Origin of the sequence: Mucilaginibacter conchicola (genome assembly GCF_003432115.1) — a bacterium.
GTDB classification, from domain to species: Bacteria; Bacteroidota; Bacteroidia; order Sphingobacteriales; family Sphingobacteriaceae; genus Mucilaginibacter; species Mucilaginibacter conchicola.
Window position 1 is genome coordinate 2,017,914 of sequence record NZ_QWDC01000001.1, and the last position, 57,671, is coordinate 2,075,584.

The window sequence follows — 57,671 nt, forward strand, 5'->3', positions numbered from 1 at the left end:
TGACAGTTCATACAGATGTTCAATGACGGGATCGAAGCATTTTTACCTTTAAACGCAGCCACGTGACAGTACTGACACTCGATTTTCATTACACCGGCGTGTAACTCATGCGAGTATTTGATAGGTTGTACCGGTTGGTATCCCTGGTGAACGTTGGTGTTCCACAAGGTTACCCATTGCCAGCTACCCATTGCTATGGTACCGCAAACTACTATAAAGAATACCAGTTTTTTATTCTTGATTATCTTTTTGAAGATAGCAGTACGGTCGGCTTTTGCTTTCTCTTCTTCCTCATCCTCTTCTACCAAAGCAACACCACCTTTGTTAAGCAATAAACGCTCAAGAGTGCCAATAACTTTGTTTAAAACAAGGATAACGATGAATGCGATAACAATTACGCCGATCAAACCCCAAACTACAACTGAGCTTGGGCCTTTGTCTTCTGTAGCGGTATCACCACCTGCAGGCTTAGGAGCTTCTTGGATCTTTTTCCATTCGGTGCGTACGTAAGTAATAACGTTGCTTACGTCTGCATCGCTAAGGTCTTCAAACGAGGTCATCGGTGTACCGTTAAATTCGTTGAAGATCTTAACTGCTTTCGGATTTTTAGCCGCAACAAGAGCCTGGCTATTTTGAACCCACTTGATCAGGTAAGCGTCGTCAGTTTCTTCTGTAAGCTGCGGACCTAAGGCCGGGCCGGTCATACGGGTCTCAATTTTGTGACACGCCGTACATTTGGCTTTAAAAATAGCTTCACCTTTTGCAGCGTCTGCCTGCGCGTGGGCATTAAACCCTGCAGCAACCAAACCGGCTACCAGTAAAACCGACCTTGAAAACTGTTTAAGAATCAATGAGATATTTCTCATAAAGTGTATTTATGCTAAATAATTTTTATTTTAAGTGTTAAACCGTAGTTGTGATGTATGTTTTAGCCACTTTTTCAGGCACAAAAGTATAACTTTATATACTATCGCTGACAATTTAATGACAGCAATATTTAATTTATAATCGTTCTAAATTGAACTGAAAACCCCTTAAAATTTGCGTAAATGGCTTTTTTAATATCTCCCTGATTTTTAATCAGAAAAATGGGTGTTGCCACTCATTTTAACAACTCAGATATTATTTTATCATCTGTAAAGCGAGTACTCATACTGCTAATAATCTCATCCCGGTATACTCATCGCCCAATAACCAACTACCTGAGGTTATTGTTTTGCACAATTAATCGCCTATTCTACGGCTTCAACAGTTGGATTTAGTAATTAGAAAAAATTTAATGGTCACGTAAAATTACGTGGTTTATTAACTCCCGCTTTTAATCTTATTACATCCTATGAGCCTAAACCAACTTAAGCACCGCTACCGGTCTTTTGCAAGTATGATTCTTTTATCTGCTGCCTGCGCCTTTATTTATAGTTGCCGGAAAGACACGCAGCAACAAACCCAACAAACAATTTCAGAGAACATTGCAGCAAAAGTTAATGTTGAAGAACTACAGAAAGCTTACACCGCAGCAACCAAAAGCAATTTAACCACCAACGGGACATCGGGCAATAAATGGTATAACCTTATCCATAATTATGAGGTGGACTGGAATAACTATACTGTGCAAAAAAGGCGCGATAGCAGTATCATCGCCGAGTTCCCGGTTAAAGATGATGCCGAAGTGTATAGCTTAAAAGCAGATAGTGGTAAAACACCGCCGCTTGCTAATAAAACCAATGTGGTATTTATAAAATATAAGGATGGCCGCATGCTCAGCTTTTTTGCCAAGGTGATAGAAGATCTGTCATTTAAGGATAGCCAGTCGGTAATTGATCAGCTACATTACAACAATATACCTGGCAGCTTTAGCGGTGCCATTTTTTATTACACCCTAAGCGGGCAATTTATTAATGGCGAAAGCTTTCTACTGGGCGTACGTACCGGAGATATTAGCTTTACCGAGAGCGGCACCCGCCCGCCGGCGGTGAACAGCATGGGTACACATAACGTGAGTGTATGTACTACTACTACTTTAATTAAGTGGACCTGCTGGAAACAGCCTCAGGACGACGGGACATTTTTATACAAAGACTGCACACAAACCATTGTCGGCTCTATTACAACCTGTTCAAGTGATACCGGTACCGGCGTGGGCGGAGACCAGGGTGGCAGCGGCGGTGGCGGTACGCCAAAGCCTTGCGGTCCCACTACTCCGCCATCACCTATTACCAATGTTGAATCGATCTCAAATGGGCGTAGAACTGTGCAAAATGTTCCACCGCCGCCGGTGGGTGGTGGTGATGGCGGTGGTACAGGTGGTGGCACTCCTTGCCCAACTAATCCGTCAACCGGCACGCCTGATCCGAGCCCTACATTTGGACTTAATAATTCGAACGCAGTTATTCCTGATTCGAACTTCGATAATTTCTTAGACTTCCTTGATTCTAAAAACATAGAGTACACCAATCCATATAATGACATAGCCGTTATTGATGGTGTAGGCTATGCCGGCCAAATTACCGACGTAAAGCTTCCTGATGGCAAGGTTCTCCATTATTTCAGTCCGGATGAAAGTAGAGGCCCTTTCCAAACAGGTTTTGAGTATTCATTAGGTTTAGAGAAAATTAACTCAAATATTGTTGATACTCAAAATAGTGTAAGTATTGTCGGCATTGTTGTACCGAGCGCATCATCCTATCTTGGTAATGTCACCGTTATCTCCAAGCCTTTAACTACCGGTGGCGGAGGTGTTTCTTTAACTACTCAACAACGAAAGGCTTTAGAAACTGACGATAACAATCGTGTGCTGCAAATATTACAGCAGGAAGATGCAAACGATGATGTTGCGGCAAGCCCATGTCATGGTACGGCCAGAAATGGCAATGTAAAATGGCCGGGCACTATTGAACACTGGCTGATTCAATATGATTACATCGCCGAAAACCCGTTGGCGCTGAGAGAATATATAGTACCTGGCTCCAGCGGCAAACTTAATGGGAACCCAGGCTATGCTGATATTGTAAATCCGGCCTCGGGTGAAATGTTTGAGATCAAACCGGATAATCCTTCAGGAGATGCAGCAGGAGTAGCTGAAATCGCTCTTTATGTAAACATGGCTAATGTCTCATGTCCAAGAACCGTAGGTGGTGGATGGTCCACAGGTCAGAATTATTCTGCACGCGATTTACCAGATCCTCGGAATCCTACAAAAATCATTCATGTCAGATTGGCGAAGCCTGGAGTAATTCTTTATAGTTCAGAAACTCGCAATGGATTACCGGAGCTTACGCCTGTGATAATTCCTGAAAATTTAATAGAGAAAATAAAGAAATTATTTACGCAAATACGTTCAAATCCTAACAGCATGCAGCCACAGATAATTACGTTTGTAAGGGAAAACCCTAAAATAATTCCTTACTTAAAAGGCACAGCGGCAGCCGTTATAATAGGTACTATTTTGGAAGATGTAGTTACAGAAGGAGCTGGCATTGCTGATGACTGGCAAAGTTTTATAATAGCTCGAGCTTTATGGCGTGTAAGCAACACTATTATTATTCTCTAACAGCTTTGATAAGATTTAACTATATTAAATTGGTTACTTAATTTTCTTGATATATAATTTAACCTGAATAACAAATCCAGTAATGAAAACACTTTTTGTCGATACTCGCTCAACCGTTGATTCATTAATGTTTGCATACAGCTTAAAGGCATCTGAAGAATTTATTAATTGCGCTGACAAACAACTAACAGACATATTTATAGAAAGAACCGGAGTTACTCCAGGAAAAAATGTATGTATATCCTTAGCAAAGCATTATACTGGTGCCCCAATTTATACAGATTACCTAATAAAGGGCAGCAATTTCCTTGGCCGAAAATTAATGATCAACCTCTATGTAAATCATTCATGGCTCCCGATAACAATTCTTTGGAAATCAAAAACTAAGAAGGATTACAAATTGCACGATACTAATATCGATTGCGATGATATTGAATTTTGGTTTGAAGAACTGGACGTTGCGTTGATACATAAACAGCTGTATCCAAATGTAAAGCTCCCGTTTAAATTAAAAGATCTGAGCTATGAGTTGGTAGTGACCCGTATTAACATGGATGCTACGATAGAAATAAAATTAAAGCCTGAACATCAATCAGTAGCCGACAAAATTATCAACGAAGTTGATAGCTTTATAGCGAAGTTTAATGAAGATTCAGAAAAGAAAGATCGCAAATATGGTGTAATATATAACTGGACACCTAAAATTGAGCTGGGCAATATCGTTTTTGATATCAACCTCGGTTCAACAGGGCCATACTTCTTTAAGAAACTATTCCCGTTTCTATCAGAATTAAATTACTTTGAAAGAATTGAATTGTGTTAAAAACAACAAAGCCCTTAAAAATTTAAGGGCTTTGTTGCGTTTGTATTATTGCCCCAATATCCAGGCGAAGATCAACGGGGCTACTATGGTAGCATCACTTTCTACGATAAACTTAGGTGTATCTATATCCAGCTTACCCCAGGTTATCTTCTCGTTTGGCACCGCGCCCGAGTATGAACCGTAAGAGGTGGTTGAGTCTGAGATTTGGCAGAAATAGCTCCAGAACGGGATGTTCTCCATCTCCATATCCTGGTAAAGCATTGGCACCACGCAGATAGGGAAATCGCCGGCAATACCGCCACCTATCTGGAAGAAACCTATACCCTTACCTTCTGAGTTTTTAACATACCAGTCGGCCAGCCATGCCATGTATTCGATACCGCTTTTCATGGTGGTGGCTTTTATCTCATTCTTGATCACATAAGATGCAAAAATGTTACCCATGGTTGAGTCTTCCCATCCTGGTACCACAATTGGCAGGTCGCGTTCGGCAGCCGCCAGCATCCACGAGTTTTTAGGATCTATCTCGTAGTACTGCTCCAATTCGCCGCTCATTAGTATTTTGTACATGTACTCGTGCGGGAAATAACGCTCGCCTGCGGTATCAGCATCTTTCCATATTTTGTGGATGTGCTTCTGTAGACGGCGGAAAGCTTCCTCCTCGGGGATACAGGTATCGGTTACGCGGTTGTAGTGGTTTTCTAAAAGGTCCCACTCATCCTGCGGACTAAGATCGCGGTAGTTTGGCACGCGCTTGTAGTGCGAGTGCGCTACCAGGTTCATGATATCTTCTTCGAGGTTGGCACCTGTACAAGAGATAATGTCAATTTTTCCCTGGCGTATCATTTCGGCAAGCGAAATACCTAACTCGGCGGTGCTCATAGCGCCGGCAAGTGTAACCATCATTTTGCCGCCTTCGGTAAGGTGGGTTTCGTAACCTTTGGCTGCATCTACCAAAGCTGCTGCGTTAAAATGCAGGTAGTTTTTCTCAATAAACTGAGAAATTGGGCCTTTTGCTGTACTCATTTTATTCCTCTAAAATTATTTTGCAAAAGTAGCTATTTTGCGCACACCTGAATTTTAAATTACAAATTCGGTCAAAACAATGCCTTAACATTTACCTTTATGGCATATACCGCATGAAAAAACACCTTACAACCATAGTTCTTGTACTACTTTTTGCCCCGGCCTTTGCCCAAACCAACCTGTTGCCCAAGTTTATACGCCGTATGTATTTTGAAAAAGATACCACCAAACGCCCAAGCTTTGTACTGCTGCCTGTGCTAAGTTCGGCACCCGAGACGGGTTTGGAAATTGGCGGCTCGGGTCTATATTCTTTTTATACCGATACAACAAGCAACTTCACCCGCGTATCAAACATATTTGCCTATGCTACCATTACCACTAAAGGCCAAAGCCGCCTAAACCTGAGCAGCAGTTATTGGACACCCGGCAACCGATACCATTGTACAGGCGCTATTAACTACATTAATTTTCCGTTTGATTTTTATGGCATAGGCAACAACACTGCTAAAACCGATGCCGACCGCCTTGGCCAGAAACGCCTGCGGGTAACTTTTAGTGCCGAAAAGAGATTTGGCAAACACATCTACGCCGGCCTTGTTGGCGGCGGCTATTATTATCGTTTTAACGACCAGGAAACCGGCGGCATTTACACCACCAACCAGACAATTGAAGGCAAAGGCGGCGGCAACATCCTGTACGTTGGCCCCACCCTTATATTTGATAATCGAAACAACAATACTTATACCACAAAAGGCACGCTGTTCACCAGTTACTTCAACTACATGAATGGCATTGGCAACACCAGTGGTTACCACGGCGGCCTGCTTAATATGGAAGTGGCGCAGTTCTTTAGCTTGGGCAAAAAGTTGGTGCTCGGCTTCAACGTACAAAGCCAGCACCTTACCGGCAACGAATCGCCGTTTTACCTGCTACCCGCTATGGGCAGTGACGAGTTGATGCGCGGTTATTACAACGGCCGTTTCCGCGACCGCAATTACCTGGCCGGCCAAACCGAACTGCGTTACCGCTTTACCGAGCGCATAGGCATTGTAGGTTTTGCCGCTACCGGCGAAGTGTTTAATAAAGATTTTGATATCAATCATCTTAAACCCAATTACGGCGGCGGCCTGCGCTATTTCTTTGATGTGCAAAAAGGCCTCAGCGTACGCGTAGATTACGGCGTTGGCGAAAAACGTCCCGGCGAAAGCAGACAAAGCGGCCTATATGTGGGATTGGGAGAAGCGTTTTAAAATCTCATCCGTCATTGCGAGCGTAGCGTGGCAATGACGGGTTGGGTAAAGAAAATAAAAATGTCATTTCGAACGAGGTACGAGGAGAAATCTTCTACTGTTTAAGTATCGCTTGCAGAAAATTTCTCCTCGCTGTCGCTTGTTCGAAATGACAACGTGTTTATTTAAAGAAGAAGCTGTCTTGTTTCTTGACTCTCACTTCTTGACTCTCTTAAATTACCTCCAGCTCTTATACTGATTGATCAAACCGTTAGTTGATGAATCATGGCTGGTAACATCGGCATCATCTTTCAACTCAGGCAGGATCTTGCCGGCCAGTTGTTTGCCCAGTTCAACACCCCATTGGTCAAAACTGTAGATATCCCAGATGATGCCCTGGGTAAATATTTTATGCTCATACATGGCTATCAATGAACCGAATACGCGCGGAGTTATCTTTTTAACCAGTATAGAGTTGGTTGGGCGGTTACCTTCAAACACTTTGAACGGTGCTATCTGGGCTATCTCCTCTTCGTTTTTGCCAGCCTTTTTCAACTCATCAATCACTACCTCTTCGGTTTTCCCGTTCATTAACGCTTCAGTTTGTGCAAAGAAGTTTGACAATAACATCTGGTGATGCTCGCCAAGCGGGTTATGTGATTGCGCCGGTGCGATGAAGTCACACGGGATCAATTTGGTACCCTGGTGTATTAATTGGTAAAATGCGTGCTGGCCGTTGGTACCAGGCTCGCCCCAGATAACCGGGCCGGTTTGGTAATCAACATGCTTGCCGTTACGATCAACATGTTTACCGTTGCTTTCCATATCGCCTTGTTGGAAGTATGCGGCAAAGCGGTGCATATATTGATCATACGGAAGGATGGCTTGAGTCTCTGCCTCAAAGAAGTTATTGTGCCAGATACCTACCAACGCCAATATGGCCGGCAGGTTTTGCTCAATAGGTGCAGTTTTAAAGTGCTCATCCATAGCATGGGCACCGTCAAGCAGCTCAATAAAGTTATCGTAACCTACGCTCAGTACGATTGATAAACCGATAGCGCTCCATAACGAGTAGCGGCCACCAACCCAGTCCCAAAACTCGAACATATTGGCAGTATCTATACCAAATTCAGATACGCCTTTGCTGTTGGTTGATAGCGCAGCAAAGTGTTTAGCCACATCTTCCTGTTTACCACCCGCTTTAATGAACCAGTCGCGCGCGCTGTGGGCGTTGGCCATGGTCTCTTGAGTAGTAAAGGTTTTAGAAGCGATGAGGAACAGTGTCGTTTCCGGATCTACTTCCTTTAAGGTCTCCACTATATGGGTTGCATCAACATTTGATACAAAGTGAAGGTTCAAGTGGTTCTTGTAAGGTTTCAAAGCCTCGGTCACCATAACCGGGCCGAGGTCAGAACCACCTATGCCGATATTCACTACATCAGTGATAGCTTTGCCGGTATAACCTTTCCATGTGCCGGAGATGATCTTTTCGCTAAAGTCTTTCATCTGTTGCAGCACGCGGTTCACATCAGGCATTACATCTTTGCCATCCACCAAAATTGGCGTATTGCTGCGGTTACGCAGGGCAATGTGCAGTACCGGGCGGCCTTCGGTAACGTTTATTTTCTTGCCGCTAAACATTGCTTCAATTGCCTCATTTAAACCACACTCGCGAGCCAACTGTATCAAAAGGGCTATAGTTTCATCGTCAATACGGTTCTTGGAGTAATCAAGCAAAATGTCTTCAAACTGAAGCGAAAATTTCTCAAAACGTTCACTATCAGCTTCAAAAAGTTCTTTCAGGCTTTTGGCTACAATATCAATGTAGTGGTCAGTAAGGTACTTGTAAGCCTGGGTAGAGGTAAGATCAATATTTGGCAACATAATTGGAATGAGTTTTAACAAATGTAATAAGATAAACCAAGGCAGCTAATCAAAGTTTTTAAATGCTGCCAAAGGTTACATCAGCGTGGCATACTTAGTGTTTAACACACACTTATCAATTGTCATATTAATAAAATATTTGCCGATACATTGCGACATCACATTGGGTGTGGCAAAATTTTTGTCCTAATTTTAAATAGGTTAAGAAATCATAACGATTTTGTAAATCTGCCATTAACACATAAAACCATGTTTGAAAAACTCTTTATGCTTGTAAAAAATAACGCCGGCAAGGCTGTTATTGAAAATCCGGTTATTCTGGAGAAAGACCGTGATGCCGTTATGAATGATGCCTCAAGCTCTATCATCGAAGTTTTAAAGAACCAGATGGATAGTGGTAAACTGAAAGACCTGGTAAAGTATTTTCAGTACCCAAGCATCTACCAAAACCCGCTTATTGACAGCGCCGTAAACCGTTTTACCAATAAGCTGAACAATTACTATAATATTACCATAGAGAAAGCAACCGAAATTGCCCATGATCTGATTCCGCCGGTAATGCAGGAGATGATCAAACAATCTAAACAGGAAGAGAAAAACAACGACTTTAGTTTAAGCGCCATTTTGACCAAATTAAGCGGCAATATGGATATGACACCGCTGTTGCAACAGCTTCGCATCGCTTAATTTAAAAGATCAAAAAAGAGTTTTTACTAAAAAGGCTTGGGTTGCACATTGCAATTTGAGCCTTTTTATTTTTGCGAGTACCAATTTTATATATTTGCCTTTATGACAAAAGACAACATCCAGGATTTAAGGGACAGAGTAACGTCCCTGAGGAGGCATCTTTGACATCGATACCAAACTCGATGCGATGCAAAAGGAACAGGATATAACCATAGGCCCCAACTTTTGGGACCATCCTAAAGAAGCTGAAAAAGTACTGGCTTCTATCAAAACAAAAAAGGTTTGGACAGACGCTTTCCAAAAGGTTTCTTCAATTGTTGAAGACACTAACGTATTGTTTGAATTTTACCAGGGCGGCGATGCTACCGAGGCTGAGATGAAAGACCAGTTTGATGATGCGGTTACCGCAGTTGAAGAGCTGGAATTTAAGAACATGCTGAGCGCCGAAGAAGATCAGCTGAATGCCGTACTGCAAATAACTGCCGGCGCCGGTGGTACCGAAAGCTGCGATTGGGCCGGAATGCTGATGCGTATGTACATTATGTGGGGCGAAAAGAACGGCTACAAAGTTACCGAGCAAGATTACCAGGAAGGTGATGTTGCCGGTGTTAAAACCGTTACCCTGCAATTTGAAGGCGACTTTTCATACGGATACTTGAAAGGCGAGAATGGTGTGCACCGCTTAGTGCGTGTTTCTCCGTTTGATGCCAACGCCAAACGCCATACCTCATTTGCCTCAGTATATGTTTACCCGCTGGTTGATGATACCATCGAGATTGAGATAAACCCTGCGGATATTGAGTTTGAGACCTTCCGATCAGGCGGTGCCGGTGGGCAGAACGTGAATAAGGTAGAGACGGCCGTTCGCCTTTACCACAAACCATCGGGCATTATTATCAAGAACCAGGAATCGCGCTCGCAGTTACAGAATAAGGATAACGCCATGCGTTTGCTAAAATCGCAGTTGTACGAGATAGAGATGCGCAAGCGCCAGGAAACCACCAACGCCATAGAGGGCAATAAAAAGAAAATTGAGTGGGGCAGCCAGATCCGCAACTACGTATTACACCCATACAAACTGGTGAAAGATCTACGCACCGACCACGAAACATCAAACGCCCAAGCAGTGCTTGATGGCGAGCTGAACGAGTTCCTGAAGGCTTACCTGATGGAGTTTGGCGGAAGCAAATAAAGGCCTCTGAGAAATTGACTCGCCCCTGCCCCTCGCTGCTGCACAAAGAAGGGTTAATTTTCTCACTCTCTTTTTGCGCAGCAAAGATAGGGTCGACCAGCGTAGCGATGTCGGGGTGAGTAAAATAATGAGAAACGATACTGCACACCACAGTATCGTTTTTTGTTGGCAGATGTTGTACCTTGCTTTTACCAATTATTTATGATGAAAAACTTATTAACTGCTTTAGTTCTGACAGCTTCAACATTGGCGGCATCTGCCCAGCAGCAAACTCCGCTTCCATTATATCCCAAAGGTGTACCTAATTCTAAGCCCACACCGGCAACTTACAAGGAAACTTCTAATGACCGTACCTGGATAACCAAAGTAAGTGTACCCACCCTTACCCCCTACCTGCCTGCCAAAGGCACTGCTAACGGTACGGCAGTAGTGATCTGTCCGGGTGGTGCGTATGCGGGATTGGCCTATGCCCACGAGGGTATAGCCATTGCGCAAGAGTTTAATAAAATAGGGGTTACCGCCTTCCTGTTAAAATACCGACTGCCAAGCGACAGCATTATGACCGATAAAAGCATTGGCTCGTTGCAGGATGGGCAACGCGCCATCCAAATGGTAAGGCAGAACGCAACTAAATGGGGTATTAACCCGCAAAGGGTTGGTATCATCGGCTTCTCGGCAGGCGGCCACCTTGCATCAACCGAAGGAACTCATTTTGATAAAGTAGTTATTGATAATAAAGACAACATCAGCGTACGCCCCGATTTTATGATGCTGATATACCCGGTGATCTCTTTCGGAGAGAAAGCACACGTAGGCTCGCGGGAAAACCTGATAGGGAAAGATGCTACTCAACAGCAAATAGACCTGTACTCGAACGAAAAACAGGTAACTGCCAATACCCCGCCCACCTTTATTGTATTTGCCGAGGACGACGATGTTGTGCCGGTTGAGAATGGAATATTAATGTATAATGCCCTCCTTCAGAATAAAGTGCCGGTTGAGATGCACCTAATGCCTAAAGGCGGCCACGGATTTGGGCTGAACAATCCAAAAACTAAAGCCAAATGGTTTGATTGGGCTAAGGGTTGGATAGATGATAATGGGTGGTTGAGTAAATAAGCAAATATGAGAAAGTTATTCTTTATATTTTACTTGATATTTACCGGCGTTTATGCCGGTGCGCAAGATTTAAACCAGCGCTTGTATAAAGCAGTGGCGGCTAAAGATACCTTAGCAGTAGAAAAATTACTTAGTAGCGGGGCTGATGCTAATTATAAACCTAAAATGGGGCAGGCCGAAATGAACTTGCTTAGCGTTGCCGTTACAAAAAACGACTTTAAATGTGTAAAGCTACTGATAGACCACAAGGCTAATGTTGACGGCAGGGACTGGTTTAATACAACGCCACTAATGTACGCCGCTAATGGCGGTAACTTAGAGATAATCAAATACCTTCTGCAAAAGGGGGCCGATGTTAAAGCAAACGATGGGCAGGGAAATACAGTTCTGTCGGCAGCCAAAGAGAAGAATAACCCTGAAGTTATAAAACTCATTGAGGATAAGCTGAAAGAATGACTTGCGCTCTTCCTAACACTCCGGCAAGCTTATCGGAATATTAATAGCCAGCCCGCCGTCGGCGGTTTCTTTGTATTTGGAGTTCATGTCCTGGGCAGTTTGCCACATGGTTTTCACTACGGCATCCAAGCTTACTTTGGCTTTATCCGGGTTACTTTGCAGTGCAAGCTGACTGGCGGTAATAGCTTTTATCGCGCCCATGGTGTTACGCTCTATGCAGGGTACTTGCACCAGTCCGCCTATGGGGTCACAGGTCATGCCGAGGTGATGTTCCATGGCTATTTCGGCAGCCATTAAAACCTGACGCTGACTTCCGCCAAGGCATTCGGTTAAGGCCGCTGCGGCCATGGCTGATGATACACCTATCTCTGCCTGGCAGCCACCCATTGCCGCCGATATGGTTGCACCTTTTTTAAATATGCTACCGATCTCTGAAGCAACAAATAAGAACTGGATTATCTTCTCCTCGCTAAAGCCATCGCAAAACGAGATAAAGTATTGCAGTACTGCCGGTATAACACCCGCAGCGCCGTTGGTAGGCGCGGTAACCACTCTGCCGAACGAGGCATTCTCCTCATTAACGGCCAAAGCAAAACAGCTTACCCAATCCAGGATATTTTGAAAACCCTGGCCAGTTTGGCGCATAGCATCAACCCAGCCTTTGTAGTCCTCATAAGGGATGCCTTTAACAAGGCGTTTGTTCAGTTTTGATGCACGGCGGGCAACGTTCAGTCCGCCCGGCAGGTAACCAGCGGTGTGACAGCCGCGGTACATGCACTCCTGCATTACCCGGAAAATATCCAGTACACCTTTGCGTGTATCTTGTTCGGTACGCCAGGCCGATTCATTTTCCATCACCACCTCAGAGATCTTTAGGCCGGTTTTGCGGCACCAGTGCAGCAGGTCACCGGCGGTATCTATCGGGAACGGCAGATCAACCTCTGTCTTCGTCGCGCTTTGCTCATCTTCTTTCACCACAAAGCCACCACCTATAGAATAGTAGGTGCCAGATATGGCAGTTTCATCTTGCAAGAAAGCTTGAAACGTTACGCCGTTAGGGTGAAATGGCAGACTCTCGGCAAAAAGGAATAGCAGGTCATCAGCAGCCGAAAAATTTATCTCATGTGTACCGCCTAAAGCCAGCTGATGCGAGTTGGTGATATCAGCAATTTTGCTGTCTATTTTATCTACCTCAAAAGTAACCGGATCATCACCACTTAAACCAAGTAAAATGGCTATATCGGTACCGTGACCTTTGCCTGTTTTTGCCAGCGAACCATAAAGCAGTACTTTAAGTTGCACTACTTTCTGCAAAGCTCCGCGTTCGGCAATCAATTCGACGAATTGTTGCGCAGCACGCCAGGGGCCAAGCGTATGCGAACTTGATGGCCCAATGCCAATTTTAAACATGTCAAATACGGAAATTTGCTCGCGCTGCTGCATGCTTCAAAATTAGGGAATAATAAAGAGATTATGGATTAAAACAGGATGTCATTTCGAGCGAGCGGAAGAAGGCGGCATGGGAGAACGGGCGACGAGAAATCTTGTTAGTTATGCTAAGCAATCCGCCTTTCATGAATAACAAGATTTCTCCTTGCTGTCGCCCGTTCGAAATGACAATCGTTCAAGTGCTAACTATTCGTTCTGTTCACCAAAGCCTGTATCAGCTCTGCGCCGCTTGGGTCACCAGTACCGGGCAGCTTAACGCCGGCGGCGGAGAGACTCTTTACAATGGTTTCCTGCAAGTAGATCTTGGTTGAAAGGTAGTTTGATGGCTCTACCCATACGTTCACTATAAAGCGCATGCCGTCGCCCTCAAGCGCACTTACTCCAACGCGGGTTATCGGATCGGTAAGTACTTCGGGTGTACTTTTGATAATATCATTGATGATGCCTTTCACTTGTTCAATATCTACCGCATAGCCAAGTTTCAGCTCAAAATCAAGGCGGCGCTTATGCTCGCGGGTAATGTTTACTATTACCTCGTTAAACAACTTCCCGTTGGGGATGATGACGGTTTTATTATCAGCAGTAAGCAATACGGTGTAGAATAACTGGATCGAAGTTACGCCACCTTCCTGGCCTTGTGCTTTTATGCTATCGCCAACGGCAAATGGTTTTAATAAGAGTATCAAAACCCCACCCGCAAAATTCTGCAACGTGCCTGATAAGGCTAAACCAGCGGCCACACCCAACGCACCAATAACGGTATTAATGAGTGTAAGCTCAAAACCCATATAGTTGAGCACGCTCACGGTGAGCAGCACATACATGGCTGTTATAGAAAGACTGAGAATAAATGGTTGCAGTGAAGAGCTAACCTTGCGGTGGCTTAAGCGCTTTAATAAGCGTGCGCGTATAAATGATATTACCCAAAGGCCAACCAGGAAAAATATGATGCCTATTGCGTAAACCGGGCCTCTGTTAATTAGCCAGTGGTGGAAAGTATTGTAGAATGTTTCGAGCTCCATAGCGGGAGCCAAAATAAAGAATATTTATTAACTGTAAAGGGCTACAAATAGCTCGGGGCCTTTAAACAGCACCCACTCTACCACCTTGCTGTGTAAATGTCTTTTTTTATGCACTATTTGTTTCATGCCTCAACAAATGCAAATGCTATGCCTTGGGAAACGAAATTCAAATTATGTAACAAACATTTAACATTGCTTAACAAAACGGCCTCTTATTAAACACTTTAATGACAAAAAGCGCCCCTAAAAAGCACCAAGCCGCGTTTTAAACAAGAAACCCTTGTACGTTTTACCATACAAGGGTTTTTTATTTAGTCCGTAAGTCTAAAGTAGTTAGTCTAAAGTCTTTTTGACTTCGGACTAAGAGCTTTTGACTTTAGACTTTATATTTCAGTCATGAGACTTCTGACTTTCGACTTCAGACTCAAGACTTACAACAGATTATTACATCATGCCGCCCATGCCGCCACCCATTGGTGGAGCACCAGCTTTATCATCTTCAGGCTCGTCTGCTAACACACACTCGGTAGTTAACAACATTGAAGCGATAGAAGCAGCGTTTTCTAATGCAACACGGCTTACTTTAGTTGGGTCGATAACACCAGCACCGATCAGGTTTTCAAATTTGTCGGTACGTGCGTTGTAACCAAAGTCGGCAGTGCCTTCTTTAACTTTTTGTACGATGATAGAACCTTCGATACCAGCGTTCTCGCAGATCTGGCGAAGAGGCTCTTCAATAGCACGACGGATGATCTGGATACCAGTGTTCTCGTCTTCGTTAGCACCTTTAAGATCGGTTAATGAAGCAACCGCACGGATGAAGGCAACGCCACCACCAGCTACAATACCTTCTTCAACCGCAGCGCGGGTTGCGTGTAAAGCATCGTCAACACGGTCTTTTTTCTCTTTCATCTCAACTTCAGATGCAGCACCGATGTATAATACGGCAACACCACCTGATAGTTTAGCTAAACGCTCTTGTAATTTTTCTTTATCGTAATCAGATGTAGTAGTTTCTATCTGCGCACGGATCTCGCCTACACGGCCTTTGATCTGCTCAGCATCACCGGCACCGTTTACGATAGTAGTATTGTCTTTATCGATAGAGATCTTTTCAGCCTGGCCTAACATTGAAAGGTCAGCGCTTTCCAGTTTGTAACCGCGCTCTTCAGAGATAACGGTACCACCAGTTAACACAGCAATATCTTCTAACATTGCTTTACGACGATCGCCAAAACCTGGTGCTTTAACAGCAGCAACTTTAAGTGAACCACGAATCTTGTTAACTACCAATGTAGCTAATGCTTCACCGTCTAAATCTTCAGCAATGATCAAAAGTGGTTTGCCGGTTTGTACTTGTTTTTCCAATATTGGCAACAACTCTTTCATTGAAGAGATCTTTTTATCGTAGATCAAAATGTAAGGGCTATCTAATTCCACTTCCATTTTATCAGAGTTGGTTACAAAGTACGGAGAAAGGTAACCACGGTCAAACTGCATACCTTCTACAGTTTTAACTTCAGTTTCGGTACCTTTTGCTTCTTCAACAGTGATAACACCAGAAGTACCTACTTTTTGCATCGCCTCAGCAATTAACGAACCGATAACCTCGTCGTTGTTAGCTGAGATAGAACCAACTTGTTTAATTTTATTGTTGTCTTCGCCTACAGTTTGTGATTGCTCTTTTAAGTTAGCAACAACCTGTGCAACAGCTTTATCAATACCGCGTTTCAAATCCATTGGATTTGCACCTGCAGCAACGTTTTTAATACCTGCAGTAACAATAGCCTGCGCTAAAACGGTTGCAGTAGTAGTACCATCACCTGCAATATCAGCAGTTTTAGAAGCTACCTCTTTAACCATTTGTGCACCCATGTTTTCGATAGGGTCTTTCAGTTCAATTTCTTTTGCTACAGTAACACCGTCTTTAGTAACTGCCGGTGAACCAAATTTTTTGTCGATAATTACGTGACGACCTTTAGGGCCTAAAGTAACTTTTACGGCGTTAGCCAGGATATCAACACCGCGTTTTAATGTATCGCGGGCTTCAACGTTATATTTAACTTGTTTTGCCATGTTTTTAATTTCGATTTATTGAATTATCGATTTATTGAATTGATCGTAATTCATTAACATTTAATTTTTTAGTTCAACGAAGTGAAAAATCAATAATTCAATCCTTCACTAATTCAATGATTGTTTACAGAACAACGTAGATATCGCTCTCTCTCATGATAAGATAATCCTTGCCTTCAAATGGGAATTCCTGACCGGCAAATTTTCCGTAAAGCACTTTATCGCCAACTTTAACAGTCATTGGGATAAGAGCGCCAGACTGGTCAGAGTAACGGCCCGGGCCTACAGCGATAACGGTACCGTACTGAGGTTTCTCTTGCGCTGTCTCCGGGATGTAGATACCTGAAGCGGTTTTGGTTTCAGCGGGAGCAGGCTCAACTAAAATCCTATCTCCAATAGGTTTTGCATTTAATGACATACTAATCTTATTTTGTAATTATATAATTTAAGTTTTTGTGCTTTGCGTTTCACAGCAATTGTGCCAAGCAAGCCGAGGCGCTAAAATTGGCATAATTTTCTGTTTTATTGTCACTTTTTGTTGTATTTGGTTACAACTGGTTAAAGTGAACTTAAACCCGGGTGTCATCGTGTCAGTCAGGATAGCTCCTACGGAGCAAAAATTATTTATTTACTTTTCTACAAAGCGGTAGCCTCTACGAGGCATTCTCTGACACTATTCTCACTGAAAGAATTACCTTAACCCGATAAATGTCCTGTAAGGACAACCGCTTTGTAGTTGATTACCTATTATCTTCTTTTGCTCCGTAGGAGCTACCCACCCCTACGTTTACGCAGGGGATTACACCGGCCTAAAACACAAAAGGCTTTGGACGTATCCAAAGCCTTTCGCTAATATTATTTACCGCTTAAATTATTGAGCAGGTTTTTTAGCTGGTGCCGGTGCATTATTAGCAGGTGCAGGTACGCTTAATGGCGTAGTAGCAGGCGCTGCAGATGGTTTAGATGCTTTTTTTATCTGCTCCATTAAAGCAGGGTCTTCTGATTTTTGCGCACCACCTTTAACAGATACGTTGATAACAAGCGATAATACCATAATACCTATTGCAAGTACCCAAGTACCTTTTTCAAGGAAATCGCCGGTTTTTTGTACACCCATTAATTGAGATGAACCTGAAAAGTTTGACGCCAAACCGCCGCCTTTAGGGTTTTGAATTAATACGATAAGGCCTAAAAGCACACATAAAATTATCGTGATGACGATGAATACTAAATACATTTCTTTTTATATCAATTGGTTTTCTTTTCTAACTCTTCAATCCGGGCTGCAAAGTACGTACTTTTTTCCGGGAATTTCAATATTAATTTTTTATAAGTAGCTATCGCTTTATGATATAGCATCTGGTCGGCGTAGATGCGGGCCAGGGTTTCGGTCACTACCTCGTTGCTGTCTTCAGAGCTGCGTTTTGCCTTATTCTCGTTATCCAATTTATCTGCCGATAATGGCTTTATCTGCGGATCGGCCTGGATAAAGCGTTCAATTATCACATCTTCTTTCTTCTCCGGGTCAAACTCTAAGCGCTCAGGATCGCTATCGCGCTCTACACCACTAACAGATGTAAGACTGAAGATATTTTCAAAATATTGCTGTTGCAATTCATCAGCACGTTTAAGGCCGTCAACATTTCCGCCGCCTGCGGTTGTTTGTACACCTCTTTCGGCATAAGGCCTTAGGTTTTCGGCATGCTCCTTACGGGTTTTATTTAACCACCACAAGAAAGTGTAAGGCATTTTATCATCATCGTAACGCGATACATGGTTCGGGTCGATGGTGTGGCCACTGGTTGCCTGTTCTGCCTGCGCAGCAGGTTGCACCGGTTCAGGTGTTTTTTCTTCTACAGGGGCAGGTTCTGCTTTCGGCTCTTCGGGCTTAAATTTAGGCGCAACGTAGCCACTTGCTTCGCGCAGTTCATCAAGCTTTTTATCAAACGATAAATAATCACCGCCAACAATGCCGCCTAATATTAACTTTTCTTCTTCGTCTTTTACTTCACGGTAATCCTGTACAGGCTCCGTTGCAGCATCTGCCGGCTGGTGAAACTGTACTGATGGCTGCTGCACCTCTTCATCCTGCTCAGGCTCAGCTTCCGGTTCGCTAAAGCGGTGCTCGGTAGCAGTATCGGCGTTAGGCTCTTCAGTTACCGGCTTAAAACCAATATCATCAATGCCAACAATCTCATCGTAAACCTCGTCCTCAATAGGCTCGGCTGCTTTCGGTTCTTCAGGCTCCGGCGCAACCGGATTTTCACGTTTAGGAAAACGGGATGAGAAACGGTATTCAGATTCGGCAGGCGCTTGTTTTTCAGTCAAAGATTGCGCTTGTTCAACAGGTGCTTCTGCAACGGGTTGCTCGGTTTCTTTGATTTGCGCTTGCTGTTGCTCTGCAGGAATTTCTTCAGTAGAGATCTTATTTTCTGCAGGTTGTTCTGCTACCTCTTCCGGTTGAGATTCTGTATGTTCAGCTGCAGACGCTATAGCTTCTTGTATTTGTTCTGGTGTACTAAAAACTTGGGGAGCTTCGGCAATCTCATTAAGAGGTTCTTCATCTATCGGTTCGCCAAAACGTTGCTCAGGAGCTATCTCATCTGTAACTATCTCCCGCGTTTCTTCAGGAATCGGAATCTCGGTTACGTCGTCAGGTTGCTCTTCAATTACGGGTTCGGTAACATGCACTTCTTCTGCAACTTCTTGCTCTTCGTCAACAAAAGCAACGGTTTCTGGTTCTCGTATCGCCTCATAGGGGTCTACAATAACGGTGTCTTCTACCGGCGCTGCTTGTTGTTCATGAACCGGTACAACAAATTCATTTTTAGGTACCCAAGTAAGATCTGTAACACTACCGGCCTCAACTGCAGGTAGCCCCTGCGGATCACTGATAAGCTTATGCAGTAACCGCGGATCAATATAAGTAGCAGCCTTGCTTGCTGATGGCCCACCTTTTGCACGGGCCGTTAGCACTTGCAAAATGGCGCTTTGCGGATGATCGCTAACTAAACGCTCTAAACTTTGCAGATAAGATGCGCCCTCATCGGCAGGATTAGCCAACAAGGTCCAGAAAATTTCTTTTTGCCTGTTATCGATGTATTGATCCACTTTAATTAATTCCAGTTGGCAAATGCCCTGTTAAAAATATCTTCGGTGAGCTGCTTATTAATATCGGCTATCAATGCCTGCTCTTGCGAGGCTATATCACCACTATAATTCGCAAAACGCGTAAAAGTTTCATCAAAACTAAGCTTTTTATCGGCATCATAGGTATATTTTACCTGAACGGTTATTGTTAAACGGCTTGCACCCGCTATTGGGCGCTCACCACCGGTTGTTGCCTGTATTGATATTGGCGCTATAGTGTAGCCTGTTATGGCCCCGCTTAAAGTAGCATTAGCTTCGCCTCGTACGATGTTTATATTAGTAGTACTACGGATACGGTTCTTTAGCGCCTCGGTAAATTGCTGGCTTAAGGTTGGTACAACCAGCTGGGCATTATTCTCAAAAAACTCAACATCAATAGTTTTTAGCTCCGGCGGGATAGATGCCCCGCTAAGTGATAATTTATACGCGCATGATGTAAAGAGCAACACCACCACATACATCCCGGTCAATAACTTTAACAATAGCTGTCTGCTCATTAATTATAAATTTAGCTCTTTTATTTTACGGTACAAGGTGCGCTCTGATATTCCCAGCTCGTTGGCAGCAAGTTTGCGTTTGCCTTTATGTTTTTTTAGCGCCTTACGTATAAGGTCTGATTCTTTTTCAACTAAAGACAACGACTCCTCTACCTCTTCGGTATGGTGAACAATATCATAATCATTATTGCTGTTGCTGATGTTATTGTTAACGGATGGCTGCAGCGTAAATTGTGGCTCAGGTACGCTTGCCTGCGGTAATTCTATATCCCTGTAAAGTTGTGTAATAGCCTGCGAATTATTCTGATATGCCGTGCTAACACCACCATGCTCAATAATATCGGCAACCAGCTTTTTAAGCTCTATCATGTCGCGCTTCATATCAAACAATACTTTGTACAGGATATCGCGCTCAGAGAAATCTTCTTTAGGCTGATTGTCCAATCGCATTGGCAGATTGGTGCGGCCTGTCTCATGCGGAATATAGGTAAGCAGGGTTTGCGCGGTAATCACACGGTCGCGCTCTAACACGGCCAGTTGCTCGGCCATATTTTTTAATTGGCGCACGTTGCCCGGCCATGAGTAGTTTACCAATACCTGCTGTGCATCATCGTCAAGTTGAATAGGCGGCGTGCGGTACTTATCGGTAAAATCTGATGTAAACTTACGGAACAACAGGAAGATATCTTCTTTACGCTCGCGCAAAGGCGGTATCTTCAAAGGCACGGTATTTAAACGATAGTAAAGATCCTCGCGGAATTTACCTGCCTTTACCGCGTCATAAACATCAACGTTAGTTGCGGCAATAACGCGTACGTTGGTTTTCTCTACCTTTGATGAACCTACGCGAATATACTGGCCTGATTCCAGTACGCGCAATAAACGCGCCTGTGTACCCAGCGGCATCTCGGCTATCTCATCTAAAAAGATGGTACCGCCGTTCACGGTTTCAAAATAACCCTTGCGTTCGCCCACGGCTCCGGTGTAAGCACCCTTCTCGTGGCCAAAAAGTTCTGAGTCGATAGTTCCTTCGGGGATAGCGCCACAGTTAACCGCAATGAACGGCCCATGCTTGCGTGCACTTATCTGGTGAATGATATGCGAAAAAACCTCTTTACCGCTACCGCTCTCGCCGGTAATTAATACCGAGATATCAGTAGGTGCAACCTGGTTTGCAATATTTATAGCCCGGTTAAGCAACGGCGAATTGCCGATGATACCGAAGCGCTGTTTGATCTCTTGAATATCCATATTTAATAAGAGTCAAGAATTAAGAGTCGAGAATCAAGATGCTTTCTCATTCTCTAAAATATACTCACGGAATGAAAATATCATTCTTTGAACTTCAGATAAAAGTTGAAGACATACTTCAAGTTTTTCTTGCGACCCGTAACTTCTGCGTTCGCATATTAGCAATTGCGTCTCGAGTTCAAAAGAAGAAGAGATCGAAACTGCTAAAAATTCTGCAAAGTGTTTATTTGTATTCTTACCCGAGCCTTCTGCAATGTTCGACGGCACTGAACAAGAACTTCTGTTAATTTGGTCTATTAAATTATATCTTTCGTTAACCGGCAAATCTTTGCAAAAATCAAAAGTCATATCGGTCAAGTCCATCGCTTTCTGCCACACTTTTAGGTTTTTAAAGTTATGCCTCATCCAATTTCTGTCTTGACTCTTGATTCTTGGCTCTTGCCTCTATTAAACAATTCTCCCTATCAACGTAGCCGAGGTACACTTCTCAACCAATACGTTAGCGTACTGGCCGGGTTTGTAGCCTTCCTGTACCGGGAATACCACCATGGCATTCTTATCGTTACGGCCGCAATAGTCTTTGTCTGATTTTTTTGAGAAACCTTCTATCAGCACACGGTCAACCCTGCCCACGTGTTGTTGCAGGCGGTAGTGCGATGATTCGCGCTGTTTTGCCACCACCTGGTTCAAACGTACCGCTTTTATCGGCTCCGGTATATCATCCGCATAGCGTTTTGCTGCCAGGGTGCCGGGGCGCTCGCTGTACATAAACATGTAGGCATAATCGTACTGTACATAATCCATCATGCTGAGGGTCTCGTTGTGCTCATCTTCGGTCTCGGTGCAGAAACCGGTAATGATATCTGTAGAGATAGCACAATCGGGGATGATACGGCGGATAGCATCAACACGTTCCATGTACCACTCGCGGTCGTAAGTACGGTTCATTATTTCCAGTACACGGCTATTACCGCTTTGTACCGGCAGGTGTATATAGTTACAGATGTTATCGTATTTAGCGATGGTATGTAACACTTCATCAGTAATATCTTTAGGGTGCGATGTTGAGAAACGTACACGCAGTTCAGGGTTAACAAGCGCAACCATCTCCAAAAGGTTGGCGAAGTTTACTACCTCAGTAGCCCCCTCTGCCAACTGGGTTGCACTCCACTTATACGAATCCACGTTCTGGCCCAGCAAAGTCACCTCGCGGTAACCTTTGTTAAACAGATCCTGGCACTCGGCTACTACAGAGTAAGCATCACGGCTGCGTTCGCGGCCACGGGTAAACGGAACCACGCAGAAAGAGCACATATTATCGCAACCGCGCATGATTGATACGAACGCATTTATACCATTGCTGTTCAAACGTACAGGGCTGATATCGGCATAGGTCTCCTCGCGGCTTAGCAATACGTTAACGGCTTTTTGGCCGCCGTCAACTTTATCTATCAGGTTAGGCAGGTCGCGGTAAGCATCGGGGCCTACTACTACGTCAACCAGTTTTTCTTCTTCTAAAAACTTCGATTTAAGGCGCTCTGCCATACAACCCAGCACACCTACCACCATACCCGGGTTTTTACCTTTTGCGTAGGCAAACTCTTTCAGTCGGTTACGTACGCGGGTCTCGGCGTTCTCGCGGATTGAGCAGGTGTTTATGAAAATAACATCGGCATTGTTAAAGTCGCCGGTAGTTTCAAAACCTTTCTCGGCTAATATGGATGCCACTATCTCGCTGTCAGAAAAATTCATGGCGCAGCCATAGCTTTCAATATAAAGCTTGCGGCCATTATTTTTCTCACCCGGCTCTATTACTAAAGCCTCTCCCTGCCTGCTCTCATCGTGCGTTTTATCCGGTGTAAGGAATTCCATCTTAAATCTTAAAAATTGAGCCGCAAAAATACACAAAAATTAATTACCAGCGTGACAGTTTGTCAGCGTTTAACAATTTCTGCTTTTTGTTGTTAATGCTTTGGGTTGTACATAAACATATAAAAGCCACCTATAACATGGTAGAGACTACAAAAAAACGCAGGTGGCTAAAGGTGCTGCTTATTGTACTGGCTGTATTAGCCGTACTGATACTGGTACCTGTACTTTTCCTGAACAGCTACCTCGAACCCAAACTATCCGACAAGCTTAAAACAGCCGTAGCCAAAGGCAGCGACAGCCTCTACACCATTGATTTTAGTGATGCCAAACTTAACGTTTTACAAGGCCGCGTGGTCCTGTACGGGATCAAATTAAAACCTAATGTTGATGTATATCGCGCAAAGCGCGAGAATAAAGAGCACGTGCCCAATAGTCTTTATGAGTTGCATGTGCAGCGCCTCATTGTTTCAGGCGTAAAAGTTGCCGATCTGTATTTTAATAAGAGACTCAGCATCTCGCGCATTACTTTGGACCAGCCCGAGATCATCGCTAGCAAATATGCCAACAAGCCGGATAGCGGTAAAAAAGACAACCGCACGCTTTATCAAAAGATAGAGAAGACCTTTAAATCAGTAAATGTTGGGGAGTTAAGACTGAGCAATATCCGCCTGAAAAACATCAATTACACCGGCCCAAAACCATCCCGCTCAGAGTTGAAGGATATGGATATTTTGGGGAGCAGCCTGCTGATAGATTCTGCTTCGCAGAGTGACACCACGCGCTTCCTTTTCTTTAAAGACGTGACCACGCAACTGCATAATTACACCAGCAGATCGGCAGATGGGCTTTATACTTTTAAAGTGAAAGCCGTTAAACTCTCCACCCAAAGCAAAAAGCTAACGGTTGACGGTTTGTACCTTACCCCTATCGATTACCCTACTTTCTTCAAAAAAAGCAAAAGCGACCGTTTTGATATTCACCTCGAAAATATTGTATTGCACAACTTTGATTACAATGGTTTTCAGGATAACCAAAGCATCGATATTAAAAAGATGGAGATCGATAAGGGAAGCTTTGGCTTGTATAGTAACTACAACGGCAAGCTGCAAACTACCGACAGGCTGGTAACCTTCCCAAACTGGGCCATCCGCGAGAAGATGCCCATGCCTGTTAATATTGACACGCTGGATCTGAAACAGATGAGCTTTACCTATTCCCAGCGCAACACACCTACCATGAAGTTTGGGCACGTAAAATTCAACAGCATTAACGGGCGTTTCCTGAATTTGACCAACCGTAAAGATCTGCTGAAGAAAAACAACATCTGCACAGCCGATATAACCAGCCTGTTTATGGGCAAAGGAAAATTCGACCTGCATTTTGTATTCAACCTCAGCGATCCGGATTACAGCTACGCTTATAAAGGCCATTTAGCGCCGATGGATATGACTATAGTGACCCCGGTACTGATGCCGCTGTCCATGGTGAAGATAAACCGGGGGCGCGTTACTTCCTTTGATTTTAATGTGCACAGCACGCAAAAGGTATCAAAGGGAACGGTATCATTTCTGTATAAGGATTTGAATGTTGATGTGCTCCGCCCCGATTATACCAAGAAGACACTCATCAGTGCCCTTGCCAATACCGTTATCCTGAAACATGATAACCCTGATGACGGTGAGAAAACCCTGCGACTGGCAAACGTAGTTTACATCCGCCCCAAAAACTTCCCGTTCTTTAAAACGGTATGGCATGTACTGCTAAACGGCATCAAAAATTGCGCAGGCGTTGGCCCTGCGCAGGAGAAAAAGCTAAACGCGCAGCAAGATACCAACGACAAAAAAGAGCAGGAAAAGATCATCAAGAAAGCTGTAAAGGAAAAAGAGAAAGAGGATAAGAAGTTTAAGGAGAAGGTTGAAGAGAAGAAGAAAGGGAAGGCTTAAGTCATGGCATCCAACCCAACTCGTCATTGCGAGGTACGAAGCAATCTCTTTAGAACAGTTCTTCGTTAGGAATGGAAGTGAGTTATGAATCGTCAGTGGATGTTACTTTCTTTTCTCTCAAAAGAAAGTAACCAAAGAAAAGTCGCGGCTACGGTAACGCGCTACAATGGTTGTGCCGATGCAATGCCTGTGCTATCCGCACGTTACACTATGCCGCAGTGTTCGGTGCCGACGGGTTCGTCTTTATATTTTTTATGTACTATTTGTCATTCTGAGCGTAGCGAAGAATCTAACCGCGTTCTCTGTAAAGTATAAAGATTCTTCGCTACGCTCAGAATGACAAGTGCTTTAAGTCCTCTCCTTTGGAGAGGATTTAGGTGAGGCCTCTACTGGCAATGACGCGTGGGAAACTTAGCGTATGGGATGCCGATCCGTCAGCCGACGGACGGCATGACGTTTCTTCTTATAACTTTCTTACTGCAACAACAACTTCAAATTAACACCAAAATTGGTAAACGCTGTAGTGAACGCCTGCGAGGTGTATGGCTTGGTGATGTTACTATCGTAAAACAAATTGAGGTTAAAACGCTGATTGATCACGTAATCTATCGACGGGCGCAGGGTAATATTTTTGGCACCTGATGATACCTCGGCGCCCGGAACATCGGCCCGATAGATCACCAGCTTTTTATCGCGGATAGCTACATCCAGTTTAAAGTTCACATCGTTGTTCTCGCGGTTGCCGGTGCCAAACAGCCCCCATGGCATCCTGAAGTTTTTAGGGCGATAACCAAAGCCCAATACAATAATATTCTCGTCCTGCTGTGCTAACTGGCTATTCAGCATACTTAGGTTAAGGAAACGGTTCTTGCTAAACTCCACATTGGCTGTCATGCTGTTTTTGAAACGAACATCGGCACCCAGTAACGGAAGGAAAGACTCCAATATACTTACCTGCGAGAACTGGTAAAGCGGCAGGAAATCCTGGTTCGGGTCGCGCACGGCGCTGTAGCCATTCACAGCCTGGTACTGCAGCAGGGTGGTGTAGGCACTTACGTTATATGATGAGCGATACACGTGGCGCAGATCAAACGAGTCAAACAGATCACTGAACAACGGCAGCCTTGCCAGGCCACTGTATTTAATATCCCAGTTAGGGATAGGTATTTTAGGGAACTGCGTTAAGTTTACCGACCCTGCATCCTTGCCGGTGTAAGCCGCCAGGAAGGCCGGCACCAATACGTTTTGCGCATTTGGCCCGTAGCCATCGGCGTACCCATCGGCAGAGCCGGAAGAGTTTGGATTTTGCTGACCTAAACGTTGCGATATTACCGCGCGATTATCCAAAAATTTCTGGAAAGCCTCTGAGTTTTTAGTAAGATCGCCGCCTTTTGAGAAAGCCGTACCTATTGACAGGAACGACACGCTGTAAGTACCCGAGGTAACCGGGCTAAGGTTCTCTATCTGCTGTGTAGACTCAAGATATTTAAACTGGGTTTGATAGTTCCTATCCTGCGTGCGGAAAGCTTTTAGTTCGATACGCAGATCGGGCAGTGGCTCAATAATACTGCGCAGTTGTATATCCTCGTTAAATGATTTTACAAACAACTGGTTCTGCAATGTATCAGTTGTTATCCATCCATTGGCCACCGCGCGGCCACGTATATCCGTCTGGCTACCCAGTAGGAAGCCGATACCCGGAGCACTGTAGTCAAGATCCTGCCCAAAGAAATTTGATTTTGGCAGATAGCCGGGCAGGAAAGTACCCTCGGTGCGCGTGTAGGTACCGCTGATATTTTTAATACTGGTAAGCAGGCCAAGCAACAAGCTTCCGGCACTTGTCTTTTCATTATTACCCTTCCGCAAGCCACGGAACTTGTTATAAAGATTAGCAAAGTTAAGGTTAGGGTTTAACTGGATGGTACGGGCATTTTGGATGCTGTTACCCACGTCATAGGTTGGGTTGTTAATAGCAAATGTTGGCTGCGATTGCCAGTTAAAGTTAGTGCTATAGCGCGTAGTAAGCGCAGTCCACTCAAGGCCCGGTATTTTATTTATAGGCGTGGTGTAGTTAATGTTAATGGTGTGGTTGTAATTAACGGTACGGCCAAGTTTCATCAGGTTATCCCAAAGGGTATCGCGTTTTAAACCGGTTATACGCCCCATCGGCTCATCAACTACCGATAGGTTGGTTGCATCAATATCCAACGATAATGATTTAGATAAATTCCAGCCGATGCCATAAACCCTCGTAATATTAAAGTTTTTGTTGAACGATGTTGGGATAGGGATAGAGTTATTAGGGTCGTTATTACGCAAGGTGTTCTCAGAATAGAACCTGTCGAAATTAATGCTGAAATTTAACCTTGAAGGCAATATACTGAAGTTGAAATCGCGCGCCAGCGCAAGCAAATTGCTCTTTATGATCTTGGCAAATGGCGTGATGAACTTAGGCTCGTTGGTGTAGTTATAATTAAGTGCTACACGATAGGTTTTGGCCATATCATTCTCCACAATAAAATCGTGGTGACGATATTCGGTATAGGCATAGGTGGCAGCAAAATTTTCCACATCCCAAACATGTACCGGTGCCGATGCGTCGGTACGCTCTTTATGTACGTTGGTGAAGTTGATGCTTTTGCGCACGGTAAAATCTTCTGATACACGCTTTATAGAATCGCGGGCCTCTGTACTTTGCGCAGCGGCCAGTGATTTCTTCAATTCCACATCAGGCATACCGGGGTCATATTGCGGTGTACTTTTTTGGGTGGATATATTCACATACGCCGGGATGCGGATACCGCTTTTCTCAGGGAAGAACTTGCCAAGCTCCACACTGGCCGATGCATCAATGATCTGGTTATCGCTACGGTTACGGTCGCTCACCCTCGAATCGAGCGTACCAAAGCCAATGGTACTCTTACTGCCGGATACGGTGATATTGGCAAAATCTGCCAGGGCTGCATCCACACGTGCCGTAGCCGCCCAGCCACCACGCTGGTCAAAATCAGTAAGGCGCAATTCATCAAACCAAACCGTACCGGTTTTATTTAGCCCGTCATCGCCGCTCATGCTATTGGCCTTGTAAGGGTTGCGCACACCCAGCATAATGGTACGCAACCGGCTCAGATCGGGTTGCCCTTTTATGGTCACTTTGTTGGCACCATCGGTATAAACAAACGGTACTGTGAACGGCCACGGTTGCCCGTTTAGTTTGGCGTTATTACGCGCCAGCTTGGCATCTGTTAAGATAGATAATTCCAGGTTCAGCTCATTCACGGATGGCCATATTGCACCGGGGTCTCGGGTACCGGGTTGGGTAACAGCCAAAGGCACCTCATACTCGTAGTAGTTATCCTGATAATCAACCCCTAAGCGCACAAAGGCATTCAGGTCGTTATTTTTTAGCTGATCGCCTTCGGCGTGGATAAACATCTGCACGCGTTTATAAGAGCGCAGATCATTATAAAAAGTACGGAACGCCGCCCTCGAGTAACCATCGCGCAGGTTGGTTACGTTCAATGATAGCGATTGCTCGTTAAGCTTGGTATCTGTTTGTAAGTTGTTGTAGTTGCGCTGGCGATTAATGCCCGGCGGCACCACGTAAGGTATTGGCGTGCGGTTACCATTCTCCTCAATATTTACAGCCTGCACATCCAGTACCGAGCCATCAATTACCGGGTTTTGGATAGCAGGATCTGCAATAACATTCAGAGGATTATTCTCGGCATTAAAGGTGCGCCACTCGCTGCTGGCTAATTGCAGGGTAGCAAAACGCAATACAGCTGTATCGGCAAAGTTGGTCATGAACATGCGCATAAAGCGGATGGCCTTAAAATCTTGTATGTTGCCCACCTTGCTGGTATAATCCGTTATCGGAACCCGGAACTGGTACCAGGTAACAGTTTGCGTTGTACCATTTGGCAATTTAACGTTGGCGTTGATTTTATCGTTGATGTAGTTTTGGCCAACCACCATATCCTGCGGGCGGATAGACACGCGGTACTGGTAGTATTCATCGGCCTGGCTCATGTTATTATCGCGGTTAATATCCTCACCATCAGGCAATGATGTTGATGCCGATGTTTGTATACCCAGTTCTGCCTGCGATTGTTCTGCGGTTTTAGAGTTACCCTCAGTACCGTTGAAGCGGCTGTAACGTTCCAAAATACCGGCACCAGCCTGGTCAAGCGCCTGGCCCTGGTAGTATTGGTAGTTATCTGATGATGGGTCGGCGTTAAGCAATGCAGCAGCCTGCGGGTTTAACAGCCCTTGCGTTTGTTGCAACATAGGCGCAAATTTCACCTTCTCATCAGCATCGTTCAAACCATCCAAACCAATATCCTGCAGGCGGCGGTTATTGGGGTCGTTATCAAAAGCATTAACAACAGGTTGCAGTTTTGATACGCGCCCCCAGTTGGTTTCATCAACCTTGTCGGCCGTGGTGCCGTCAACAGGCAGGGCGTTCTCTAAACTTTTACGGCCATCTTTCAAAATATCCTCAGATATACTACCTAAGTTAAAATACAGATCGCCACCTTGCGAGTTTGGCTTGTAGATGAACGGATCTAACATCCAAAACTCGATATACCCCACGTTGAGCGCCTGAAAATCGTTGGTCTCCAGTTTACGGAACATACCGCCCCAGCGGTTGCGTGGGTTTTGCAGCGTACCATCATTGTTAATGCCTGTAGTGGTGTAGTTGTACGGGCCACGCACGGTTGGGTAAAACGCCATGTTCAGTGTAGCCAAACTGATAGGTTGCCCGGTGGTTGATTGTTTGTATGGGAACACTTCCTGCTCCAGCACCTGCCTTACGTAATGGTTTGACAGGTCATTCCGCGATACCGGGATATTACCCGAATTAACATAAAATATCGGATCAATATTATAGTAGGCCAGCCTTGCACGGTTAAAACCGTAGCTAAGATCATCAAATGCGTTTGATTCTGTAAACATTTGCGGCGTGCCGGATAGCTGCCAGTTTAACGCTCCTTTTATATCGATAACGGTACGGCTGTTCTCAAAGTCATCCAGGTATGATGTACCATTTTTTGAGCCCGCAAAATCCAGGGCGCCCGGGCTGCCGGGGTTCAGTTGGGCAAACTCACCGCTAAAGTTTATGGTTGATGGCGCTTTGGTATTGATAAGCGGAATCTTATCTACCAGGCGGGTCAGAAACCGTGATTCGGAACTATAGTTGGCATCAAAACCCCAGATAGTGTTAGAGATCGATTCCTGCCCCACTATCTCGTTCTGGTTAATAGGCTGTTCGGTAAGGTGCATCAAAGTAGCACCCAAAGCCAGTTTAGGGTTCACATGATAATCCAGCCTGGTTCCCCAGAGAGATTTTTGTTGCACGCCGAAAAGCTCGTTATTCTCCAACTTGATGTTAATCGGCTGGCCCGATTGCAGCAGTGCCTGGTTCAGCATCCGCAAACGGCCCGAGCTGTAGTCGATGGTATAGTCTGTTCCTTCCTGCAGTTTTAAATTGCCCGCCGTTACCACAACAGATCCTTGCGGAACGTTCACGGCATTTAGCTGATATTCTGACCCATTTTGGCCGGTATAAGTACCCTTAATAAGATAACGATTAAGCTTAGGGAACAGTTGCTGGGCAATCACCTTGGTTGAATCATATAGCGCCTGGTAAACATAACGTGCGGTTAAATCACCCTCGGCAGGGGTAAATTGTTTAGCCAGATCGCTACCAAATGGTTCAACCGTAGGGAACATGATGCGCCCGTTTTGCGAGTCGATAGTAATGCCTTCTAAAAAGTCAAAGAAACCATCCGGGCTTTTATCATTCTGTTGGTTAAGGTTATCCAGCCCCGTTATCTGCAGCCAGCGTTTACCTTTGGTATTGGTACCCTCGTCTACCCCGGTCTTTTCAATCCCCGATTTATCATCTAAACGGGTAACGTTCAACTTAAAGTTGGTGGGGCTTATCTGGCTTGCTCCTAACGAGTAAATGTTTTTCATCATCAGGTCCCAGGTTGGCAGGCTGGTTTTAAGCAATTCGTTCTTTAAAAGTTTGGTATAAAGTACCTGCGGGGTGGTGGTGTTCACGGCCCTATCACTACTAAACTCGCCCACCTGGTATTGCACACCATTTACGGTGTACTGGTAAGCAACGGCCAATACCTCATCGTTATTCAGCGGATAGTTTAGTGAGATATAACCCAATTGCGGATGCAGGGTAAACTCGTTATCCTTTAGTTTACGGGCGTAAGTTAGCTTGGCATAGTTATCAGTAGCACCGGTAGACTGGAAATAAGTGGCAATAGCATTAGAGTTGGTATTACGCGCCCCTGAGGGGATATTGGTTAACAAGTTATTTGACTGCTGCGGAAAACCGGGCCCCTGAAAACCCGCAGGATAACCACTCGTGCCCGGGTTAATCAACGGGTTATGTGGTCTGTTCTCACCCAGGTCAAGGAAAGCCAATATATCACGCGAATCGGTAGTTACGCTGGTTCGGTTGGTTGTCCAAACCTCAATCCTGGTAATGTTAATGTTTGAGCTGATGATAGGAATATTGGCCAGCGCACGGTTATAATTATTCCTGAAATATTGCGACAGGAAGTAGTGCTTATTTGCTTCATAGTCAGCCGCGGTAATAGAGATATTGCCCTGCTGCGAACCATTGGTAATGGTAATATTTTTTGATTGCGAACGCTGCTGCGAAAAAATGCTGGTTACATCCAACCTGCCAAATTTCAGTTTGGTTTTTACCCCAAACAATGCCTGGCTGCCGGTGATGAGTGTGGTATTCAGCGGCATACTAACAGTACCGGCCTCTATCTTCTGGATGATCTCATCCGGGTGACCGGTGTAATCCAGCTTTATCTGGTTCTCAAACTGGAACTGCGCCTGGGTATTATAGTTGGTGGTGATTTTCAGTTTGTCGCCAATATCACCTGTTACGTTCAGTTGAATTCTTTGGTCAAAATTAAAGTTAAACTGGTTACGCTGGCGGGTATTAAACAGCGGGTTCTCGTTTTTATTTATCTGCCCTGCCAATATCACTTCTGCAGATCCTTGTGGGCGAATATTAATATTTGAACTGCCAAAGATCTGTTCAAATGTTTTACTGCGAATGCGCATCTGCGGAATAAAGCCCGGCTGCTCAGACTCAAACGCATAATTGTCTGATAACTGCTGAAAATACTCGCGCTTCATGCTGCGTTGCTGCAACAGCAGATACTCGCTAAAAGTTAAGTATTGTGGCGCACGATAGTTAAGATTACCCAGTTTCTCGTACAATATGTAGCGGTTAGTTGCAGGGTCATACTCCACCGTTCGCACCAGGCCGGGCGGGTCTTTAAAGAATAAGCCCGAGCGCTCGCGTTTTGATGTTGCCTCGCGCAGCTGAACCGGGCCGGGTTTAAAACCCGTATCTGTTCTTGCCGTTTGCGTTGTTGGCATGCCTTGCTGCGGTTGCGCTTGCACAGGTGTTTGCCCCGGCCTCGCCTGCTGGTTAAAAGGCTGCTGCTGCGATTGATTTGTACTTTGCTGACTTGGATACTGCTGCTGCCTGTTTGGAAACTGCTGGCCTTGCTGCGAAGGATATTGTTGCTGCCCCTGCTGTGCCGGATATTGGGTCGGCAACTGATTTGGAACCGAAGTTAGCTGTTGCACAGGCGTTTGCTGCGCATATAGCTTTCCTACCCCGCTTAAAGCAGATACAAAAAGTATAACTACAAAAAGCTTAGTAGTAAAAATTTTAACCAACTTGTGTCTTAAATGGGTAATTATAAGTTCTTAAGCGCGTATTTGATAAGTTGCTCTACAGTTAATTCACCTGTATTTTTGCCTATCTCCTGATCCAGAACTTTCTCTGCAACGTTACGTACAAAACCCAGCATAACAAGGGCGGAAAGCGCCTCTTCTTTTACCGTTTTTAACCCTACCGGGTTTGCAGTTAAACTATCCGGACCTTCTTTCTTTAATTTATCCTGAAGCTCTAAAATGATGCGTTGGGCAGATTTTGGGCCGATGCCTTTAATGCTTTTTATCAGCGCCACATTGCCCTGCACAATGGCCGTTTGTATCTCGGCCGGAGTAATGGATGAAAGCATCATCCGTGCAGTATTTGGCCCAATGCCAGATATGGATACCAGGTGCAGGAAGAGCTTGCGCTCTCCTGCATCGGCAAAACCATAAAGTGTATGGGCATCTTCTTTTACGTGCAGCCATGTGTACAGCTTGCAACGTTCCCCATCGCCAAGCAGCGAATAGGTATTTAACGATATATTGATCTGGTAACCAACTCCACCTGCATCAATCACCACATAAGCGGCGCTCTTGAACGCCAGTTTACCATCAATATAGTCGTACATGTTTTTTCAGATTATTTCTTTTTTGTTTTGGCCTGGCTTGCTTCCTTGGCTGCACATTTTATCTGCGCATCAATTACGGCAATCGTAACCATGTTTACAATTTCACGAACCGAACTACCCAGCTGTAACACGTGCACCGGCTTTTTTAAGCCTAACAGGATAGGGCCAACAGCTTCGGCACCACCAATTTCCTGCATTAATTTGTAGGCAATATTGCCCGATTCAAGTGTAGGAAAGATAAGAGTATTTGCCGGCTTTCCGTTAAGTGTTGAGAAAGGAAAATTATCTGCCAGTAATGCCGGGTTAAGGGCAAAGTTGGCCTGCATTTCACCATCAACAATCATATCCGGATATTTCTCGTGTAATATCTTAACTGCCTCGCGGGTTTTCTCGGGGAGCTCGCCGTCATTTGAACCGAAGTTTGAGTACGACAGGATAGCCACACGCGGCTGGATATTTAACTGTGCTACCGATTTTTCTATCAGCACTGTAATATCTACCAGTTCCTGCGCGGTCGGGTTAATGTTTACCGTGGTATCGCCAAAAAAGAACGGGCCTTTTTGGGTGATCATGAGGTACATACCTGCCACACGGCTGATACCTTCTTCAATACCGATGATCTGCAGCGCCGGTTTTACCGTTGATGCATAGTTTTTGGTCAGGCCAGAGATCAATGCATCGGCCTCGCCAAACTCCACCATACAGGCACCGTAGTAGTTACGGTCGGTGATCATTTTCTTAGCCTCGAACATGGTCATGCCCCTGCGCTGGCGTTTTTTAAACAGGAACTGAGTATACTCTTCAGAGCGTGGTGTTTCTTTTTTGGTATCGATGATCTCCACATCGCCCAGATCAATTTCGGTTTCGCGCATGATCTCGCGGATGCGTGCCTCGTTACCCAAAAGTATCGGCGTGGCAATTTTGTCTTCTTTAACAATCTGCGCAGCGCGTAATATCTTGTAATTATCGGCCTCAGCAAATACTATACGTTTTGGATCTTGCTTGGCCTGGTTGGTCATATCGCGCAGCAGTTTATTGTTGCTGCCCAGGCGGCTCATCAATTCTTCGTTATAAGCATCCCAATCGGTGATCACCTTACGGGCCACACCCGATTCAATAGCCGCTTTTGCTACAGCTGATGATACCTCGGTGATCAAGCGCTGATCCATCGGTTTAGGGATGATATAGTCTTTACCAAATTTAAGGTTGGTAAGATTGTAAGCTAAGTTTACAGCCTCGGGCACCGGCTTTTTAGCCATCTCGGCAATAGCTTTAACCGCTGCTATCTTCATTTCCTCGTTAATGGCAGTTGCACGTACGTCTAAAGCGCCACGGAAAATGTAAGGGAAGCCCAATACGTTATTTACCTGGTTAGGATAATCAGAACGACCGGTTGCCATGATGATATCTTTACGGGCAGCGGTGGCTACATCGTAATTGATCTCGGGCTCGGGATTGGCCATAGCAAATACCACAGGGTTTTTAGCCATACCCATCAGCATATCGGCAGTAACCACGTTACCAGCAGAAAGACCGATGAAAACATCGGCACCTTTCATGGCTTCGGCAAGGGTAGTAATATCTTTACGGCTGGTGGCAAACTCCAGGCGGATATCGTCAAGGTCGGTACGGTCAGGAGTGATCAAACCGTTGATGTCAAACATCACCAGGTTCTCTTTTTTAACCCCCAGCGACAGGTACATTTTTGTACATGATACGGCTGCCGCGCCGGCACCATTTACTACCAGTTTTATTTTCTCCAGTTTTTTGCCCTGTATCTCGCAGGCATTCATCAGGGCTGCGCCCGATATAATGGCGGTACCGTGCTGGTCATCGTGCATCACCGGGATATTCATCTCGGCTTTTAAACGGCGCTCGATCTCGAAACAAGTTGGGGCTGATATATCTTCCAAATTAACGCCGCCAAAGGTTGGCTCAAGCGCTTTTACGATGTTCACAAAATCATCAACCGATTTAGCGTTCACCTCAAGGTCGAACACGTCGATATCGGCATAAATTTTAAACAGCAGGCCTTTACCTTCCATTACCGGCTTGCTGGCCTCGGGGCCAATGTTGCCTAAGCCAAGCACGGCTGTACCGTTACTGATAACGGCTACAAGATTACCTTTTGCGGTATATTTATAAACATCGTCAACATTGTTGGCAATTTCACGGCAGGGCTCGGCAACGCCCGGCGAGTACGCCAATGTAAGGTCGCGTTGTGAGTTTGTAGGCTTTGTAGGAACTACCTGTATTTTGCCGGGACGGCCTTTTGCATGGTAGTTTAGAGCATCCTGCTTACGAGTTGGTTTGTTCATGGTTTTTCTTTTGTTGAAGCCCCCAAAATTACGATTAGTTTTCTTGAAGAGCCAACAAAAAGGCTTAGGTTAAAATACTTTAAATTTGAAACACAGCAGCTAACCTATTATTAGCTGTTCCCGATATTCACCGTTAAACCAGGCAAAAGCGGTAAGTTGGCATTGCTACCCAACTGCTTATTCCACTGCATTACCTGTTCAACTTTAACATTATACATTGTGGCAATACTTGCCATAGTTTCACCTTTTTTGGTTACGTGTGTGGTAGGCGCAACCGGCGGCGCACCGTTAGTTACCACAGCTTGTTGCACTGCGCGTGCAGGCATCATTGGCCTTGCCGGTGTAACCGGTGGTGGCGGTGCTATCATGGCATACTGCATTGGCCTCAGCGGGCGTACAGGTGCCGTGATATCATTTATCGCGGTGTGTACTATATCGTTCTGCTGTTTATCCATCTTAGGCACCACAATCTTACGAAGATTATTTGCCGAACCATTCACAATTTGCTGGCGGTATGATGGGTTAAGCGTGCTGAGATCTTTCAGCGGCATACCCAGGGCTTGCGCTACCCTGCTAAGCGATACAAACTTGTTTACCATCACCGTATCGGTTAATATAGCCAGGCTTGCTGTTTGCGGGGTTATGTAATGAATCCTGTGGTACTTCATCACATAATTTACAGCGATAAAGGCAGGTACATAACCACGTGTCTCGGGTGGCAGTTGGTCTCGGATAGACCAGTAATCATGCGCGCCGGTACGTTCCAACGCGTGTTCTACATTGCTTTTACCGCAGTTGTATGAGGCAATGGCCAGCAGCCAGTCGCCAAATTGCAGGTAGGCATCTTTAAGGTAGGCAGCAGCGGCGTTGCTGGCCTGTACCGGGTCGCGGCGCTCATCAACATATTCTGTCATGGCCAAGCCGTAGATCTTGGCTGTTTCTGACATAAACTGCCACGGGCCAGCCGCGCCTACTTTTGAAATAGCATTAGGATTCAATGCCGACTCTACTATCGATAAGTATTTGATCTCATCCGGAATACCGGCATCAGCAAAAGCTTTCTCGTAAATAGGGAAATAATATCTGGATAAGCCCAACATGCGGCCCATATCATCCTTACGGCGACTATACAGGTCAATGTAGGCCTGTACATAGCCGTTATAATCCAAAGGGACTTCCTTTTGGATAGAATCCAGGCGGCGTTTAAAAATAACGTTGTTGTATATAGATACCGGGGCCTGCAGCTCGGGAGCAGTTACATTGGTATCCTGTTGCATGGCTGCCATGGCAAAGCTGGCTGCAACATTAGCTTTAACTGCATGCGCAAATAAAACGCAGGCAAAAAAAGTAAACAGTTTCTTCATATTTTAGGGTAACCCTCAAAAAGTCGCTCGAGAATTATTTATCTAATATATTAATTCCCTATAGCTCTAAGAAATATTCTGAGAAATTTAACAGTTCCCTCTCGGCAAACTTTTTGGTTAGTAATTGTAAGCCTAACGGCAATCCTTTGCTGTTATTGCCTGCCGGTAAGGAAATTGCGGGCATACCAGCCAATGAGGCCTGTACTGTAAATATATCGTATAGGTAGGTAACCACAGGGTCTTTCTCCTTTAACCCTAAGGCAAATGCCGGCTCGGGAGCAGTTGGGGTGAGTATAAAATCGAACTCGTTTAAAACTTCGTTCGTTTTGTCTTGTATCAGGCGGCGAACTTTCTGCGCTTTGGCGTAGTAGGCATCGTAATAACCGGCACTCAGTACAAAGGTGCCCAGCATAATACGGCGTTTTACCTCTTTACCAAAACCTTCTGACCTTGATTTTTTGTAAGTAGTAACCAGATCGGTAGCGTTAGGGCTGCGATAGCCGTAGTGCACACCATCGTAACGGGCAAGGTTTGATGAAGCCTCGGCCATGGCCAAAATATAATAGGTAGGCACCAAGTAATCCAATAACTCAAATGAGATAGGTTTTACCGTATGACCATCGGCACGCAGTTTATCAATATAAGTGGTGAGCGTTGCTTTTACATCAGCATCCACACCAGGGCTTGATAGTGCTTCCTGCAGATAGGCGATGCGCTTTTTGCCGGTTTCTTTTTTTACCTCTGTTGCCTGTGGCACCGGTTCGTGCGCCAGAGTAGCATCGTACTCATCCGGACCAGACATTATCTCTAACAGCAAAGCCGCATCCTCAACCGAATTGGTTATCGGCCCAACCTGATCAAATGATGATGCATAGCTGATGATACCATGCCTTGAAATACGGCCGTAAGTTGGTTTTAGACCTATCACCCCGCAAAAAGATGCAGGTTGCCTAACTGAACCGCCTGTATCGGTACCGATAGCTGCATGGCACATACAGGCCTGCACAGCTACTGCCGAGCCACCTGATGAACCACCGCCTACGCGGGTTTCATCGGCAAAGTTTTTTACGGGGCCAAAGTACGAGTTCTCGTTAGCGGCCCCCATAGCAAACTCGTCGCAGTTACAACGGCCTATGATAATGGCATCCTCGGCCAAAAGTCGTTCAACTATGGTTGATGAATATATAGAGGTAAAATTCTCCAGAATTTTTGAAGAGGCTGTAACCTTATGGTCTTTATAGCAGATATTATCTTTAATGCCGATAACCATACCGGCAAGCTTGCCAACGGGCTCATTATTTTTTAAGCGGGTATCAAGCGCGCGTGCATTAGCCAGTGCTTCATCACCGAAAACCTCGTTAAATACGTTTAGATGGGTGTTTGCCTTTATTTGCTGAAGGTAGTTATTAACCAGCTGTTCAACAGAAACTTCTCCACTTGTTAACCCGCTCTTAATGTCACTATAAGAGTGATAGTTCTTAGCCATGGGCCTAAAATAAAAAAACTTATCTGTTGAAGGCTAAATTTTTCAACAGATAAGTTAGTACAGGCTATATAAGCCTTAATATTTGTTATACCGAAGATTAAACTTTTGGTTTATCTTCTGTATTGGTTGAGCTTGTGCTCTCGCCGTTTTGTGCGTCTTTAAATTCTTTAACACCTTTACCTAAGCCTCGCATTAGTTCAGGTATTTTTTTACCGCCGAACAAGATCAAAATTGCAATAATGATCAGAATGATTTCTGGTGCGCCTAATCCACCCATGATTTTAAGTTTAATTAATTAATATTTTTATCTGTATTACTCTTCAGTAGCTTTCTTTTCAGGAGCTGCTTCTTCAGGTTTAGTTAAGTTGATAGAACTTGCCGGTTGCGTTTCTGCAGCGGGTTTAACCTCAGTTTCGTTCTCAAAAGTAGCATCAGCCGCCGGGGTCGATTCTTCGATAGCATCTGTAGCCGAATGACCGGTATAAGCCGATATTGCACCCTCAACAGGCTCATAAGGTTTGTAATTGGCAGCAGTATTGTTGTCATCTTCTGCTTCCACAGCTTTCTCTTCAACCTTTGCAGCAGGCTTTTTATCCTCGTAATTATTTATCTGGTTGTTTATCTCGCGTTTAACATCTTCAGATGCATCTTTAAACTCGCGGATACCTTTACCCAACCCACGCGCAAGCTCAGGCAGTTTGTTACCGCCAAAAAGCATAAGGGCCACAAATAATATCAAAATCATTTCCGGCGTACCTATATTCAAAAACAAAGGGACCAAAGTTAACATTGTCTATAATTAAAGTTTACAAATATACAATAGTAGTACAAGCTTAACGCTGTAATTTAAAACTAATTATCAGCCAGCCACGATTTAGGGTTCTGCGGTACTTTACCCTTGTTTAAGGTAAATATCACAGTAGGGTCGCCGGTAGATGGGTCTGTTGCCGCCGTACCCAAATTTTGCTTGGCCGATACTTTTTGCCCCGCACTTACCGATACCGATTTTAAGTTTGAATACGCGGTAAAGTACTCCCCGTGTTTTATCAATACCAAATAAGCACCGGCTACATCGGTAACCACCTTTACCTCGCCTTCAAACACCGCTCTTACCGGTGCGTTGGCGTTGGTACGGATCTCATAACCGTCGCTCTCGTTACGGATACCATCGGCATCGGTGTACACACCAAAACCGTGTATAAGCTGCCCGTTGGCTACCGGCCATGGTAAACGGCCTCGGTTACCCAAAAAGTCGTTTGATAACCTTGCCGCCTCAGGCGTAGCATTTAAGATCTGGCTATTCGTTGATGATTTAGTAATAGCCGGTTTAGTTGAAGGAGCCGCGGGTTCCCTGTTCTCTGCCTTGGCTTTCGCTGCGGCAGCCGCAGCAGCTCGCGCCTCAGCACGTGCTTTTTCTTCGGCCTCGCGGCGTGCTATCTCAATCTCGCGCGCAATAGCATTACTAATTGCCCTGTTGGTTTGTGCTATACGTTTACGCACATCCCTTTGCTGTTGCTTTATCTCGCCCTGCTGTTTAGATATATCGCTGATAACCTTTACCTGCGTATTTTTCGCCTTGCCCAACTCTTCTTTCTCTTTTTCCTGGTTGGCCAGCAGGTTATTCTTTTCTTTTTTATCGTGATCCAGCTCGTTTATTTTTACGTGCAGATCGCGCTGGGTGCCTTGTATGTAACCCGCCTGGCGCTCGCGGTATGTACCAAACTGCTGCAGGTATTTTAACCTGCGATATGCCTGGTTAAAATCTTTTGCCGCAAAAATAAACATCAGTTTATTATAGGCACTTTGGTTACGATAGGCAAATAACACCATACCGGCGTACTCTTTCTTCAACTGATCTAACTGCCCCTGTAAACTACGTACGGAATTATTGCTCTGCGAGATCTGGTTATCTAAATTTCTTACCTCAGAGTTGATGTTGGTGATCTTCTCTTCGCGCAGGTTTATTTGCGCTTTAAGGATATTAAGCTGTTTTAAGGATACTTTTTTATTGCTTGCGGTTTCCTGGTACTCGCGGTTTAGCTGATCCAGTTCATCGTTCAACTTTTCGCGGCGGCGTTTAAGCTCGGCGCTGCTTTGTGCAAAAGCATTGGTAACGCCAAGCACGCAGATCAGAAAAAGTACAGCTTTAAAAAATTTCATCCACCAAAAATATAATTTAATTAGCAGGTTCGTAACTTTTTGGGATACTAAACGGATATTCCAATGGCTTATCAAACTCAACTGTACTGTAGCGCAGGTTGGCCTTTATCTTCTTATCGCCGGCTGTTGAATAGATATCTATCTGCGACGGAATAATGCGATCATTCTGCTTTATGAAGGTGTTATTAGTTACCTGGAGCGTTTGCCCCGCCATTGAATTGGTGAGATTGGTTTGGGTAACCTTAAGATCGGCACCCAGCAAAAGTTTAAAAATCACATCCTGCAGGTTCCCGTTAATAACAGTATTGTTACCCTCGGTGTTGATGTCCGCGCGCTCGTTAAGGGTCTCGGGGATGGCGTTACCCACCAGCAGAGCCTGCACTGTTTTAAAATTCACCTGCCTGCCCGCAAACTGGTACACATAGCTAAACGGCTTCTTTAAATACACGCTCTGCAAACGGTTGATCACCTGTATGCTATCGGGCGTGATGAGCGCACGGGCACCCTCGATACCGGCAAAACCGGTGATAGAGATCCAGATCTTTTGGTCGCGGTTAATGCGGATGTTCAGCGTAACATCATTGCTGTTACCATTGATATCCAGCTTGGTTTTAGCCTTACCCGTAAAGGTATTGAACGTTACCTGGCTTGAGCGGATAGCCGCCAGCTTTTGGCGTACCGTACTGGCTTTTGCTGCCGCGGCAGAGTCAGCCGTGGTTGGGCGGTTAACCTGCGTTAATTTTTTTGATTTACATGCGGCCAGCATTGCTATACAGCAAATAAGGGCCACACTATTCAGAATATTTCTTCTCATTTATTTTACGTTGTAACACCGGCGATGTAGTGCCAAGCTGTTTTGCTTTTGTCCATTGTTGTACGGCACCGTTCACATCACCTGTAAAAAATAATATGTCGCCATAGTGCTCAATTTTGGTTGCACTGGCGCCACTATCATGTTGGATAGATTTCTCTGTCCATAGTTTAGCCTCGGCATAGTTTTTCTGCTTAAACAGGATCCATGCATAGGTATCCTCAAACGCAGCCGTGTTAGGGATAAGATCATTACTATGCTTTGACATCCGCGCCGCCTTATCCAACTGCTCGTTCCTTAACGACAAATAGTAGGCATAATTGTTCAGCGCGTAAGCATTATCCGGGTCTATGGCGATGGCTTTCTCATAAGCCGCATCTGATGCTTTATTATCGCCGGTTGAGTGGTATGCATCGCCCAGGGCCGAGTAGCTTTGCGCCAGCAGGTTATTGTCCTGCGCCTCAAGCAAGGTCGCGCTTTTTAAATAGCCGATGGCTTTGGTATAATTCTTTTTTTGTTGCCAGGCTACGCCAACCATATAATTCATCCATGCCTGGTTTGGGAACATAGAGAGGGAGTTTTCGCCGTCTTTTATGGCTGCATCGAAATCGTTCTGCCCAAGCTCGATACGTACCAGTTGCTCCTGTATATTATAAGCTTTGCCATCCAAACTCACCGCTTTTTGGTAGGCTTCTTTAGCTTCCTTTACTTTATTGTTCTGTAACAACATATCGCCGTAAATGGCGTAAGCTTTTACATCTGATGGATGCGCGGCAACCATTACCTTGCTCAGTTGCAAAGCACTCGCCTGCGCATTAGGCTCGGGAAATTTGGGAACGTAACCTAAAATAATGCGCAGCTTTTGATCAATATCAACATCGGGGTTGGCAAAGGCCATCTCCAGTTCGTTGTAGCTTAGCTCGGGCTTATTTTGTTCCCGATAAATATCGGCCAGGGCCAAATGCACCATTCCATTTTTAGGATCAACTGCTTTGGCTTTCTGCAAAATAGCAATTGCCTTATCCAGCTGACTGTTGGAGCTATATATCTCGGCCTGCGCCAAGTAATATCTTACCTGCGTGGGGTTTGCTGCTATCAGCTGATCTACTGCCGAAGCAGCTTTCTTCACATCGCCCAGCCTCAAATAAACCTTTTGGCGACTAAGCGCCAGTTCATCGGTCTGGCCTGTCAACTCTTCAACCTTATCATAAAGTTTAAGGGCCTCGTCATAACGTTTCTCTAAATAATAAGCGTTGGCTTTATCGTAGTAGTATTCAGATTTATCAGGCTTTAGGCGAATCAACTCCGTAAGTGCATTCTCCAGCTTCGTTAGTTCGTTGTTCTTTTCATAAATACCAGCCAGGGCCATCCAGTACCATTCGTTATCCTGGTTTACGGTAACAGCCCGCTCCAGTAAATTTTGGGCAGCCGGTATATTGTTTTGCGATTGTGCAATATTGGCCAGCTCAAACATGCTGGCATCATTGGCAGGGTCTATCTGTAAAACGCGGCTAAAAAGTTCTGCAGCCTGCTTTTTATTGTCGATGGTTTTCTCGCGCAGGCCGGTAAAAAACATTTGCTTCACCATGCCGCTATCAGCCTGGGTCATGGGGCGACCAGCAATAATAATAGCACTATTGGCATTCCCTGCCTTTTTGTTTTGGGCAAGGCAGGTACCGGCAAAAGTGGCTACTAAGGTTAATGCTGCTGCAAACTTCATCCTCTCTGTATTATCGCTTCAATATAGCTTTTAATTGGTTACGCTCGGCATATAAAGTGCCGGCCCCAAACAATAGCAATAATCCGTTACCTATAATAATATTACGATGGAATACACTGAACGAAAGGTAAACCAGCACTATTGAAATAACAATATAGGTTACGTTCTTTTTAAGGTTATACGGAATAGGGTAATTCTTTTGCCCCCAGATGTATGACATTACCATCATGCTGGCATAAGCCGCCAGCGAGATCCATGCCGATGCCATGTAGCTATATATAGGTATAAAAATAACGTTGAGCACAATGGTTAACACTGCGCCTATGCCGGATATGTAAAGGCCATATCGTGTTTGGTCTGACAGTTTGTACCAGATAGAAAGGTTGGTATAAATCCCCAAACTAACGTAGCCTAATAACAATGGCGGCACCACACCTAAACCTACCCAATAAGCGGGGTTGTTTACATAGTGCTTTAATATTTGAATGTTAGCTACCACGCCCAAAAACATCAGGCACATGGTTATCACAAAATAGTCCATAATGCGGGCGTAGGTGTAACCCGCGTTTTTATTTTTGGCATGACTAAAGAAGAACGGCTCGGCCCCCATCCTGAATGCCTGGTTAAACAGGCTCAGGAAAACTGAGATACGCGCACAGGCGGAGTAGATACCTACTTCCTGCTCGCTGATATTGGCAGGCAGTAGTTTACCTAACAGGATCTTATCAAAGTTCTCGTTAACAATGTAGGATAAGCCAGCCACCATAACCGGCCAGCTGTAGGCAAACATGTTTTTAAACATGGGCTTATCAAAGCTAAGCTGCAGTTTAAGCAGCTCTGGTAGTAACAATAAAAGGGTTACTATGCTGGCAACCAGGTTTGATATAAACACATAGCCTACCCACCCTTTAACAAACCAGGTCTTTATCCATTCGGCGCCTGCCATATTGTGCTTAATGATGTAAGGCAGCACCCAAATAAATATCAGGTTGAGGCCCACCATCACAAATATGTTCGCCAGTTTAACAATGCCATATTTGAACGGCCTGCCATCGGCACGCAATTTGGCAAAGGGGATGGCGCACCAGGCATCTAAAACCAGTATGCCCAAAAAATACCTGATGTAGCGCTCAAACTCCGCCTGCGAAGTGCCCTCGCCTATTTTTATAAAACCGGCTATGGTATGTATAAACGGCACAGCAAACAGCAGGAAAAATATCGTCACCAAAAAAACCACCCAAAAGCTGTTGTTGTAAACCTGCCTTTTTTGATCGGGGTGTTTGTTGAGGTAGCGAAAAAAAGTGGTCTCCATACCAAAGGCCAGCAGGGCCTGCAGCACAGCGGCGTAGCTGTATAAGGTACTGAATACGCTGTAAACCTTAGGGTCGTAAGCGCGGGTGTATAACGGTGTTAGTATTGAACTGAGTAAACGCTGTACAACAGTAGTGGTGCCGTATATAGCCGTTTGCCCTGCGAATTTTTTTGCGGTTGACAAATCTGAATGGTCTGTGGGTTATAATTACTTTTTAACTACCTCAAAATTACGATAGTTTTTCAATTCGCCTTCATGCGTATCAACAGAGGTTACGCCGGCATCTTCGGGGCCTTCGTTACACCAGTCCAGAAACATGTCGAGAGTGGTATCATCGGCTTCGGCAGCTATAAAAACATCGCCATTAGCCTCGTTACGCACAAAACCACGCACGCCAAGCTGATCGGCAACGGCTTTAGTGGATTTACGGTAAAATACGCCCTGCACTTTGCCTTTAACGGTGATATCCAGATGTTTCATGTATTTGATTTGAAAATTTGGTAATTTGAAGATTTGAAAATAATTCCAGGTATGCTTTGGAACGCAAAACTCGACATATAAAATTCATCTTCAAATTTTCAAATCAACGAATTTTCAAATTAAACTCGTTTTCAAATCAAGAAATCTTCAAATTACACGAGTCTTTTAACCTTTGTATCGTCGGTAAGTTTAAAACCATCAAGTCCGGTGAGCAGGTTTAGGCCAGGGGTTTTACCTGCTTCAATGGTACCTTTAGTGCTGTCGACACCCAAAAACTCAGCACCGTTAATGGTTCCCCATTGCAAAAGCATCTCGAGGCTTAACGATGGGAAATGCTGTTGCAAAGTACGCATCTCACTTAATATACACAGTTTGGTATTTGAGGCAAGGCTATCGGTACCCAGGGTAATGTTAAGGTCTTGGTTTACAAAAAGCTCAACCTTGGGCAGGCGCTTTTCAATGTATAGGTTAGCATTGGGGCAAAAGCACCAGTTTATCTTCCTGTCGAAACGTTTAATGAAGTAAATATCTTTAAGATTGGTGCAGGTGTTATGCACCATCAGTATCTTTTGCTTGTTGGTAAGCAAAGGGATAACGCTTTGTAATGAGTTACGTGCCTGCGGCTTAAAAAAGTCTATATTGATATTAAGGTGCTTGTACAGATCAATAAAGCCACCCAGTTTGTAGCGGTAAAATTTATTCTCATCCTCGCATTCCTGATTGTGGATGCTCAGCAGGTTATCATTATTATCGCTGTATTTTTTGATGAGCTTAAATAACTCTTTCGATACCGTGTAGGGCGCATGCGCGGTTACTGATACGGGCTGCGGCTTAAATTGCTCGGCAGTGGCAAGGGCTGCGTTGAAAACCTCTTCGGCACGCTCTGGTACAAAGCCCAATATCTCAACAAAGGTGTGGTAGTACAGTGCGCTATCGGCTTTCATGCCTGCAGTGCCGGGGGTATTTGATATATCGCCAACGGCAACAATACCGTTATCGTACATTTCCTGGTCGGCGGCTAATGAAGCAGCTTCAATAGCTTCAGGATCTGATGCGCGCAGTGCCATTATCTCTTTAATGAAGGAGATAAGACCGGTGCCTGGTTCAATTTTATCTTTTAAATGCGAAAGCTCGGTATGGCAGTGGGTGTTGATGAAGCCGGGGACGATAACACCGCTAAGGGTTTCAACTTTTACATTTGGGGGTGGGCTATTCTCCTCAGTAACTGAGATGACCTTCCCGTGGTCGTCAACAGTCACAATCCCATTCTTTATCGGATCGGCACTAACGGGGAAAACGTAATCGGCTTTAAAACTTTTCATTAATATAACTTGGCATCAGCATTGTCTCCTTAAACCCATTACTTTTACCAAAAGTACAATTAACTTTTAGTTATTGTTTTTAATCTGAAAAAAGAATGACTTTAAATTAAGAACAGATTTTTTAAATTTAAGTACTTTTGCAACGTGAACAATAAAAAAGATAAAATAGACATCCGCAGCATCTCGCTTGAAGCTCTGCAACAGCACTTTATAGCCATGGACGAAAAAGCTTTCCGTGCCAAACAGGTGTACGAGTGGCTATGGAAAAAATCGTGTTTATCTTTTGATGAAATGAGCAACATTTCAAAAGAACTCCGCGCTAAACTGGATGAGAAATTCGTGATCAATAAGGTTGGAATAAACTCTTCGCAAATTAGTGCTGATAAAACTATAAAAAATTCTTTTATATTACATGATGCTCATCTGATTGAGGGGGTTTTAATTCCTACTACAGAGCGCATGACCGCCTGCGTATCATCACAAGTGGGTTGCAGCCTCACTTGTAAATTTTGTGCTACAGGCTATATGGAGCGCAAACGCAACCTTAACCCTGACGAAATTTACGACCAGGTTGTGTTAATTGACAAACAAGCCCGCCAAAATTACGGCATCCCCCTATCAAATATTGTTTACATGGGTATGGGCGAGCCTTTGTTGAATTACGCCAACGTAATGAAATCCATCGAGCGCATTACCGCCGAGGATGGTTTGAACATGGCCGCAAAGCGTATCACAGTATCAACTGCCGGTATTGCCAAAATGATCCGTAAGCTGGGCGATGATAAGGTTAAGTTTAACCTGGCGCTGTCCCTACACGCTGCTAACGACGAGAAGCGTAACACCATTATGCCTATCAACGAGCAAAACACGCTTAAGGCATTAGCCGATGCTTTGAAATACTATTTTGCCAAAACCAAAAACCCTGTTACCTACGAGTACATTGTTTTTGATGGCTTTAACGATACCCTTAAAGATGCCGAAGAACTGGCACGTTTTTGCAAGCACCTGCCTTGCAAGGTAAACATCATTGAGTATAACCCTATCTCGTTCGCCAACTTCATCAACGCAGGTGAAGACCGTATTGAAGCTTTTGCCGATTACCTGCGCAAACAGAACATCAACGTGAACATCCGCCGCAGCCGTGGCAAGGATATTGACGCCGCATGCGGGCAATTGGCGATAAATGAGAAAGAGAAGGAAGTAGCCACAGCCCAATAACCCCCTGATCAAAATTGTCATTTCGAACGAGTGACAGCGAGGAGAAATCTTCTGCAAGCGATACTTAAACAGTAGAAGATTTCTCCTCGTACCTCGTTCGAAATGACAAGGTAGAATGACAAGTTGTTTTTCACTCCACATATTCCTATCTTAAACGCATGCAATTGCTGCGTACCTACTTATCTGATTTTGTATCGCTGATATTTCCGCAGTTGTGTGCGGCTTGTGATGCCAGCCTGATAACCGGCGAGGACGTTATTTGTACAGATTGCCGTTATAACCTGCCCTACACCAATTTCCATCAACAACCTGATAATATTGTAGCCCAACAGTTTTGGGGCAAGCTGAATATTGAAGCAGCCTATGCCCTTTACTATTTTAATAAAGGCGGCAAGGTGCAAAACCTTGTACACCATTTAAAGTATAATGGTATGCATCGCATTGGTAATATATTGGGCGAGATAGCAGGCAAACAGCTAAAGCAAAGCAACACGTTCGCCACGGCAGATTACGTGATCCCCGTCCCGCTCCATAAAAAACGGCTTAAAGAACGTGGTTATAACCAAAGCGCCCACTTTGCAGAAGGCATTGCCAAAGCTTTAGGCTGCCAATGCGAGATCAATAACCTCATCAGAAAGGTGGCTACCAAAACCCAAACGCATAAATCGCGCTTTGCCAGGTTCGAGAACATGAAGGATGTTTTTGATATAGCCCTACCCGAGCGTTTGGCCGGCAAGCATATTTTGTTAGTCGATGATGTCATCACCACCGGCTCAACCCTTGAAGCTTGTGGTACGGAACTGCTGAAAGTGCCGGGATCGAAGTTAAGCATCGCTACGATAGCGTATGCGGAGTAAGGGGTTAATTAAAAGTTGTCATTCTGAGCGCCAGCGAAGAATCTAACCGCGTTCAAATAAACCTTGTCATTTCGAGCGAGTCGAAGCGCGGGAGCTGTGTGTAGGGGCGACGAGAAATCTCCTAAAAGCGACAAGTAAGCGTAAGTATCTTGCGTAGAAGATTTCTCCTCGCTGCCGCTCGTTCGAAATGACAATGGTTAATAAAAAATCTTCTATTCCCCCTTCAGGGGGTTAGGGGGTACCTACTGTTTTTGGTAACGACTCAGTTTCTCATGCAGAGTAGCCGGGTCAAAAGGCTTTAAGATGTAATCGTTCATGCCGGCGCTTTCTATCTGGCCCATCTGGTTGCTCAGCATTGAGGCGGTAAGGGCAATTATCGGCAGGTTTTGGAAGTAGTCATCCGCTTTTGAGCGGATAACACCGGTGGCCTCAAGGCCGCCCATTATAGGCATGTGGATATCCATCAGTACCACATCAAAGTTTTTGTGCTGCTCCAGTTTGTCAATAGCTTCCTGTCCGTTCTCGGCAAAATCGGCACTCGCACCCCATTTTTTGAGCACTTTATTGATCAGCAAACGGTTTATCTGGTTGTCATCAACCACCAAAACATTGATATTTAAATTTGTATCCACTTTATTGATATTATTTGCCTTTTGGTCGGCCACCTTATTAAAAGTTATGGTGAACCAAAAGGTTGAGCCTTCTCCAACCACGCTATCAACGTTGATGCGCGAGTCGTGCAGCTCTATTAAACGCTTGCTAATTGCCAGCCCTAATCCGGTGCCACCATACTTGCGGGTGGTATCCATTTCGGCCTGTTTAAACGATTCGAATATGGTGCCCTGCTTATCCTTAGCGATACCTATACCGGTATCTGCCACACCAAATCTTATACGGACGGTATCCTTGCTTTGCTCAATTACCTTCAGATCGATACTGACGCCGCCCTGGCTGGTAAATTTAACAGAATTACTTACCAAATTCAATAAAATTTGAACAAGGCGTGCGCGGTCGCCAATTATCCTGTCGGGGATGGCGTCTTCTATGCTGCAACTGAGCGTTATCCCCTTCTCCTGGGCCTTGTAACGCATAGAGCCTACAATGCTCTGTACCATCTCGCGCAGGTCTACCTTAGCTTTCTCCAGTTCAATGTTGCCGGTCTCTATCTTGGTAAAATCCAGCACATCGTTTATCAGCGTCATCAGGTTCTCTGCCGAGAATTTAAGCACCTCGAGGTTCTCTTTCTGCGAATCGTGCGGGTTATCTTCCATCAACAGGTGCGACATGCCGATAACCGCATTCAGCGGCGTACGGATCTCGTGGCTCATCACCCCTATGAACATATCCTTGGCGCGGCTCAACTGTAGGGCCTCTTCCTTGGCGGCAATCAGTTCCAATTCGGCCTTCTTTTTGGCGGTGATATCGATGATGGTCTCGATATAACGCTCAACCTTACCCTCATCATCCATTACTACGGAGTTGATCACCGAGATCCAAAGCTGTTCGCCATCCTTGCGATAGATCAGCAGGTCGACCTCAAAAGACTGCCTTTGTGCCGATAGCTCGCGCGCTTTTTCTATGATGGCAATATCTGTCAGCTCTCCTTTAAGCGAATCACCGACGTGTTTGCCCTGCACATCGGCAAGGGTATAACCGGTGATTTTCTCGAAGGCGCTGTTCACCCACTCCACATGCCCATCTGCATTGTTGATGATCACACCGCTATCAGTTTTGCTGGCCACCATTGAGAGCGTTTTCAGCTGCTCATCTATTTTTTTGCGCTCGGTTATATCAACCATTACGCCTATTTGACGCTCAACATTCCCATCCTCATTAAACAGCGGACTATTGGATATATACACCCATGCCGGTGAGCCATCCTTACGGTAGATCTTTATTTCTATCTCGTATGAGCGGTTGGCTTTTACCGCTTCAACCGCGCTTTGGAACACCTCGAGGTTGGTCTCCTCACCTATCAACAAGGTGCCTACGGTTTGGTCTTTCAGTTCGGTGAGGCTGTAGCCGATAATGTTTTCCAGCGCCTCGTTTACCCACATAATACGGCCGGCAGCATCGCGTATAAAAATACCACTTGGCGATTTGCGGGCGGCAAATGAAAGGATTTCTACGTTTTGCTCGGCCTGCTTACGCTTGGTGATATCAATAACAATCCGGATGTATTTCTCAATTGAACCATCCTCACCATAAACCGGCGAATTATTTACCAGGATCCAAAGCGGCATGCCGTATTTGCTGGTCATGGATAACTCAACCTCGTAGGGCTGGCTTTTGCGGCGGGCTTCGGTTAACTGGCGCTCAGTCTCGGCATCTACGGGTTTGCCCTGTATTACCTGACCTAAAAATTTGCCTTCAACATCTTTTAAGCAATAGCCGGTAATGTTCTCAAACGCTTCGTTCGTCCACACCACCTCATCGTTGGCATTGCTTATCACCACACCGTTTTTGATCTTGCTGGCCACCAGCGAGAGCTGGCGGGTGTCTTCTATCAGTTTTTGCTGATAAGTAGTATCCCTGCCGCTGGCGTACCATTTGCCTGCGCGGTTTATGGCGCTCCAGCTAATGTGTTTTACATCGCCGTTAAGGGCAACGGTTTGGGTTTCCAGTTCAAAAGGTTTTTGCGAGCGGATGGCCTCTTCTATCAGCGGCACATATTTTTCGCGGTTGCGGCCAACCACAAAATCCCAAAGCGATTTGCCGATGGCCTGCTGGGTGGTATAACCTAAAATATTGGTAACAGATTCATTGATGTATTCTATCTCCGAGTTCTCGCCGGCAATAAAATGAATATCTGCCGAGCTATTGAACAGCGTAGAGTACTGCTTGTGCATCTCCAGGCTGCGCTCCAGCTCTTTCTTCTGTTTGCGCAACAACAGGTGCGACATTACTTCGCTGGCGAGTGTGCGCAGGGCATCGCGCTGCTCAAAGGTAAGTTTACGGGGCACGGTATCTACCACGCAAAGTGAACCCAAACGATAGCCGTCGGGATCTATCAGCGGGGCACCTGCGTAAAAACGAACGCCGCCATCAACATCAACAAAAGGGTTAGTTTTTAGGTCTTCGTGCTCAAGGGTATCGGGCACTTCAAAAATATCGTCGCCTAAAATGGTGTAGTTACAAAAAGAGTGGGCGCGATCGGTTCCGTCTATCTCAATTCCAAATTTGGATTTGAACCATTGTTTATCCTCATTCAGGAGAGTGATGAGGGCCACAGGCGCCTGGCATATATAGGATGCCAGGCGGGTTATGGCGTCAAATTCTTTTTCGGGAAGGGTATCTAAAACATCGTAAGAATTTAAAGCGGCTATGCGCCTCTCTTCAATTTCTGTTGGATGTTTTAAACCCGTTTTACTCATTCTCTACTTAGTCTTCCCTATATAACGGAAAATCTTCCATTAATTTATGAACTTTTTTACGGATTTTTTTGATAGATGTTTCATTCTCAGGGTCAACAATCACAGCATCGATCAATTCAACTATCGTTTCCATATGTTTTTCTTTAAGGCCACGGGTGGTAATTGCAGCCGTACCCAAACGGATACCAGAGGTTACAAATGGCGATTTATCATCAAACGGAACCATGTTTTTATTGGCAGTGATATCGGCACTCACCAATGCTTTTTCAGCCGCTTTACCTGTGATGTTCTTGTTGCGAAGATCGATCAACATTAAGTGATTATCTGTGCCGCCAGATATGATCTCGTAACCGCGGTCAACCAATGCTTTTGCCATAGCAGCACCATTTAGTTTAACCTGGGTAATGTATTTCATGTAGCTATCAGACAAAGCTTCGCCAAAGGCAATAGCTTTAGCAGCGATGATGTGCTCTAACGGGCCACCTTGCGTACCAGGGAAAACAGCCATATCTAACAGAGACGACATCATTTTCACTTCGCCTTTTGGTGTTTTTAAACCCCAAGGGTTCTCAAAATCTTTTCCCATCATAATTAAACCACCACGCGGGCCACGAAGGGTTTTGTGTGTTGTAGTAGTAACAATATGGCAATGCGGCAGCGGATCTGTAAGCAAACCGCGGGCAATTAAACCTGCAGGGTGCGAAATATCTGCCAATACCAAAGCGCCAATTTTATCGGCAACGGCACGGATGAAAGCGTAATCCCAATCGCGCGAGTAAGCCGAAGCACCGCAAATGATCAGTTTTGGTTTTTGCTCAAGCGCAACGCGCTCTAACTGTGCATAATCGATCAAACCGGTTTCTTTTACAACACCGTAAAAGTGCGGCTCGTATAATTTACCAGAGAAATTCACCGGTGAACCATGAGTTAAGTGGCCACCGTGCGAAAGGTCAAATCCTAATATTTTATCGCCAGGGTTAAGTACCGCAAGCAGAACAGCTGCGTTAGCCTGCGCACCAGAGTGTGGCTGCACGTTAGCCCATTCAGCATTAAAAAGTTGCTTTGCACGCTCAATAGCAATGGTCTCTATCTCATCAACTACCTCGCAACCACCATAATAGCGTTTGCCCGGCAAGCCTTCGGCATACTTGTTGGTAGCCACAGAACCTGCTGCTGCCATTACCTGGCGACTAACAAAGTTTTCTGATGCGATAAGCTCAATGCCTTCTTCCTGGCGCTGCTGCTCTTCTTCTAACAGCTTGAATATTAATTTGTCTCTTTTCATTATTGTGTTTTAAAAACGCGGCTAAGTTATAGATTAGATGTGAGATTTGAGAAATGAGATTTGAGATTGACTACTTGGTTTGTAGGGTTTATGAAATGCGCAGGATTTTGGGCGTTTCCCCGATATTATCGGGGCCGGGCTATCCGTTCATACTCCTTCAGGCTTTAGGCGCTGGCCGGTATCCACTGCTATCCCTAAAATATCGTCATTACGAGGAGTGCTAACGACGTGGCAATCCCCGATATACGGGGCGGCTCTGTAGGCCGAGGATTGCCACGCTATCGCTCGCAATGACGTGGTGGGTGAAACAACCTCGCTGCAAACTTCTGACTTTCTACTTTTAACTTTCTACCTCAGACTCCCCTTTCGGTTCTATCCAGAAATTATTAAAGCCTAAGCCTATGGTTATTTCAATAGCTTCCTGCTGCAACATTTCAAGCACGGCTAAAAAGTTATAGATAAAATGCACTTTGTTATCGCTGTTACCGGCGATGTGCTTAAAGTCCATTTTTTTGTTGATGCTGAGCAGGTGCTTAATGGCTTCTTTCTGCTTCTCAATAGTGTATGGGTATTGTACTACGGTATGGTGCACTTCCTGCGTGCGCGAGTTGTATTGGCGCATCATGCGGTTGTAAACCACCATCAGCTTATAAAGGTTCAGCTCAGAAAGTTCCTCGCCGGGGACGGCTACTTTCTCAACCTGCTCAAGGTCGGCTTTGATGTTGCCGCGCTTTTCCTGCTTAAAGCGTTCATCCTCAAAAGGTCGCAGCTCATCGCACAAAACCTTGAACTTCTTGTATTCTATCAGCTTGCGGATCAACCCTTCTTTGGTGTCCATTTCGTTTTCCTCTTCGCCCGTGTTGTGGCGCGGCAAAAGCATCTTGGCTTTTATGCGCATAAGGGTAGCCGCCACAAAGATGAACTCGCTGGCCAGTTCCATGTTCAGCACGGTCATCTGGTGAATGTAGTTCAGGAAATCGTCGGTAATGCCGGCAATGGAGATGTCGTGTATGTCCAATTCATCGCGCTCAATAAAAAACAGCAGAAGGTCAAAAGGGCCTTCAAACTGCGGGAGTTTTATCGCGAACGCATCATCGGTCATGTGTCAAAAATACAGCTATTTAGGCGTAAAATTTTAATAATTGTTAAAATCAAAACATTAATTACGTTTAATATATTCCAATTAAAATAGCTTACTTTGTAAGTTGTATTACAGTCACTAAATTTAAATGCAGGTACCCGCCGGTGAACTCTTAAGTCAAATAAACTTTCCTACTGATCTTAAGCAATTAAAAGAAGACCAGCTTGAACAAGTTTGTAACGAACTGCGCCAATACATTATTGATGTAGTATCGGTTAATGGTGGCCACTTTGCTGCCAGCCTTGGCACTGTTGAACTTTCAGTAGCGCTACAATATGTTTTAAATACCCCTTACGACCAGTTGGTTTGGGACGTAGGCCACCAGGCTTATGGCCACAAAATATTAACCGGCCGTCGTGATAATTTCCATACCAACCGCGTGTACAAAGGCATTAGCGGTTTCCCTAAACGCAGCGAAAGTGTGTTTGATACTTTTGGTGTAGGCCACTCGTCTACCTCAATATCTGCCGCTTTGGGTATGGCCGTAGCATCGCAATACAAAGGCGAGACCGACCGCCAGCACGTTGCCGTGATAGGTGATGGTGCCATGACAGCAGGTTTAGCTTTTGAGGCTTTGAACCATGCCGGTATCGAAAACTCAAACATCCTGGTGATCCTTAACGACAATAACATGTCTATTGACCCTAACGTGGGTGCGCTTAAGGAATACCTTACTGATATTACCACATCAAAACCTTATAACCGTTTCCGTGATGATATAGCCACTGTGCTTACCAAAATATCATCAATGGGCCCGGATGCTTTCAAAATAGCTAAGAAGATAGAGAAAAGCATAAAAGGTACGTTGCTTAAACGCAGCAACTTTTTTGAGGCGCTTAAGTTCCGCTACTTTGGCCCGGTTGACGGCCATGATGTAAAACATCTGGTAAAACTATTGCGCGATCTGCGCGATATCCCCGGCCCTAAATTGCTGCACTGCATTACCACAAAAGGTAAAGGCTATGCACTGGCCGAGAAAGACCAGACCAAATGGCACGCTCCCGGCCTTTTTGATAAGATAACCGGCGAGATCAAAAAAACCAAGTATGATAAGCCGCAACCGCCTAAATACCAGGATGTGTTTGGCCATACCATTATAGAACTGGCCGAGGCTAACCCTAAAATTATGGGTATTACACCGGCCATGCCATCGGGCTGTTCATTAAACCTCATGATGAAGGCTATGCCTAACCGCGCCTTTGACGTAGGTATTGCCGAGCAGCACGCCGTTACCTTTAGTGCCGGTTTGGCTACGCAGGGTTTGGTACCTTTCTGTAACATCTACTCCAGCTTTATGCAAAGGGCTTATGACCAGGTGATACATGATGTAGCCATCCAGAAGCTTAACGTGGTAATGTGCCTTGACCGTGCCGGTTTTGCCGGTGCCGATGGTGCTACCCACCACGGTGCTTATGACCTTGCTTATATGCGTTGCATCCCCAACCTCATCGTATCTGCCCCGATGAATGAGGAAGAGCTGCGCAACCTGATGTACACCGCACAGCAGGACAACATGGGGCCGTTTGTGATACGCTACCCGCGCGGCAACGGTGTTATGGTTGACTGGCAGCGCCCAATGAAGGCTATCCCGGTAGGTAAAGGCCGCCAAATTTGCGATGGCGAAGAGGTGGCTATCCTTAGCATTGGTGCCATAGGTAACGAAGTAGTAAAAGCTACTGAACACCTGCATGCCGAGGGTTATTTCCCTGCCCATTACGATATCCGCTTTGTGAAACCGCTTGATGAGGCTTTACTGCACGAGGTATTCCAGAAATACGCGCACGTAATTACCGTTGAGGATGGTTGCCTTGAAGGCGGCATGGGCAGCGCTGTATTAGAATTTATGGCCGACAACAATTACAAAAGCCACGTAATACGCCTGGGTATCCCCGATGAGTTCATTGAACACGGCGAGCAACCCGAGCTTTGGGCCGAGTGCGGTTATGATGCTGCATCAATAGCTGCCCGCGTTAAAGAAAACGGCATTAAAAGAGAAACACACCAAACGATAGCGTCTTAAGGCGGTGTTGGATATTTGAAGAAGAGCGATGGTCACCCATCGCTCTTCTTGGTTAAAAAATTCGGGTGCCGTCGCGAGCTTCCAGCTCGTGACACTGCATGAATGAAGCTTTCAGCTTCCGTCAACTGAAAGCTCGCGCAAGCCACGGTACGTTATATACATAAATTTCATCTTTATCATTAACTTAACTGCATGAGCAGCAGTTATAAATTCCGTAATCCAGATGGCTTATATTTCGTTACATTTTCTGTTGTTAGATGGATAGATGTATTTAGCCGCAGAGAATATAAAGACATTGTTGTAGATAGCATAAATTACTGCATCAAGGCAAAAGGGCTAAAAGTATATGCATGGGTTATTATGAGCAACCACGTACACATGATAGTAAATACTACAGATCAGCCACTGCAATCAATATTAAGAGACTTAAAACGCCATACCTCAAAAGCTATTATAAAAGCAATAGAAGAAAACACTCAAGAAAGCAGGCGCGATTGGATGCTTTGGTTCTTTGAGCGTGAAGGAAAAGGAAATGCTAATAACGAGACCTATCAGTTTTGGCAGCAAGGGAATCACCCAATAGAATTGATCACGTACGAAGTAACCCAGCAAAAACTTGATTATTTACATGGAAATCCTGTTAAAGCAGGTTGGGTTGATGAACCCGAAAATTATTTATACAGCAGCGCAAGAGATTATGCCGGCGGTAAAGGGTTTGTTGAAGTGATTTTAATTTAAGCTGAAAGCTTAAATCATGCTGGGTCACGAGCTGGAAGCTCGCGACGGCGGAACTAAACAAAAGGAGCGATGGTTGCCCATCGCTCCTTTTTTTATTATAAAAACGCCGTCGCGGGTTTTCAACCCGTGACTATGCATGGATGAAGCTTTCAGCTTCAATAACTTAATTCCTCGCCGGCTGCGCTTTTGGCAACTCTTTGCGGGGGATCATATCTTTACGTTCTGATGTGTTGTAAACAAACGATGCTACAATGGTAGCGGCTTGTTTAAGGTCATCTTCGCTCAGGCGATCGTAGGTATCCTGGTTGCTGTGGTGGGTACGGGTACCGTAATCCATTGCATCCTGGATGAACTGGAAGCCCGGAAGACCAACGGCATCAAAAGAAAGGTGATCGGTACCGCCGGTGTTGCCAACGGTTACAGTACCTGCGCCAAGATCTTTGAAAGGGTTTAACCAGGTTTGGAATATCGGGCCGGCAGCGCTATCGCCCTGCAGG

General features: G+C 45.0%; 42 protein-coding genes (2 of these 42 cut by a window edge). 12 read left to right on the forward strand and 30 right to left on the reverse strand.

Annotation, left to right across the window (positions count from 1 at the left end; all coding sequences use genetic code 11):
* Positions 1 to 866, reverse strand: the 5' portion of a protein-coding gene (locus D0C36_RS09120; protein WP_117391209.1) for a cytochrome c3 family protein. It extends 403 nt beyond the left edge of the window; 866 of the gene's 1,269 nt are visible here — the first part of the coding sequence; the start codon lies at positions 864 to 866; its stop codon lies beyond the left edge, outside the window.
* 470 nt (positions 867 to 1,336) lie between these two features.
* Between D0C36_RS09120 and D0C36_RS24370 the strand changes: the two genes are divergently transcribed.
* The gene (locus D0C36_RS24370) at positions 1,337 to 3,550 is read left to right on the forward strand and encodes a hypothetical protein (protein WP_147321970.1); all 2,214 of its coding nucleotides are present in this window, start codon (positions 1,337 to 1,339) and stop codon (positions 3,548 to 3,550) included.
* A gap of 82 nt (positions 3,551 to 3,632) precedes the next feature.
* Positions 3,633 to 4,373 (forward strand): hypothetical protein, encoded by a 741-nt coding sequence (locus D0C36_RS09135; protein ID WP_147321971.1) that lies wholly within the window; start codon positions 3,633 to 3,635, stop codon positions 4,371 to 4,373.
* A gap of 45 nt (positions 4,374 to 4,418) precedes the next feature.
* Here D0C36_RS09135 and D0C36_RS09140 read toward each other — a convergent pair whose 3' ends face one another.
* Positions 4,419 to 5,399: a deoxyhypusine synthase family protein gene (locus D0C36_RS09140; RefSeq protein ID WP_117391213.1), complete on the reverse strand. Its 981-nt coding sequence runs from the start codon at positions 5,397 to 5,399 to the stop codon at positions 4,419 to 4,421.
* A 113-nt stretch (positions 5,400 to 5,512) separates the two neighbouring features.
* On the opposite strand from D0C36_RS09140, the gene D0C36_RS09145 reads away from it, so the two are divergent.
* Positions 5,513 to 6,649, forward strand: a complete 1,137-nt coding sequence (locus D0C36_RS09145; RefSeq protein ID WP_117391214.1) for a BamA/TamA family outer membrane protein — start codon at positions 5,513 to 5,515, stop codon at positions 6,647 to 6,649.
* 216 nt (positions 6,650 to 6,865) lie between these two features.
* Here D0C36_RS09145 and pgi read toward each other — a convergent pair whose 3' ends face one another.
* Positions 6,866 to 8,512: a glucose-6-phosphate isomerase gene (gene pgi / locus D0C36_RS09150; RefSeq protein WP_117391215.1), complete on the reverse strand. Its 1,647-nt coding sequence runs from the start codon at positions 8,510 to 8,512 to the stop codon at positions 6,866 to 6,868.
* Between the two features lie 249 nt (positions 8,513 to 8,761).
* Between pgi and D0C36_RS09155 the strand changes: the two genes are divergently transcribed.
* The 4 genes from D0C36_RS09155 to D0C36_RS09170 all read left to right on the forward strand — a co-directional run bounded on the left by D0C36_RS09155 (position 8,762) and on the right by D0C36_RS09170 (position 11,966).
* Positions 8,762 to 9,199 carry a hypothetical protein gene (locus D0C36_RS09155; protein ID WP_117391216.1) on the forward strand — a complete coding sequence of 146 codons (438 nt, stop codon included), beginning with the start codon at positions 8,762 to 8,764 and terminating at the stop codon, positions 9,197 to 9,199.
* 102 nt (positions 9,200 to 9,301) lie between these two features.
* A protein-coding gene (prfB, locus tag D0C36_RS09160) for a peptide chain release factor 2 (RefSeq protein ID WP_117391416.1) occupies positions 9,302 to 10,391 on the forward strand; the annotation gives its coding sequence in 2 pieces (ribosomal slippage) (positions 9,302 to 9,361 and positions 9,363 to 10,391; 1,089 coding nt in all).
* A gap of 201 nt (positions 10,392 to 10,592) precedes the next feature.
* Positions 10,593 to 11,510, forward strand: coding sequence for an alpha/beta hydrolase (locus tag D0C36_RS09165; protein WP_317126766.1), 918 nt, complete (start codon positions 10,593 to 10,595; stop codon positions 11,508 to 11,510).
* Positions 11,511 to 11,516: 6 nt separating this feature from the next.
* Complete coding sequence (locus D0C36_RS09170; RefSeq protein ID WP_117391217.1) at positions 11,517 to 11,966, forward strand: ankyrin repeat domain-containing protein; 450 nt, start codon at positions 11,517 to 11,519, stop codon at positions 11,964 to 11,966.
* Between the two features lie 12 nt (positions 11,967 to 11,978).
* Here D0C36_RS09170 and D0C36_RS09175 read toward each other — a convergent pair whose 3' ends face one another.
* From D0C36_RS09175 to miaB, 10 genes are all read right to left on the reverse strand, one after another.
* A complete protein-coding gene (locus tag D0C36_RS09175) occupies positions 11,979 to 13,409 on the reverse strand; it encodes an L-serine ammonia-lyase (protein ID WP_117391218.1) in 1,431 nt (476 codons plus the stop codon).
* Positions 13,410 to 13,597: 188 nt separating this feature from the next.
* On the reverse strand, positions 13,598 to 14,437 hold the full coding sequence (locus D0C36_RS09180) for a mechanosensitive ion channel family protein (RefSeq protein ID WP_117391219.1): 840 nt from the start codon (positions 14,435 to 14,437) through the stop codon (positions 13,598 to 13,600).
* A 444-nt stretch (positions 14,438 to 14,881) separates the two neighbouring features.
* A complete protein-coding gene (groL, locus tag D0C36_RS09185) occupies positions 14,882 to 16,513 on the reverse strand; it encodes a chaperonin GroEL (protein WP_117391220.1) in 1,632 nt (543 codons plus the stop codon).
* Positions 16,514 to 16,637: 124 nt separating this feature from the next.
* A complete protein-coding gene (locus tag D0C36_RS09190) occupies positions 16,638 to 16,931 on the reverse strand; it encodes a co-chaperone GroES (RefSeq protein ID WP_117391221.1) in 294 nt (97 codons plus the stop codon).
* A 453-nt stretch (positions 16,932 to 17,384) separates the two neighbouring features.
* Positions 17,385 to 17,750, reverse strand: a complete 366-nt coding sequence (gene secG, locus D0C36_RS09195; protein ID WP_117391222.1) for a preprotein translocase subunit SecG — start codon at positions 17,748 to 17,750, stop codon at positions 17,385 to 17,387.
* Between the two features lie 11 nt (positions 17,751 to 17,761).
* Positions 17,762 to 19,624: a putative sodium/potassium/calcium exchanger gene (locus D0C36_RS09200; protein ID WP_117391223.1), complete on the reverse strand. Its 1,863-nt coding sequence runs from the start codon at positions 19,622 to 19,624 to the stop codon at positions 17,762 to 17,764.
* A 5-nt stretch (positions 19,625 to 19,629) separates the two neighbouring features.
* Positions 19,630 to 20,160 carry an LptE family protein gene (locus D0C36_RS09205; RefSeq protein ID WP_117391224.1) on the reverse strand — a complete coding sequence of 177 codons (531 nt, stop codon included), beginning with the start codon at positions 20,158 to 20,160 and terminating at the stop codon, positions 19,630 to 19,632.
* A gap of 3 nt (positions 20,161 to 20,163) precedes the next feature.
* On the reverse strand, positions 20,164 to 21,411 hold the full coding sequence (locus tag D0C36_RS09210; RefSeq protein ID WP_117391225.1) for a sigma-54 interaction domain-containing protein: 1,248 nt from the start codon (positions 21,409 to 21,411) through the stop codon (positions 20,164 to 20,166).
* A 33-nt stretch (positions 21,412 to 21,444) separates the two neighbouring features.
* Positions 21,445 to 21,816, reverse strand: a complete 372-nt coding sequence (locus tag D0C36_RS24940; protein ID WP_117391226.1) for a four helix bundle protein — start codon at positions 21,814 to 21,816, stop codon at positions 21,445 to 21,447.
* Positions 21,817 to 21,858: 42 nt separating this feature from the next.
* The gene (gene miaB / locus D0C36_RS09220) at positions 21,859 to 23,283 is read right to left on the reverse strand and encodes a tRNA (N6-isopentenyl adenosine(37)-C2)-methylthiotransferase MiaB (protein ID WP_117391227.1); all 1,425 of its coding nucleotides are present in this window, start codon (positions 23,281 to 23,283) and stop codon (positions 21,859 to 21,861) included.
* 137 nt (positions 23,284 to 23,420) lie between these two features.
* Here miaB and D0C36_RS09225 point away from each other — a divergent pair, with 137 nt between their 5' ends.
* Positions 23,421 to 25,226 (forward strand): hypothetical protein, encoded by a 1,806-nt coding sequence (locus D0C36_RS09225; RefSeq protein WP_147321972.1) that lies wholly within the window; start codon positions 23,421 to 23,423, stop codon positions 25,224 to 25,226.
* 474 nt (positions 25,227 to 25,700) lie between these two features.
* On the opposite strand, the gene sov is transcribed toward D0C36_RS09225, so the two are convergent.
* From sov to D0C36_RS09290, 13 genes are all read right to left on the reverse strand, one after another.
* Complete coding sequence (gene sov / locus D0C36_RS09230) at positions 25,701 to 32,678, reverse strand: T9SS outer membrane translocon Sov/SprA (RefSeq protein WP_449406631.1); 6,978 nt, start codon at positions 32,676 to 32,678, stop codon at positions 25,701 to 25,703.
* Positions 32,679 to 32,980: 302 nt separating this feature from the next.
* A complete protein-coding gene (gene ruvA / locus D0C36_RS09235; RefSeq protein WP_117391229.1) occupies positions 32,981 to 33,568 on the reverse strand; it encodes a Holliday junction branch migration protein RuvA in 588 nt (195 codons plus the stop codon).
* An 11-nt stretch (positions 33,569 to 33,579) separates the two neighbouring features.
* A complete protein-coding gene (locus D0C36_RS09240; protein ID WP_117391230.1) occupies positions 33,580 to 35,886 on the reverse strand; it encodes an NADP-dependent malic enzyme in 2,307 nt (768 codons plus the stop codon).
* A gap of 110 nt (positions 35,887 to 35,996) precedes the next feature.
* Positions 35,997 to 37,250 (reverse strand): lytic transglycosylase domain-containing protein, encoded by a 1,254-nt coding sequence (locus D0C36_RS09245; RefSeq protein WP_117391231.1) that lies wholly within the window; start codon positions 37,248 to 37,250, stop codon positions 35,997 to 35,999.
* A 58-nt stretch (positions 37,251 to 37,308) separates the two neighbouring features.
* Positions 37,309 to 38,736, reverse strand: coding sequence for an Asp-tRNA(Asn)/Glu-tRNA(Gln) amidotransferase subunit GatA (gene gatA / locus D0C36_RS09250; protein WP_117391232.1), 1,428 nt, complete (start codon positions 38,734 to 38,736; stop codon positions 37,309 to 37,311).
* Between the two features lie 97 nt (positions 38,737 to 38,833).
* Complete coding sequence (gene tatA / locus D0C36_RS09255; protein ID WP_117391233.1) at positions 38,834 to 39,013, reverse strand: twin-arginine translocase TatA/TatE family subunit; 180 nt, start codon at positions 39,011 to 39,013, stop codon at positions 38,834 to 38,836.
* A gap of 36 nt (positions 39,014 to 39,049) precedes the next feature.
* A complete protein-coding gene (locus tag D0C36_RS09260) occupies positions 39,050 to 39,526 on the reverse strand; it encodes a Sec-independent protein translocase subunit TatA/TatB (RefSeq protein WP_117391234.1) in 477 nt (158 codons plus the stop codon).
* A gap of 62 nt (positions 39,527 to 39,588) precedes the next feature.
* Positions 39,589 to 40,896 carry a murein hydrolase activator EnvC family protein gene (locus D0C36_RS09265; RefSeq protein WP_117391235.1) on the reverse strand — a complete coding sequence of 436 codons (1,308 nt, stop codon included), beginning with the start codon at positions 40,894 to 40,896 and terminating at the stop codon, positions 39,589 to 39,591.
* Between the two features lie 16 nt (positions 40,897 to 40,912).
* Positions 40,913 to 41,710 (reverse strand): DUF4292 domain-containing protein, encoded by a 798-nt coding sequence (locus D0C36_RS09270; protein ID WP_117391236.1) that lies wholly within the window; start codon positions 41,708 to 41,710, stop codon positions 40,913 to 40,915.
* On the reverse strand, positions 41,688 to 43,427 hold the full coding sequence (locus tag D0C36_RS09275) for a tetratricopeptide repeat protein (RefSeq protein WP_117391237.1): 1,740 nt from the start codon (positions 43,425 to 43,427) through the stop codon (positions 41,688 to 41,690). Before D0C36_RS09275 ends, D0C36_RS09270 begins: the two co-directional genes overlap by 23 nt.
* Positions 43,428 to 43,437: 10 nt before the next feature.
* Entirely contained in the window at positions 43,438 to 44,922 is a 1,485-nt protein-coding gene (locus tag D0C36_RS09280; protein ID WP_117391238.1) for an oligosaccharide flippase family protein, read from the reverse strand.
* 24 nt (positions 44,923 to 44,946) lie between these two features.
* Complete coding sequence (locus D0C36_RS09285; RefSeq protein ID WP_117391239.1) at positions 44,947 to 45,219, reverse strand: acylphosphatase; 273 nt, start codon at positions 45,217 to 45,219, stop codon at positions 44,947 to 44,949.
* A 152-nt stretch (positions 45,220 to 45,371) separates the two neighbouring features.
* Complete coding sequence (locus D0C36_RS09290) at positions 45,372 to 46,541, reverse strand: amidohydrolase family protein (RefSeq protein ID WP_117391240.1); 1,170 nt, start codon at positions 46,539 to 46,541, stop codon at positions 45,372 to 45,374.
* 144 nt (positions 46,542 to 46,685) lie between these two features.
* Here D0C36_RS09290 and rlmN point away from each other — a divergent pair, with 144 nt between their 5' ends.
* Positions 46,686 to 47,759 carry a 23S rRNA (adenine(2503)-C(2))-methyltransferase RlmN gene (gene rlmN, locus D0C36_RS09295; protein ID WP_117391241.1) on the forward strand — a complete coding sequence of 358 codons (1,074 nt, stop codon included), beginning with the start codon at positions 46,686 to 46,688 and terminating at the stop codon, positions 47,757 to 47,759.
* A gap of 158 nt (positions 47,760 to 47,917) precedes the next feature.
* Positions 47,918 to 48,616 carry a ComF family protein gene (locus D0C36_RS09300; protein WP_117391242.1) on the forward strand — a complete coding sequence of 233 codons (699 nt, stop codon included), beginning with the start codon at positions 47,918 to 47,920 and terminating at the stop codon, positions 48,614 to 48,616.
* A gap of 242 nt (positions 48,617 to 48,858) precedes the next feature.
* Here the strand turns inward: D0C36_RS09300 and D0C36_RS09305 are convergent, their stop codons facing one another.
* The 3 genes from D0C36_RS09305 to D0C36_RS09315 form a co-directional block, all read right to left on the reverse strand.
* The gene (locus tag D0C36_RS09305) at positions 48,859 to 51,990 is read right to left on the reverse strand and encodes a PAS domain S-box protein (protein WP_117391243.1); all 3,132 of its coding nucleotides are present in this window, start codon (positions 51,988 to 51,990) and stop codon (positions 48,859 to 48,861) included.
* Positions 51,991 to 51,997: 7 nt separating this feature from the next.
* The gene (gene glyA, locus D0C36_RS09310) at positions 51,998 to 53,275 is read right to left on the reverse strand and encodes a serine hydroxymethyltransferase (RefSeq protein WP_117391244.1); all 1,278 of its coding nucleotides are present in this window, start codon (positions 53,273 to 53,275) and stop codon (positions 51,998 to 52,000) included.
* 340 nt (positions 53,276 to 53,615) lie between these two features.
* Positions 53,616 to 54,377 carry a segregation and condensation protein A gene (locus D0C36_RS09315; protein ID WP_117391245.1) on the reverse strand — a complete coding sequence of 254 codons (762 nt, stop codon included), beginning with the start codon at positions 54,375 to 54,377 and terminating at the stop codon, positions 53,616 to 53,618.
* Positions 54,378 to 54,504: 127 nt separating this feature from the next.
* Between D0C36_RS09315 and dxs the strand changes: the two genes are divergently transcribed.
* On the forward strand, positions 54,505 to 56,436 hold the full coding sequence (dxs, locus tag D0C36_RS09320; protein ID WP_117391246.1) for a 1-deoxy-D-xylulose-5-phosphate synthase: 1,932 nt from the start codon (positions 54,505 to 54,507) through the stop codon (positions 56,434 to 56,436).
* A 192-nt stretch (positions 56,437 to 56,628) separates the two neighbouring features.
* Positions 56,629 to 57,174: an REP-associated tyrosine transposase gene (locus D0C36_RS09325; protein ID WP_117391247.1), complete on the forward strand. Its 546-nt coding sequence runs from the start codon at positions 56,629 to 56,631 to the stop codon at positions 57,172 to 57,174.
* A gap of 163 nt (positions 57,175 to 57,337) precedes the next feature.
* Here the strand turns inward: D0C36_RS09325 and D0C36_RS09330 are convergent, their stop codons facing one another.
* Positions 57,338 to 57,671: the 3' portion of a M28 family metallopeptidase gene (locus D0C36_RS09330; protein ID WP_117391248.1), read on the reverse strand. 1,232 nt of this gene lie beyond the right edge of the window; the window shows 334 of its 1,566 coding nt (coding positions 1,233-1,566); its start codon lies off the right edge, out of view; the stop codon is at positions 57,338 to 57,340.

Coding starts and splice junctions, on each gene's coding strand:
- D0C36_RS24370 (WP_147321970.1), top strand. CDS start 1,337: ATGAGCCTAAACCAACTTAAGCACCGCTACCGGTCTTTTGCAAGTATG.
- D0C36_RS09135 (WP_147321971.1), top strand. CDS start 3,633: ATGAAAACACTTTTTGTCGATACTCGCTCAACCGTTGATTCATTAATG.
- D0C36_RS09140 (WP_117391213.1), bottom strand. CDS start 5,399: ATGAGTACAGCAAAAGGCCCAATTTCTCAGTTTATTGAGAAAAACTAC.
- D0C36_RS09145 (WP_117391214.1), top strand. CDS start 5,513: ATGAAAAAACACCTTACAACCATAGTTCTTGTACTACTTTTTGCCCCG.
- pgi (WP_117391215.1), bottom strand. CDS start 8,512: ATGTTGCCAAATATTGATCTTACCTCTACCCAGGCTTACAAGTACCTT.
- D0C36_RS09155 (WP_117391216.1), top strand. CDS start 8,762: ATGTTTGAAAAACTCTTTATGCTTGTAAAAAATAACGCCGGCAAGGCT.
- D0C36_RS09165 (WP_317126766.1), top strand. CDS start 10,593: ATGATGAAAAACTTATTAACTGCTTTAGTTCTGACAGCTTCAACATTG.
- D0C36_RS09170 (WP_117391217.1), top strand. CDS start 11,517: ATGAGAAAGTTATTCTTTATATTTTACTTGATATTTACCGGCGTTTAT.
- D0C36_RS09175 (WP_117391218.1), bottom strand. CDS start 13,409: ATGCAGCAGCGCGAGCAAATTTCCGTATTTGACATGTTTAAAATTGGC.
- D0C36_RS09180 (WP_117391219.1), bottom strand. CDS start 14,437: ATGGAGCTCGAAACATTCTACAATACTTTCCACCACTGGCTAATTAAC.
- groL (WP_117391220.1), bottom strand. CDS start 16,513: ATGGCAAAACAAGTTAAATATAACGTTGAAGCCCGCGATACATTAAAA.
- D0C36_RS09190 (WP_117391221.1), bottom strand. CDS start 16,931: ATGTCATTAAATGCAAAACCTATTGGAGATAGGATTTTAGTTGAGCCT.
- secG (WP_117391222.1), bottom strand. CDS start 17,750: ATGTATTTAGTATTCATCGTCATCACGATAATTTTATGTGTGCTTTTA.
- D0C36_RS09205 (WP_117391224.1), bottom strand. CDS start 20,160: ATGAGCAGACAGCTATTGTTAAAGTTATTGACCGGGATGTATGTGGTG.
- D0C36_RS09210 (WP_117391225.1), bottom strand. CDS start 21,411: ATGGATATTCAAGAGATCAAACAGCGCTTCGGTATCATCGGCAATTCG.
- D0C36_RS24940 (WP_117391226.1), bottom strand. CDS start 21,816: ATGAGGCATAACTTTAAAAACCTAAAAGTGTGGCAGAAAGCGATGGAC.
- miaB (WP_117391227.1), bottom strand. CDS start 23,283: ATGGAATTCCTTACACCGGATAAAACGCACGATGAGAGCAGGCAGGGA.
- D0C36_RS09225 (WP_147321972.1), top strand. CDS start 23,421: ATGGTAGAGACTACAAAAAAACGCAGGTGGCTAAAGGTGCTGCTTATT.
- ruvA (WP_117391229.1), bottom strand. CDS start 33,568: ATGTACGACTATATTGATGGTAAACTGGCGTTCAAGAGCGCCGCTTAT.
- D0C36_RS09240 (WP_117391230.1), bottom strand. CDS start 35,886: ATGAACAAACCAACTCGTAAGCAGGATGCTCTAAACTACCATGCAAAA.
- D0C36_RS09245 (WP_117391231.1), bottom strand. CDS start 37,250: ATGAAGAAACTGTTTACTTTTTTTGCCTGCGTTTTATTTGCGCATGCA.
- gatA (WP_117391232.1), bottom strand. CDS start 38,736: ATGGCTAAGAACTATCACTCTTATAGTGACATTAAGAGCGGGTTAACA.
- tatA (WP_117391233.1), bottom strand. CDS start 39,013: ATGGGTGGATTAGGCGCACCAGAAATCATTCTGATCATTATTGCAATT.
- D0C36_RS09260 (WP_117391234.1), bottom strand. CDS start 39,526: ATGTTAACTTTGGTCCCTTTGTTTTTGAATATAGGTACGCCGGAAATG.
- D0C36_RS09265 (WP_117391235.1), bottom strand. CDS start 40,896: ATGAAATTTTTTAAAGCTGTACTTTTTCTGATCTGCGTGCTTGGCGTT.
- D0C36_RS09270 (WP_117391236.1), bottom strand. CDS start 41,710: ATGAGAAGAAATATTCTGAATAGTGTGGCCCTTATTTGCTGTATAGCA.
- D0C36_RS09275 (WP_117391237.1), bottom strand. CDS start 43,427: ATGAAGTTTGCAGCAGCATTAACCTTAGTAGCCACTTTTGCCGGTACC.
- D0C36_RS09285 (WP_117391239.1), bottom strand. CDS start 45,219: ATGAAACATCTGGATATCACCGTTAAAGGCAAAGTGCAGGGCGTATTT.
- D0C36_RS09290 (WP_117391240.1), bottom strand. CDS start 46,541: ATGAAAAGTTTTAAAGCCGATTACGTTTTCCCCGTTAGTGCCGATCCG.
- D0C36_RS09300 (WP_117391242.1), top strand. CDS start 47,918: ATGCAATTGCTGCGTACCTACTTATCTGATTTTGTATCGCTGATATTT.
- D0C36_RS09305 (WP_117391243.1), bottom strand. CDS start 51,990: ATGAGTAAAACGGGTTTAAAACATCCAACAGAAATTGAAGAGAGGCGC.
- glyA (WP_117391244.1), bottom strand. CDS start 53,275: ATGAAAAGAGACAAATTAATATTCAAGCTGTTAGAAGAAGAGCAGCAG.
- D0C36_RS09315 (WP_117391245.1), bottom strand. CDS start 54,377: ATGACCGATGATGCGTTCGCGATAAAACTCCCGCAGTTTGAAGGCCCT.
- dxs (WP_117391246.1), top strand. CDS start 54,505: ATGCAGGTACCCGCCGGTGAACTCTTAAGTCAAATAAACTTTCCTACT.
- D0C36_RS09325 (WP_117391247.1), top strand. CDS start 56,629: ATGAGCAGCAGTTATAAATTCCGTAATCCAGATGGCTTATATTTCGTT.